Origin of the sequence: Methylobacterium sp. 1030 (assembly GCF_040544715.1) — a bacterium.
Classification (GTDB): Bacteria; Pseudomonadota; Alphaproteobacteria; order Rhizobiales; family Beijerinckiaceae; genus Methylobacterium.
This window is the reverse complement of record NZ_JBEPKM010000016.1, coordinates 56,502-112,068: the sequence shown is the minus strand read 5'-3', so window position 1 is coordinate 112,068 and position 55,567 is coordinate 56,502. Positions and strand designations below refer to the sequence as shown.

Sequence of the window (55,567 nt, the reverse complement as noted above, 5' to 3'; positions counted from 1 at the left end):
CCGGTCTTGCCCACCAGCATGGTGCGGGCCTCGCGGCGGGCGTAGTCCAGGATCTCGGGTGCGACGAGGTCGTCGTAGAGGATGACGTCGGCGTTGCGCAGCGCCCGCAGCGCCTTGAGCGTGAGCAGCTCCGCGTCGCCGGGGCCGGCCCCGACCAGCGTCACGGCGCCGCCCTTCGGAGCGGTCTCGGTCTCGCCGAGCAGCTCGGCGAGATCCCGGTCCGACGGCGCCCGGTCGGGCTCCGCGAAGGCCCGGTCGGTGAAGCGCTCCCAGAAGAACCGCCGGTCGGCGAAGCCGTGGAAGCGGGCCGTGACGCCGTCGCGCCAGTCGCGGGCGGCCGCGACCCAGCGACTGAACCCGCGGGGCAGCATCGCCTCGATCCGGGCGCGCACGGTCTGCCCGAAGACCGGGGCCGCGCCCTCGGTCGAGATGCCGACCACGAGCGGCGAGCGGTTGACGATGGCGCCGAACTTCACGTCGCAGAGGTGTGGCCGGTCCACCGCGTTGACGATGGCGCCGGCGCCGCGGGCGGCCGCCACGAAGGCGACGCACTCGGCCTCGTCCTCCATCGCGCCGATGCAGAAGGCCGCGCCCCAGAGATCGTCCGGGCTCCAGGGGCGTTCGTGCAGGACCACCTGCCCGTCGACGATCTCGCCCGGCACGGCGCGCAGCTCCTCGCCGGGCTCGGGCGCGTAGACGTCGACATGGGCGCCGGCGGCGGCCAGCACCTTCACCTTCCAGGGAGCGCCGCCGGACGAGCCGGCGAGCACCACCCGCTTGCCGCGCAGGGGGACGAAGACGGGCAGCACCGCCAGCGGCTCCAGGCCGGCAGCCTTGGTCTCGCGGGGGGCGCGGGCTGCGCGCAGGGGGGTCTCGGTCACGGGCCTGTCCTGAATCGTCCTGATCCGGCCGGTCCCGACTGCCCCCTCATCCTCGGGTACCGGAGCGGAGGCCTCGAAGGAGGCTCCAGTCGGCCGCGATCCCTGGAGCTCTTCTTCGAGGACCGCTGACGCGGGCACCTCAGGATGAGGTGATCTGACAGGAGAAGCCGATCCATCCTCGCCGGCGAGTGTATCAGAAAATCACGCGGCGCATGCGGTCTGCCCGGCCAGCATCTTGCGGATCTCCGGTATGCACGAGCCGCAATTCGTCCCGGCCTTGCAGGCGGCACCCACCGCCTCCACGGAGCCGGCGCCTCCGGCGATGGTCGCGGCGATAATGTCCGCGCCGACGCCGTGACAGGCGCAGACCACCGGACCCGCCGAGGCGGTCGCCGCGCGGCCCGAGAGCAGCGCCCGCCGCTCGGCGGCGTCGGGCGCCTCGGCGGCGAACAGGACCTTGGCGGCCTCCCAGTCCGGCCGCTCGGCGGCGGGGGCGTAGGCGAGGCAGGCGACGAGGCGGTCGCCGTCGTAGACCGCGCAGCGGTAGCGATCGCGGGCGTGGTCGGCGTATTCCGCCAGCTCGCCGCCCGGCAGCGCCTCGCTCTGGATCAGCCCGCGCACCATCAGCGCCACGGCGCGGGAGCTGTCGGCGGTGGCGAACTGCGCGCCCCAGCCGCCGGTGATCGCGGCGCGCGCCCACCACCAGCCCTCGGGCAGCGCCACCTGTCGGCGCGTCAGCAGGAAGCCGCGGGCGCGGTAGCCGACGGACTCGATCGCCGCGGGGGTCGCCTTGAGCTCGGGCTGACCCGAGACCGGGTCGGTCATGCCCCGCACCAGCGCGCCGACCCGGGCCCGCGACGCGAAGGCGCCGCCCCAGTGCATCGGCATGAACAGGCTGCCCGGCACCACCGTGTCGGTGACCGTCACCTCCAGCTCGGCCGCGCCGTGCGCGGTCGTGAGCCGGGCGATGTCGCCCTCCGCGAGGCCGTGGGCCGCCGCGTCGTCCGGATGAACCTCGACGAACGGCACGGCCCGGTGCGCGGAGAGCCGCTGGCTCTTCCCGGTGCGCGTCATCGTGTGCCAGTGGTCGCGAACCCGGCCGGTGTTAAGCATGAGCGGGAACGCCGCCGAGGCCGCGAGCGCGAGGGCCGGCGGCTGCACCGCGACGAAGCGGGCGCGCCGGTCGAAGGTGTAGAACCGGCCGTCGCCGAACAGCCTCGCCTTCCCCTGTTGGGCGCCCCGGAAGCCGGAGCGCTTCGGGATCGGCCACTGCACCGGCAGGGCCGCCTCGTAGGCGGCGTCGCCGATGTCCGCGAGCGCGCCGAGGTCGAAATCGCGGGTGCCGTTGTTCTCGTAGGCCGAGAGCCCGGCATGCTCGCGGAAGATCGCGGCGGCGGAATCGAACGCGAAGGCCCGGCCGTGGCCGAGGCGGCGCCCGACATCCGCCAGCGCCGCCCAGTCCGGCTTGGCCTCGCCGGGGCTCGCGAGGAAGCGGCGCTGGCGCGAGATCCGGCGCTCGGAATTGGTGACCGTGCCGTCCTTCTCGCCCCAGGCCTGGGCGGGGAGAAGCACGGTGGTCTTGGCCCGCCCCCGCGCGGTGTCGGAATCCGCCACCGCCTCGGACACCACGTAGAGGTCGAGGCCGGCGAGCGAGTCCCGGATCGCGTCGGCCCGCGGCATCGAGACCAGCGGGTTGGTGCCCATCACCCACAGCGCCTTGATCTTGCCCCGGCCGATCGCCTCGAACAGCGCCACCGCCTTCATGCCCTCGCCGGTGATGATCCGCGGGGCGCCCCAGTAGCGGCGCACCCGGTCCACCTCCTCGGGGGTGAAGTGCATGTGGGCGGCCAGCATGTTGGCGAGCCCCCCGACCTCGCGCCCGCCCATGGCGTTCGGCTGGCCGGTCAGCGAGAACGGCCCCATCCCGGTCTCGCCGATCCGGCCGGTGACGAGGTGGCAGTTGATGATGCTGTTGCCCTTGTCGGTCCCCTGCGCCGACTGGTTCACCCCCTGCGAGAAGGCCGTGACCACCCGGCGGGTGCCGGCGAACAGGGCGTAGAAGGCCGCGATGTCGGCCTCGGTCACGCCGGTGACGGCGGCGACAGCCGCGAGGTCCGGCGCGATCTGGCGGGCGCGGTCGAGGGCGCCGTCGAGGCCGGCCGTGTGGGAATCGATGAAGGCGCGGTCGCGGAAACCGTTGTCCGACAGGTAGACCAGCAGGCCCGAGAACAGGGCGGTGTCGGTGCCCGGCCGGATGCCGAGGAACAGGTCGCATTCCTGCGCGGTCTGGGTCCGGCGCGGGTCGATGACCACGAACTTGGTGCCGCGGCGCTCCTTGGCGTCGGCCATGCGGCGGAACAGGACCGGGTGGCACCACGCGGTGTTGGAGCCGACCAGCACGATCAGGTCGGCCTCGTCGAGATCCTCGTAGCAGCCCGGGACCGTGTCGGAGCCGAAGGCCCGGCGGTGGGCCGCGACCGCGCTCGACATGCAGAGCCGCGAGTTGGTGTCCACGTGCGGCGTGCCGATGAAGCCCTTCGCGAGCTTGTTGGCGACGTAGTAATCCTCGGTGAGGAGCTGGCCCGAGAGGTAGAAGGCGATCGCGTCCGGCCCGTGCTCGTCCGCCACCGCGCGGAGCTTGCCCGCGACCGTGTCGAGCGCGGCATCCCACGAGACCTGGGCGCCGTCGACCTGCGGGTGGAGCAGGCGGTTCTCGAGCGACAGGGTCTCGCCCAGCGCCGAGCCCTTCGAGCACAGGCGGCCGAAATTGGCCGGGTGCTCGGAATCGCCCGCGATGGTGGCGCCGCCCTGCCCGTCCGGGGTCGCGAGCACGCCGCACCCGACCCCGCAATAGGGGCAGGTGGTCCGCACCGTCGGCGCCGCCACTGGCTGGGTCATGGCTGAATCCTCGCAGGGTCGTCCTGGGCGGGAGCAAGCTTCGCGCCGCCGTTCCCCTCCCCCCTGTGGGGAGGGGTTAGGGGTGGAGGTGGTGCAGAAGGCACCGCCCGAGCCCCATCCTGCGCCACCCCCACCTCCGGCTCCTCCCCACAAGCTCGAGCGATCCCGGGCAAGCCCGGGGTCGCCAGGGGAGGAGAGCAAGTTGCGGTTCAGTACACGTCGGCCTGATACCGCCCGGCCTTCTTGAGCGCGGCGAGATAGGCCACCGCGTCCTCGGGGCTCTTGCCGCCGAACTGCGCCGCCACGTCGATGATCGCCCGCTCGACGTCCTTGGCCATGCGCTTGGCGTCGCCGCAGACGTAGAAATGCGCGCCGCCCTCGAGCCACTTCCACAGCTCGGCGCCGTTCTCGCGCATCCGGTCCTGGACGTAGGTCTTCTCCGTCCCGTCCCGCGACCAGGCCAGGGACAGGCGGGTGAGCACCTTGTCGTCCTTCAGGCTGTTCAGCTCGTCCTTGTAGAAGAAGTCCGAGGCCTGCCGCTGGTGGCCGTAGAACAGCCAGTTGCGGCCCGGCGCCCGCGTGGCGGCGCGCTCGCGCAGGAAGGCCCGGAACGGCGCGATGCCGGTGCCGGGGCCGCACATGATCACGTCCTTCGACAGGTCGGCCGGCAGGCCGAACCCGTGCGCCTTCTGGAGGTAGACCTTCACCCTGGTCTGCTCGGGCAGGCGCTCGCCCAGGTGCGTCGAGGCCACGCCCAGCCGCAGCCGCGAGCGGTGGTTGTAGCGCACCGCGTCCACGGTCAGCGACACGCGGCCGACATCCATCTTGGGCGAGGACGAGATCGAGTAGAGCCGCGGCTGCAGCTCGTCCAAGGCCTCCAGGAAGACCTCGGCGTCGGGCCGCGCGCCCGGGAACTTGTGCAGCGCGCCGAGCACGTCGAGATAGGCGGCGTCGCCGTCCGGATCCTCGCCGGAGGCGAGCGCCTGCGCCTTCTTGCGCGCTGCGCCCGAGGTGAGCAGCGACAGGAGCTGGTACAGATTGTCGGGCGCCGCGCCGAGCGCGTAGTTGATCAGCAGGTGCTCGCGCAGGGTCCTTTCCCCGATCACCCGCTCGGGCCGGGCGCCGAGTTCCGCGATCACGGCATCCACCAGTGCCGGGGCGTTGGCGGGGAACAGGCCCAGCGAGTCGCCGACCTCGTACTGGATCGGCGTGCCGTCGAGCCCGATCTCGATGTGCCACGTCTCCTTCTCGCCGCCCGGATCGTTGAGGCGTCGGCGGGACAGGAACAGCGCCTCGACCGGGTTCTCGCGGCAGTAGCCGAGCGGGCCGAGATCGGCCGCCGCCTTCGGGGCGTCGTCCTCCGCCTTCGGCGCCGCGGGGGCGCCCCCGGCGGCGCCGAACTCCTCGTCCAGCTTCTTGAGCATGCGCAGGGTCTCTTTGCCGCCGGGCTGGCAAAGGTTCAGGCGCGCCTCGTTCTTGAGGAAGATGGCGTTGGCGTAGTCGGCGCAGTTGTAGCCGCACTGGCCGCAATCCTGCTGGGCCATGGCGGCCATCAGCTTCTGCGGTTCGGGCCGGTCCTTGGCCATCGCCATCCGGTCGGCGATCGGCACGGACGGGTCGTGCCAGGGGGCGTCGTCGTTGTCGGCGAGTTTCGGCCCCGTGGCGGGGCCCTCGCCGGGCGCGAGCGCCGTCGCGCCCGCGACGGCGGGGCCGAGCAGGGCCGCGAAGTAGCCCGAGAGCCAGGCGCGCTGGTCCTCGTTGAAGGGCGCGGTCTCGGGGATCAGGACGAGGGGGGGCGAGACGTGCTGGGTCATGCGGCGGCCTTCAGGGCGGGCTGGTCCTCGGCGGCGTCGCGGAGCGCCTCCGCGCCGGTGCGGCTGGTGAAGGCCTGGAAGCTCTCCTCGGGGCCCTGGCGGAGGGCGAGGTAGGCGCGCAGCAGCGCCTCGACGCGGGCGGGCGCATCCTCGGCCTTCACGGCCTTCCAGATCTCGGTGCCGATCTTCGGGTTCTCGGCGAAACCGCCGCCGACCACGACGTCGTAGCCCTCGACGGTGTCGCCCTCCTCCGAGACGACGACCTTGGCGCCGATCAGCCCGATATCGCCGATGTAGTGCTGGGCGCAGCTGTGGTGGCAGCCGGTGAGGTGGACGTTCACCGGCACGTCGAGGTTCGGCAGGGCGGTCTCGACGTGGTCGGCGATGATCAGCGCGTGGCCCTTGGTGTCGGAGGCCGCGAACTTGCAGCCCTTCGCCCCCGTGCAGGCCACGAGACCGGAGCGGATGCCCGCCGCCTTGGTGGTGAGGCCGAGATCGAGCACCCGCTGCTCAACCTCGGCGACCTTCGCGTCCGGAACCCCGGAGAAGATGAAGTTCTGCCAGACGGTGAGGCGGATCTGGCCGTCGCCGCACTCGGCGGCGATCTTGGCGAGCGCCCGGACCTGATCGCTGGTCATCTTGCCGACCGGCAGGACCACGCCGATCCAGTTGAGGCCGGGCTGCTTCTGGGCGTGGACGCCGACATGGGCGAACCGGTCGGTGGCCTTCCGCGGCGCGACGTGCTCCGGGGCGACCCGGTCGAGCTTGCGGCCGAGCTTGTCCTCGACGGCCGCGAGGTACTTGTCGAAGCCCCAGGCGTCGAGGACGTACTTCATCCGGCTCTTGTTGCGGTTCGTCCGGTCGCCGTTCTCGATGAACACCCGGATGATCGCGTCGGCGACGGCGTTGCAGTCCTCCGGCTTCAGCACGATGCCGGTGTCGCGGGCGAGGTCCCGGTGGCCCGAGATGCCGCCGAGCACGAGGCGCATGTAGATGCCGGGCGGCACGGCGGCGCCGTCCAGCACTTCCACGGCCTGGAAGCCGATGTCGTTGGTCTCCTCGAGCGTCGGCATCACGCCGCTGCCGTCGAAGGCGACGTTGAACTTGCGCGGCAGGCCGTAGAGCGAGCGGTCGTTCAGGATCCAGTTGTGCCAGGACTTGGCGAGCGGGCGCGTGTCCAGAAGCTCCTGGACGTCGATGCCGGCGGTCGAGGAGCCGGTGACGTTGCGGATGTTGTCGGCGCCCGCCCCCCGGGCCGTGAGACCGATATCGGTGAGCCCGTCGAGGAAGGGCTGGGCGTGCTCGGGATCGATCTCCCGCACCTGCAGGTTCGCCCGGGTGGTCACGTGGACGTAGCCGCCGCCGTGCTGGTCGGCGAGGTCGGCGATGCCGGCGAACTGCCAGTGGTGCAGGATCCCGTTCGGGATCCGCAGCCGGCACATGTACGAGACCTGGTTCGGCGCCACCCAGAACATCCCGTGGTAGCGCCAGCGGAAATTGTCCTCGGGCTTCGGCTGCTTGCCGGCGGCGGCCTCCTGGATGAGGCGGTTGTGGCCGTCGAACGGGTTCTCGGCGCGCTTCCATTTCTCTTGGTCGCAGAGCTTGCCGCCGTCCTTGACGGTCCGGTCCTGCGCCTTGATGTGGATCGCGTCCGGGCCCGTCGGCTCGGCCGGCGGCGCGGCCGCCCCCGCCCCGCCCGCGGCGAGGCCGCCGGTCAGGCGGACGGCGGCGATGCCGGAGGCGAAGCCCTCGAGGTAGCGCTTCTGCTCGGCCTCGAACGCGCCCGCGGCGGTCTGGGTGGTGGTCTCGGACATCCGCGCCTCCTCAAGCAGCCAGGGGCTCGGGCGCGGGGCGCCCGAACATCAAGTCGTCCACGTTCTCGATCGGGTCGCCGGAGCGGATCAGCCCCTTGCAGGCGCCCTGCTCGGCGATGTCGCCGACGAACACCGCGCCGATCAGCCGGCCGCCGCGCACCAGCAGCTTGCGGTAGAGGCCGGCGCCGGGATCGGAGAGCACGATCGCCTCCGCGTCGTCGGGCGTGTCCACGATCCCGGCCGAGAAGACCGGCAGGCCCGAAACCTTCAGGCTCGTGGACAGGGCCGTGCCCCGGTACTCGGCCGGCTCGCCCGAGAGGTGGCGGGCGAGCGTGTCGGCGTGCTCGTAGGCGGGCTCGACCAAACCGTAGATCTGGCCGCGGTGCTCGGCGCACTCGCCCAGCGCGAAGATCCGCGGGTCCGAAGTGGTCATCCGGTCGTCGACCGTGATGCCCCGGCCGATCGCCAGCCCCGCTTCCTGCGCCAGCGCCACCGAGGGGCGCACGCCCACCGACATCACCACGAGGTCGGCCGGGAGCGCGGTGCCGTCCGCCAGCACGAGGCGCTCGACCCGGGACGCGCCCTCGATCCGGGCGGTGTCGGCCTTGAGGATGACGCGCACGCCCCGCGCCTCCATGGCGCGCTTCACCAGCCCGGCGGCGTGGTGATCGAGCTGGCGCTCCATCAGCCGGTCCATGACGTGGAGCAGCGTGGTCTCGACGCCGAGGCGCGCGAGCCCGACCGCCGCCTCGAGGCCCAGGAGGCCGCCGCCGATGACGATCGCCTTCGCGTGCTGCACGGCGGCACGGCGGATCGCCGCCACGTCGGCGAGGTCGCGGAAGGTGATGACGCCCGGAAGGTCCATGCCGGGCTTCGGCAGGCGGATCGGCAGGGAGCCGACCGCGAGGACCAGCCTGTCGAAGGGCAGGACGTGGGTCTCGCCCACGATGACGAGCCCGTTCTCCCGGTCGATCCGCGTCGCCGGCGCGCCGGTGATCAGGCGGATGCCGTGATCCGCGTACCAGTCGAGGCCCCGGAAGGCGCAGGCCGCCTCGTCGACCTCGCCGCCGAGCAGCGAGGAGAGCAGGACCCGGTTGTAGGCGGCCGTGGGCTCGGCCCCGATGCAGGTGATGTCGTAGCGGCCGGGCGCGGCCTCGGTCAGCCGCTCCAGGAAGCGCAGCGAGGCCATGCCGTTGCCGACGACGACCAGCCTCTCGCGCGGCGGGCCGTTCCCGGCGCCCGCGTCGTGTCCGCGTGTGTCCATGGGGGATGTCGCCATCGCTCGATCGCGTCTGGAACCTCGAGTGCAGGGTCGTTGGCGGACCGCCCACGAAAAAGCCGCTGCCGGTCGTCTCCCGGCAGGCTTCAGCCCCAGGGAGAACCGGATCAGCGGCCTCGCTGACGGCGCTGTCCGTCGCCGTTGACGGACGGGGGGAGGTTTGCAGGTTCCGTGCCAGACGCCGCGCGGTCCGCGAGCGCCGCGCGGACCCGCAGGATCGGTGGGGCGGCCGGGACGTTTCGGCCGTCGAGGCGGCGGCTTCGGCACTGCACAAAAACTGTGCGACCCGTCGCAAAAGCGATCACGGGCGGACCGGGCTTTCCGGCAGCGACAGGAAGGTCGGGAAATTTCCGGAGGCGCGTCGACGGGGGGCTACCGCGCGCACGCGATCGCCGCGTCGGCCCCGATGGGCTGACCGGCAACGCGCAGCTTCGGATTATGATGAACGTATTACGTCAGTTCTCGCGACTATAACGCCGCGAGTCGGACCGATTCTCGAGTTGTAGAATCGCAGGCGCGCAATGCCGGCGCCTGGAACGCGCCCGCATCGACGTCGCGGTCCGTTACAGGAGTGTCGACAGCATCGCCAGGAGCCCCAGCGTCGGCATCGCGCCGGCGGCCAGGACCCAGTACCAGGCGTGGTGCGATCCCGCCCGACGGTTGTCGTTGCAGGCGCGGGGCACGCGGCCGCCCCGCGTGACGTAGCGTCGAAGCTCGACCCGCCCGCGCGGATGCGAGATCAACGATCCAGTTTCGAGTTTGCGGCATCCGGGCATGGCTCAAGCACAACGGGCGAGCGTGCCCCGCGTTCCGCCGCTGTTCGCCGCGATTCCGCGCGCCGATGACGAACCGCGCGAAGTGTCGCCGTCGTCAGAGATCCGCCATCGCCGCCCGGTACAGATCCGCCCTGTAGACGGTCGCGATCGCCGCCGCGATGTCGAACTGCGCGGGCACCTGCTGCGACGCCCGCATCTGCTCCAGCAGCCACCGGGCCTGCGCGGCGCGCGGCTCCTCGACCGACGCGCCGAAGCGGATGCGCGTGCCGGGCTCGGCGGACAGGTCCGGATCGCCGAAGGCCCGGCCGACCAGGGCGGGATCGAGATCGAGATAGGTCCGGCGGGCGAGGCGATGGATCAGTTCGGTCCGGTTCTCCGGATCCGCGCACCAGCGTCCGGCCCGGGCGACCGCCCGCACCAGCGGCAGGATCGCGCCGTCGAGCCGCGCGGAGACGGCCAGCACCTTCTCGGGCGCGTTCGGCGCGAGGGCGCTGCCGTGGACCGCCACACGCCCGTGGCCGGCCGCGACCGCCACGTCGTTCCAGGGCGCGCCCGCGCAGAACCCGTCGACCAGGCCGCGCGCCAGCGCCTCCACGCAGTGCTGCGGCGGGACCACGACGGTGCGGAACGCCGCCGCGTCGAGGCCGCCGGCCTCGGCGAACAGCCGCACTTGGTAGCTGTGGCACGAGAAGGGATGCACCGTGCCGAGGGTCAGCGGGCTGCCGGCGCGGTGCCGGGCCTCCGCCACGCCCGCGAAGGCGCGGGCGACATCCGCCAGGGCCTCGCTGGCCGGGTCCATCGCGGCCCAGAGGGTGTTGGACAGCGTGACGGCGTTGCCGTCGGTGCTGAGCTGGAGCGGCACGATCAGGTCTGAGGGCGGCCCCGACAGGGCGAGCCGGCTCGCCAGCGCCAGCGGCGCCAGCATGTGCGCGCCGTCGAGATGGCCCAGCGCCAGCCGGTCGCGCAGCGTCGCCCACGAGGGCTCGGCGGTGAGGTCGAGGTCGAGCCCCTCGGCCCGGGCGAAGCCGAGTTCGTGGGCCGCGATCAGGGGCGCCGCGTCGCAGAGCGGAACGTAGCCGAGCTGGAGCCTCATCCGAGCAGGTCCGCGGTGGTGACGATCGCCCGGGCGATGTCGGCGATCTTGCGCTTCTCGTTCATGGCCTTGCGGCGCAGCTGCTTGTACGCCTCGTCCTCGGAGAGGCCCTTCATGGTCATCAGGATGCCCTTCGCCCGCTCGATCAGCTTGCGGTCGGCGAGTTCGCCCCGCGCCTCCGTCAGCTCGCGCTGGAGGCGCGCGAAGGCGTTGAAGCGCAGGATCGCGATGTCGAGGATCGACTTGATCCGTTCCGCCCGCAGCCCGTCCACCACGTAGGCGGAGATCCCGGCATCGACGGCGGCCTGCATCATGGTCGAGTCCGAGCGGTCGACGAACATCGCCACGGGCCGCTCGACCTGCCGGGAGACACCCGACATCTGCTCCAGGATGTCCCGGCTCGGGCTCTCCAGATGGATCACCACCACGTCGGGCTTGAGCGCGGCGACGCGCTCCATGAGGTCGGCGGTGTCGGGAATCACGACCACGCGCCCGATCCCGGCGGCGCGCAGGCCCTCTTCCAGGATGGCCGCGCGGGCGCGGCTCGGGTCGATCACGGCGACGGTGAGATTGGTTTCAGTCATCGTGGCCCGGTACGGGGCGGGTCTTCTTCTCGAGGCCGGCCCGGCGCGGGCCGCCGCGAGCTAAGCAAGGCCCGTGCCCGTGCTGGGCCCGCGGCGCCCGTTTCCGCGGAATCCCACCTTGCGGCACCAGTAACCGCTGCGCAAAGAAACGGTCCAGCTTCCGCCGCAATGCTGGCCGCACTGTACAGGCCTCGCGGCGGTCAAGGAGATCGGTGATTCGGATGCGCAGGCCAGATCAGCCCGCCCTGACGGCCGCCGCCCACGGCCGCGTGTCCATGCCCTTCCTGCCGACGCTGGCCGTCGTGGCAATCCTGGGCGTGGCCTCGCTCTACTGCCCGACCTCGAAGCCCGGACAGCCCGGCGCCCGGGTCGAAGCGGGCGTGTCCGCCGCTCCCGGACCCACGGATTTCGCGCCGATCGCCGCCGTCGCGGCGCCGGGCCGCCCGCCCGCCGTGATCGCGTTCGCCGAGCAGTACCCGCTCGACGCCGTGATCGCGCGGACGGGGTCCCTGCCCGCCCGTCCGGCCGTGGCCGCACGGGCGAACGCCCACGTCGCGGCCGCGGGCCGGCGCGCCTGCCCCGGCCGGCGCTGCCCCGAGACGCCCCGCAGCAACACCGATCCCATGGCGCCCGCCCGCGGGGCGGCCGATGAGGCCGAGGACGCCCTGCTCCCGTCGCAGGCCATGCCCTTCGCGGCCTCGGTGGTGGAGACCCTGGTTCCGGCCGCGCGGGCCGTCGGCGACGCGGCGAATCTCGTGCGCAGCAGCGCGAGGGCGGTCCAGGGCACGGTGGCCCTGGCGGTGGCCGACTGCCTGCGCTGACCGCGTCGGGCAGCGGGCACCCCGACCTCTGGATCTCGTGACCGGACGTCCTAGGTGCGTCGCAGCGGACGGCCCGGACTGCCGGCCGCGGACCGGGGCCGGGGCCGGATGGCTGCACGCATCGAGGATTACGCGCTCGTCGGGGATTGCCGGAGCGCGGCGCTGATCAGCCGTCAGGGCAGCGTCGACTGGTTGTGCTGGCCGCGCTTCGACGCGGCCGCCCTGTTCACCAGCCTCCTGGGAACCGAGGCGCACGGCTTCTGGAAGATCTTCCCCGAGGCCGAGCACGTCGAGACGCGCTGGTCCTACCGGCCGGGCAGCCTCGTGCTGGAAACCCGCCACACCACGCGGCAGGGCGAGGTCCTGGTCACGGATTTCATGCCGGTCGGCGACGGGTCCCATCTGGTGCGGCTCGTCGAGGGCGTGCACGGGCGCGTCGCCATGCGGATGGAGATGGCGGTCCGGTTCGATTACGGCTCGGCCGTGCCCTGGGTCTCCCGCTCGGAGCTGGGCGACCTGCGCGCCGTCTCGGGCCCTCACAAGGTCGTGCTGCGCACCGACGTCCATCTCAAGGGATCGGACGCGCAGACGACGGTGTCCGAGTTCACCGTCCATGCCGGTGACAAGCACCGGTTCGTCCTGAGCTACGGTCCCTCCCACGAGGAGGACCCGCCCCCGATCGAGCCGCGCAAGGTCCTCGAGGCCACCGACCAGCACTGGCGCGAATGGTCGTCGCGCTGCGCCGGCGGCACGGGCTGGGACCGGATGCTCCAGCGCTCCCTCCTGACCCTCAAGGCGCTGATCTACGAGCCCACCGGCGGCATCGTGGCGGCGCCCACGGCCTCCCTGCCGGAGGGGCTCGGCGGGATCCGGAACTGGGATTACCGGTTCTGCTGGCTGCGCGACTCGACCCTGACGCTGATCGCCCTGATGGACGGCGGCTACATCGACGAGGCGCGCGACTGGCTGGGCTGGCTGCTGCGGGCCGTGGCGGGCAATCCCGAGCAGGCGCACATCCTCTACGGCATCGCCGGCGAGCGGCTGCTGCCCGAGATCGAGCTGGACTGGCTGCCGGGCTACGAGAACTCGCGGCCCGTCCGCATCGGCAACGCCGCCGCCAGCCAGTTCCAGCTCGACGTCTACGGCGAGCTGTTCGACGCGCTCTACCAGGCCCATGCCCGCGGCCTGCCGGTGAGCAAGGACGGCCTGCGGGTCGGCCTCGCGATCCTGAACCACCTGGAGACCGCGTGGCGCGAGCCCGACGAGGGGATCTGGGAGGTGCGCGGCGGGCGTCGCCACTTCACGCACTCGAAGGTCATGGCCTGGGTGGCGTTCGACCGGGCGCTGCGCATGCACGAGATGCACGAGAACGGCGCCACGCAGGAGCAGGCCGAGCGCTGGCGCGCCGTCAAGGACGAGATCCACGCCGAAGTCTGCGAGAAGGGCTTCGATCCCGCTCTCAACAGCTTCGTCCAGTCCTACGGCGCGAAGGCCCTGGACGCGAGCCTCCTGCTCATCGCCCATACGGGCTTCCTCCCGCAGGACGATCCCCGGGTGGTCGGCACCGTGGAGGCGATCGGCAAGGGGCTGATGCGGGACGGCTTCATCCTCCGCTACGAGACCGAGGGCCAGACCACCGACGGGCTGACCGGCTCCGAGGGGGCTTTCCTGCCCTGCACCTTCTGGTACGTGGACAACCTCATCGGCCTGGGGCGGCGCGACGAGGCCGGGGCACTGATCGAGCGCCTGATCGGCATCTGCACCGATCTCGGCCTCGTCAGCGAGGAATACGACGTGCAAGCCAAGCGTCTTGTGGGTAACTTCCCTCAGGCGTTCACCCACGTCGCCCTCGTCAACACGCTCCTCAGCTATACGCGCGGCGAAGGGCCGGCGGATCGGCAGGGTGGTAAGGCCAACGGAGCTCCTCCCGCCGTCCTACGGCAGCGCGAAGCCGCGAAGCGGACCGCGCGAGGCGAACTGGAAGACGCGACATCATGAGCGGTGCTGACACTCCCGCCAAGGCGGCCCTCGCTGAGATCGATACGCTCAGCATCAACACGATCCGGACGCTCGCGATCGACGCGGTGCAGAAGGCCAATTCGGGCCATGCCGGCGCGCCCATGGCGCTGGCGCCGGTCGCCTACACGCTGTGGAACCGCTACCTGCGCTACGACCCGGCGCACCCGCACTGGCCGAACCGCGACCGGTTCGTGCTGTCCTGCGGCCACGCCTCGATGCTGCTCTACGGGCTGCTGCACCTCGCGGGCGTCGCCGAGAGCGACGGCGGCAATGCCCCGGCGGTGTCGCTGGAGGACATCAAGAAGTTCCGGCAGCTCGACAGCCGGACCCCGGGCCACCCGGAATACCACTTCACCACCGGCGTCGAGACCACCACGGGCCCGCTCGGCCAGGGCGTCGCCAACTCGGTCGGCATGGCCATGGGCAGCCGCTTCCTCGGCCAGCACCTGAACCGGCCGAACCTGCCGCTGTTCGACTACAACGTCTACGCCGTCTGCTCGGACGGCGACCTGATGGAGGGCGTCGCCTCCGAGGCCGCCTCGCTCGCCGGCCACCTGCGGCTCGCCAACCTCTGCTGGATCTACGACGACAACACCGTCACCATCGAGGGCCACACGGAGCTGGCCTTCGGCGAGGAGGTCGCGACCCGCTTCCTGGCCTACGGCTGGCAGGTGCTGCGCGTCGCCGACGCCAACGACGTGCACGCGCTGGCGGGCTCGATCGAGACCTTCCTGGCCACCAACGACCGCCCGACGCTCATCATCGTCAAGTCGGTGATCGGCTACGGCGCCCCGAAGAAGCAGGGCACCTCCAAGGCCCACTCGGACGCGCTCGGCGAGGACGAGGTGAAGGGCGCCAAGCGCGCCTACGGATGGCCGGAGGACGCGCAGTTCCTCGTGCCGGACGGCGTGCAGGAGAACTTCCGCAACGGCATCGGCAAGCGCGGCGCCGGCCTCTACGATTCGTGGCAGGGCCTGCTCGCCAAGGCGAAGGAGGCGGACGCCGCCCACGCCGAGGACCTGAACGCCTTCCTGGAAGGCCGCCTGCCGGAGGGCTGGGACAAGGACATCCCCGTCTTCGAGCCGGACGCCAAGGGCCTCGCCACCCGCGAATCCTCCGGCAAGGTGCTGAACGCCATCGCCCAGCACGTGCCGTTCCTGCTCGGCGGCTCGGCCGATCTGGCGCCGTCCAACAAGTCGAACCTGACCTTCGAGGGCGCGGGCTCGTTCGGCCCGTTCTCGCCGGGCGGCCGCAACCTGCATTTCGGCGTCCGCGAGCACGCCATGGGCTCGATCGTGAACGGGCTCGGCCTCTCCGGGCTGCGGGCCTACGGCGCGACCTTCCTGGTCTTCGCCGACTACATGCGCCCGCCGATCCGGCTCGCCTCGCTCATGGAGCTGCCGGTCTTCCACATCTTCACCCACGACTCGATCGGCGTGGGCGAGGACGGGCCGACCCACCAGCCGGTGGAGCAGCTCCTGTCGCTGCGCTGCATCCCGGGCCTCGTGACCCTGCGCCCGGCCGACGCCAACGAGGTCGCCGAGGCCTACCGGGTGATCTTCACGCTGAAGAACCAGCCGGCGGTTCTCGCCCTCTCGCGCCAGCCGCTGCCGACCCTCGACCGCGCGAAGTACGGGGCCGCCTCCGGCACCGCCAAGGGCGGCTACGTGCTGGCCGACAGCGAGGGTACGCCCGACGTGATCCTGCTCGCCTCGGGCTCCGAGGTGCAGCTCTGCGTCGGTGCCTACGAGGCCCTGAAGGCCGAGGGGGTGAAGGCCCGGGTCGTGTCGATGCCGTCCTGGGACCTGTTCGAGCGCCAGGACGAGGCCTACCGCGACTCGGTGCTGCCCCCCGCCGTCAAGGCCCGGGTGGCCGTCGAGCAGGGCAGCGTCATCGGCTGGGACCGCTACGCCGGTTCCGAGGGCGCGATCATCGGCATGCACACCTTCGGCGCCTCGGCGCCGATCAAGGATCTCCAGACCAAGTTCGGTTTTACCCCCGAGAAGGTCCTGGACGCCGCGAAGGCGCAGGTGGCCAAGCACAAGAAGTAGCCCGGGGGCCTGCTCTCCCGCCCGGTCCGGGCGGGAGGGTGCGTTCGGGCGAGAGTACGCGGTACGCGAGGCGAGGAACCGACATGAACGCGCTCAAGGCCCTGCACGACGAACAGGATCAAGCGGTCTGGCTCGACTTCGTGGCCCGCGGATTCATCGAGAAGGGCGAGCTGAAGCAGCTCGTGGAGCGCGACGGCCTGCGGGGCGTCACCTCCAACCCGTCGATCTTCGAGAAGGCGATCGGCCACTCGGACGAGTACGACGACAGCCTGAAGGCCGTGCAGGCGACCGGCGACAGCCGCGTCATCGACCTCTACGAGGGGCTCGCCATCGCCGACATCCAGGCGGCCGCCGACGTGCTCCGCCCGGTCTACGAGGCGAGCGACGGCGCCGACGGCTACGTCAGCCTGGAGGTCTCGCCCTACCTCGCCCTCGACACCGAGGCGACGCTGGCCGAGGCGCGCCGCCTGCACAAGGCGGTCTCCCGCGACAACCTGATGGTCAAGGTGCCGGCCACTCCGGAGGGGATCCCGGCGATCCGGCAGCTGACGAGCGAGGGCATCTCGATCAACGTCACCCTGCTGTTCTCGCAGGAGGCCTACGAGGCCGTGGCGCGCGCCTTCATCGACGGTCTCGACGCGCGCGCGAAGGCCGGCCACGACGTCTCGCGGATCGCCAGCGTGGCGAGCTTCTTCATCAGCCGCATCGACGTCCTGGTCGACAAGCTCCTCGACGAGAAGATCGCGCAGGCCAACGATCCGGACGAGAAGTTCGCCCTCGAGCAGCTGAAGGGCAAGGTGGCGATCGCCAACGCCAAGCTCGCCTACCAGCGCTACAAGACGATCTTCGCCGAATCCAAGTGGACCGCCCTGGCCGAGAAGGGCGCCAAGGCGCAGCGGCTGCTCTGGGCCTCCACGGGCGTGAAGAACAAGGCCTATTCCGACGTCCTCTACGTCGAGGAGCTGATCGGACCGAACACCGTCAACACGATGCCGCCGGCCACCATGGACGCGTTCCGCGACCACGGCGTGGTGCGGGCCACGATCGAGGAGGACGTGCCCGGCGCCGAGGCGGTGATGAACCGCCTCGCCCGGGCCGGGATCGACATCGAGGCGGTGGCCGAGCAGCTGGTGAAGGAGGGCGTGCAGCTCTTCATCGACGCCGCCGACAACCTGCTGGGCGCCGTCGCCGGCAAGCGCGTCGCGCTGCTGGGGCACCGTCTGGACGGGCAGAGCCTCGCCATGGACGACACCCTGGCGGCCGAGGCCAAGAAGGCCGTCGAATCCTGGCGCGCCAGCGGGTCGATCCGCCGGCTCTGGGCGGGCGACGCCGCGGTCTGGTCCGGCCACGACGAGGCGAACTGGCTCGGCTGGCTGCACATCGTCGAGGAAGAGCTCGAGAAGGCCGCCGACTACGCCGCCTTCTCCGACTGGGTGAAGGCGCAGGGCTTCACCGACGCGGTCGTGCTCGGCATGGGCGGGTCGAGCCTCGGCCCGGAGGTCCTGAGCCTGACCTACGGCCAGCGCGAGGGGTTCCCGAAGCTCCAGATCCTCGACTCGACCCACCCGGATCAGGTGCGCGCCCTGGAGGCGAGCATCGACCTGGCCAAGACGCTGTTCATCGTCGCGTCCAAGTCCGGCTCGACCCTGGAGCCGAACGTCTTCCGCGACTACTTCCTGGCCCGCGCCAAGGACGTGCTCGGCGAGAAGGCCGGCGACCACTTCGTGGCCGTGACCGATCCGGGCTCCGACATGGAGCGCGCCGCGAAGGCGGATGGGTTCAAAAAGATCTTCTACGGCGTGAAGCAGATCGGCGGGCGCTACTCGGTGCTCTCGGCCTTCGGCCTCGTGCCGGCCGCCGCCATGGGCCTCGACGTGAAGGCGCTCCTCGAGACCGCCCGCATCATGGTCCGCTCCTGCGGCCCGGCCGTGCCGCCGGCCGTGAACCCGGGCGTCCTGCTCGGCACGGCCATCGGCGCCGCGGCGCTCGCCGGGCGCGACAAGGTGACGATCGTCGCCTCCCCGGCGATCGCGAGCTTCGGCGCCTGGGCCGAGCAGCTGATCGCGGAATCGACCGGCAAGCAGGGCAAGGGCCTCGTGCCGGTGGACGGCGAGCCGGTCGGCGTCCCGGCCGTCTACGGCCACGACCGGTTCTTCGTCTACCTGCGCCTCGACGGCAACGCCGAGGCCGCGCAGGACGAGGCCCTGCGCGCCCTGGAGCGGGACGGCCACCCGATCGCCCGCATCACCCTCGACTCGATCGAGCAGCTGCCGCAGGAATTCTACCGCCTGGAGATGGCGACCGCGGTGGCCGGTGCAGTGATCGGGATCAACCCGTTCGACCAGCCCGACGTCGAGGCCAGCAAGGTCGAGACGAAGAAGCTGTTCGCCGAGGCCGAGGCGAAGGGCGCCCTCCCCGCCGAGACGCCGCTCTACGAGGACGACTGGGTCGCGCTCTACGCCGATCCGCGGAACGCCGACGCCCTCAAGCCGGCCGCCGAGGGGCTCGAGGCCGCGATGAAGGCGCAGATCGGCCGCCTGAAGGACGGCGATTACCTGGGGCTCCTGGCCTACGTCCCGCGCGACGCCGAGGCCGCCGCGATCCTGCAGGAGCCGCGGATCGCCGTGCGCGACGCCCGCAAAGTCGCGACCTGCCTGGAGTTCGGGCCGCGGTTCCTCCACTCGACCGGCCAGGCCTACAAGGGCGGCCCGGACACCGGCGTGTTCCTGCAGATCACTGCGGACGCTGCCGAGGACCTGCCGATCCCGGGCCGGAAGCTCGGGTTCAGCACCGTCGTCGCGGCGCAGGCGCGGGGCGACTTCGCCGTCCTCGCCGAGCGCGGCCGGCGGGCGCTGCGCGTCCACCTCAAGGGCGGCGACACGAAGGCCGGCCTCGTGCGGGTCGCGGCGGCGCTGAAGATGGCTGTCGTCTAGCCGTCCCGGACCGCCGGCGGGGGGCTTCCCGGCCCGCCGCCGGTCCGCCGCGGCGGATCGCCTGTGACGTCGGTGAAGCCGTAGGGGCCTGACCCTCGCCGCGCGGGGGCAATCGGTAAGGAAGGGCAGCAATGCAACTCGGCATGATCGGCCTCGGCCGGATGGGCGGCAACATCGTCCGGCGTCTCCTGCGCGACGGGCACACAGCCGTGGTGTTCGACCAGAATCCGGCGGCCGTCGCCGCCCTGGTCGAGGCCGGCGCGGTCGGCGCGTCGAGCCTGGAGGACCTGGTCTCGAAGCTCGAGGTGCCGCGCGCGGCCTGGGTGATGCTGCCGGCCGGGGCGATCACCGAGCAGACCGTCCAGGCGCTCTCGGGGCTGATGCAGGCGGACGACTGCGTCATCGACGGCGGCAACTCCTTCTACGGCGACGATGTCCGCCGCGGGGCCGCCCTGAAGGAGAAGGGCCTGCACTACGTGGATGTCGGCACTTCGGGCGGCGTCTGGGGCCTGGAGCGCGGCTACTGCATGATGATCGGCGGGGACAAGGAAGCCGTCGACCGCCTCGACCCGATCTTCAAGACCCTGGCGCCCGGCATCGGCGACATCCCGAAGACGCCGAACCGCGAGGGGCGCGACCCCCGCGCCGAGCAGGGCTACATTCACGCGGGCCCGACCGGCGCCGGCCACTTCGTCAAGATGGTCCATAACGGCATCGAGTACGGCCTGATGCAGGCCTACGCGGAGGGCTTCGACATCCTCCGCCACGCCAACGCGTCCGACCTGCCGGCCGAGCGCCGCTTCGATCTCAACATGGGCGACATCGCCGAGGTCTGGCGCCGCGGCAGCGTCGTCTCGTCCTGGCTGCTCGACCTGACCGCCCAGGCACTCGCGGGCGACGAGCAGCTCACCGACTTCTCCGGCTACGTCGAGGATTCGGGCGAGGGCCGCTGGACCATCAACGCCGCCGTCGAGGAGGGCGTCCCGGCGACGGTGCTCTCCGCCGCGCTCTACCGCCGCTTCCGCTCCCGCGAGCACGCGAGCTACGCCGACAAGCTGCTCTCGGCGATGCGCAAGGGCTTCGGCGGCCACCAGGAGCCGAAGGGCTGAGCGGGACGCCCGCAGGCCGACCTGTCCGACCCCCGAAGCCGCAGGGCCCGAACCCATGAGCCTTCCCGTCGGAACCCACGTCCTGAAGGATCCGGAGGCGGTTGCCCGCGAGGCGGCCGAGCGGATCATCGTGGCCTGCGGCGAGAGCCGGTCCGACCGGATCGCGCTCTGCCTCTCGGGCGGCTCGACGCCCAAGGTGCTGTACGGCCTGCTCGCCGGGCCGGACTACGCGGCCCGGGTGCCGTGGGAGCGGATCCACTGGTTCTTCGGCGATGACCGCGCCGTGCCGTGGGACGATCCGCGCAGCAATGTCCGGATGGTTCGGGAGGCCTTCGGGCACGGGTCCCGGATCCCGCCGACGCATCTCCACTTCATCCCCTCGGACGAGGGTCCGGAGGCGGGCGCCCGCGCCTACGAGCGGACGCTCCTCGACTTCTACGGGGCCGAGCGCCTCGATCCGGCCCGCCCGCTGTTCGACCTCGTGCTCCTCGGCCTCGGTGAGGACGGGCACACCGCCTCGCTGTTTCCCGGCAAGCCCGCCGTCGACGAGACCCGGCGGCTCGTCGTCGCCGTGCCCGAGGCCGGCCTGGAGCCGTTCGTTCCGCGGATCAGCCTGACGCTGCCGGCGCTCGCGTCCTCCCGGCACGTGCTGTTCCTCGTCACCGGGGCCGGCAAGCGGGCCCCGCTGGCCCGGCTGGCCGCCGGCGAGATGCTGCCCGCCGGGCGCGTGACGAGCGCGGGCGCCGTGGCGTGGCTGCTCGACGAGGCCGCGGCCGGCTGAACCCGCCGCGCCGGCGTCAGCCGCGCGGGAATGATCGGGCGCGCGCAACACCATTTCCTACTCGGGCGTCACCGGGCAATGGCATTGCCACGTCGCACGTGATGACGTTCGAGAACGCAACCCGTCATCGCCAGCCTCTGGGTATCCTTCGTGCAGCCTCGTGAAAGGGCACCGAAGGAGACCTGCCGATGCCGCAGACCACCACCCCGACCGACGTCGAGGCGATGCTGGCGAACCTCGCGCGCTCCGCGAGCCGCTCGCCGGAGGCCTATCTGGCCTCGGCCCGGGCGACCCTGGTGCGCCTGCTGGCCCAGCCGGATCTGCTCGACCCGTCGCGGCTGGTCGGCCGGGGGCCCGGCCTGAGCCGGAACCTCCTGTTCGGCACCGAGGCGATCAGCGTCTGGGCGATGGTCTGGGCGCCCGGCACGGTCACGCCGGTCCACGACCACCACTGCTCGTGCTGCTTCGGCCTGCTGCGCGGCAGCCTGCGGGAGACGTGGTACCGTCCGATCAGCGAGACCCACGCGGTGGCGACCATGGACGCCGTCCGCATGCCCGGCTTCGTCGCCTGCATGATGCCCACGGGGCCGAACCTGCACCGGATCGCCAATGACGGGCCGGAGGCGGCCGTCTCGATCCACGTCTACGGCTACGACCACCGGGCGCAGGACTCGTCGATCCACCGGACCTACGCGGTGGCGGCGGGCTGAGCCCCGCCGCGGCGCGGCCGCGTCACGCCACGTAGATCGTCGGGACGGCGGTCGTGTACTTCATCTCCTCCATGGCGATGGAGGAGGACAGGTTCGAGAAGTCGAGCTTGGCGATGAGGCGCTGGTAGACCGCGTCGTAGGCCTCGATATCGGGCACCACGATCCGCAGCAGGTAGTCGATCTCGCCGGTCAGGCGCCACGCCTCGACGATCTCCGGGAAGCCGGCGACCACCCGCCGGAACGCGTCCGACCAGTCTGCGGCGTGGCGCGGTGCCTTCACGGCCACGAACACCGTGGTGGGGACGTTGACCTTGCGGCGGTCCACCAGGGCGACCCGGCGGCGGATCACCCCGGACGCCTCCAGCTTCTTCACCCGCCGCCAGCACGGCGCCGCGCTGATGCCGACCTGCTCGGCGAGTTCGGCCACCGGGAGCGTCGCGTCCTGCTGGAGGAGATCGAGGATCTTCCGGTCCACGGCGTCCATGCGATCGATGCTCCCGTCGGCGCGTCCGGGCCGGACTACAGGGCGAAGTGCTTCGAGAGCTTGAGCCCCTGGGCCTGGTAGTTCGAGCCGGCCCCCGCCCCGTAGAGCGTCTCCGGCAGGTCGAGCATCCGCTCGTAGACGAGGCGGCCGACGATCTGCCCGTCCTCCAGAAGGAAGGGCACGTCGCGGGAGCGGACCTCCAGCACGGCCCGCGCGCCCGCCCCGCCGGCCCCGGCATAGCCGAAGCCCGGGTCGAAGAAGCCCGCGTAGTGGACGCGGAACTCGCCCACGAGGGGATCGAACGGCACCATCTCGGCGGCGTGGTCCGGCGGGACCTGCACCGCCTCCTTGGAGGCCAGGATGTAGAACTGGCCGGGATCGAGGATCAGGCTGCCCGATCCGTCGGCGGCGAGGGGTTCCCAGAAATCCGCCGCCCGGTGGCGGCCGGGGGCGTCGACGTCGACGAGGCCGGTGTGGCGCTTCGCCCGGTAGCCGACGAGGCCGTCGAAGCCGGCGAGGTCGACCGAGACCGCCACGCCGCCCTGGAAGGACGGGCTGCCGGCGTCGACCAGGGCCGAGCGGGCGTGCAGCAGGCCGAGCTCGGCCTCGGTCAGCCGCGGCGCCCCGCGGCGGAAGCGGATCTGCGACAGCCGCGAGCCGCTGCGCACGAGGACCGGGAAGGTGCGCGGCGAGATCTCCGCGTAGAGCGGCCCGTCGTAGCCGGGCTCGACCTGGTCGAAGGCCTCGCCCCGGTCGGTGATGACGCGGGTGAAGACGTCGATGCGCCCGGTCGAGCTCTTCGGGTTCGCGGCCGCCGCGAGATCGGCCGGCAGGGCGAGGCTCTCCTGAAGCTCCGCGATGTAGACGCAGCCCGTCTCCAGGACGGCGCCCGGGCGCAGGTCGACGGCGTGCAGCGACAGCCGGTCGACGCAGGCCTGGACCGTCCGTCCCGAGCCGGGCAGGAAGCTCGTCCGCACCCGGTAGGCCCTGGCGCCCAGGCGCAGGTCGAGGCTCGCGGGCTGGATCTGATCGGCCGCGAAGGGGCTCGCATTCCGGATGCCGCCCGCCCGCGCGAGGGCGGCGATCGCCTGGGCCGGCAGGATGCCGGATCGGCCGTCCGCGCTCGTCTCGGCGGCTCCCGTGGCTGCGCCCGCGTTCATCGCGCCCCTGACTCCCTCGCGCGCCCCGGCCGGTCCGCGTCACGCCGAGCAGCGTTGTCCGCCGGGACCCGCTAACGCGGGCTTAACCGCGTCCGGAGGCCTCGTGAGGCCGGCGCCGCGACCGGCGGCCCGCCGCGCCGCGCGAGGTAGTCCGCCGCAATTGACGGCGATTCCGCCGCCCACTACCACCGGCCGGGAAGCGCGTTCCATTCGGCTTCCGCGAGTCGTACCGTCCGAAGAAGGGCCAAATAGGGCGATGTACAAGGCCGAGACGCGGGGAATAAGTGTGACGGTCCAGTCTCGTTTCGTCGAGGAGGAGTCCTCGCCGACCGAGAGCCGGTACTTCTTCGCCTACACGGTCGAGATCGTGAACAACGGCAGCGAGCAGGTCCAGCTGCGCTCGCGCCACTGGCGGATCATCGACGGCCACGGGGCCTGCCAGGAAGTGCGCGGCACCGGTGTGGTCGGCAAGCAGCCGGTGCTGGAGCCGGGCGAGTCCTTCTGCTACACCAGCGGCTGTCCGCTCAACACGCCCGACGGGTTGATGGCCGGCAGCTACACCATGGCGACGGTGGCCGGCGAGAGCTTCGAGGCCGAGATCCCCGCCTTCTCCCTCGACAGCCCGCACGTCCGCCGCAGCCTGCACTGAGGTCCCGGCCCGGGGCCTCGCCCCGGAGGAATCCATGTCCGCGACCGGCGAGCGGCTGAGCCCGCTCGACATGCTCGCCCGCCTCGTGTCCTTCGACACGGAGAGCGACAAGTCCAACCTCGCCCTGATCGACGCCGTCTGCGCCTATCTCGACGGCTGGGACGTCCCGTACCTGCGCCTCCCGAACGCGGCGGGCGACAAGGCCGCCATCCTCGCCACGGTCGGCCCGATGGTCGACGGCGGCACCATCCTGTCCGGCCACACCGACGTGGTGCCGGTGGCGGGCCAAGCCTGGACCGGCGACCCGTTCACCCTGCGCGTCGCCGACGGCCGGGCCTACGGACGGGGCGCGGTCGACATGAAGGGCTTCGACGCGCTGGCCCTGGCGCTCGTGCCCGACATGCTCGCCGCCGGTCTGAAGCGGCCGATCCACATCCTGCTCTCCTACGACGAGGAGACGACCTGCCTCGGCTCGATGGATGGGATCGCGCGGTTCGGCGACGGCCTGCCCCGACCGGCCGCGGTGATCGTCGGCGAGCCCACCGGCATGGAGGTGGCGGACGCCCACAAGAGCATCGTCACCTGCCTCACCACGGTCCACGGCCACGAGGCCCATTCCGCCCGCCCCGCCCTCGGCGCGAACGCCGTATCGGCCGCCTGCGACCTCGTCGCCGGCCTCAACCGGATCGCCGACCTGATGATCGAGCGCGGCGACCCGTCCGGGCGGTTCGACCCGGCCTCGACCACGGTCCATGTCGGGACGATCCAGGGCGGCACCGCCCGCAACATCCTCGCCAAGGAGTGCCGCTTCCTCTGGGAGTATCGCGGCCTGCCGGATCTCGACCCGGCCGAGATCCCGCGGCTCTTCGCGGCCGAGGTCGAGCGGGTCACCCGCGAGCGCCTCAACCGCTACGGCGCGTTCGGGCGGATCGAGACGCTGGAGGAGGTCGACATCCCCGGCCTCGCCCCGGAGCCGGGCTCGGCGGCCGAGCGCCTCTGCCTGCGCCTCGCCGGACGCAACCACACCGTCGCGGTCCCCTACGCCACCGAGGCCGGGCGCTTCCAGGCGGCCGGTCTCCCGACGGTGGTCTGCGGCCCCGGCGACATCGCCCAGGCGCACCAGCCCGACGAGTTCATCACCCTGGATGCCCTGGGCCAGGGTGAGCACTTCCTGCGCGAGCTGATCGAGGCCAGTGCGTCATGAATGCGGCGACCGGTATCACCATCAAGCTGCGTCCGCTGGAGCGGGAGGACCTGCGCTTCGTCCACCAGCTCAACAACAACGACAGCATCATGCGCTACTGGTTCGAGGAGGCCTACGAGTCCTTCGCCGAACTGCAGCAGCTCTACGAGCGCAACATCCACAACCAGACCGAGCGGCGCTTCATCGTGGCCGATCCGAGCGGGGAGCCGGCCGGGCTGATCGAGCTCGTCGAGATCAACCACCTGCACCGGCGCTGCGAGTTCCAGATCGCGATCCACCCGAGCTTCCAGGGCCGCGGCTACGCGTGGCAGGCCACCCGGATCGCCATGGATTACGCGTTCAGCGTGCTCAACATCCACAAGCTCTACCTGCACGTCGACCGGGACAACGCCCGGGCCGTGCGGATCTACGAGCGCTGCGGCTTCCACCCCGAGGGCGTGCTGAAGGACGAGTTCTTCGTGAACGGGCGCTACCGCGACGCCGTGCGGATGTGCCTGTTCCAGCCGGACTACCTGAGGGCCCGCGGCGGAGGCGGCGACATCGCCGAGCCCGTCCTGAAGGTCTGAACCGGGTCTCGTCCGCCGCCGACGGGCGACGGACGAGCTTGAAACGACGCGGGGGCGGAGCCCGTCGGCCCCGCCCCCGCGCTCACGCCGCTCAGTTGCGGCCGGCACCGCCCGTCTGGCCGCCGGCCCGGCCGGCACCTTGGGCGCCGCCCATGGCGCCGTTGCCGCCCGCGCTGCCGCCGCTCATGCCGCCGCGCTCCGCGCCGCCCGTCCGGCCGCCCTCGGCGCCGGACTTCATTCCGCCCTGCTGGCCGCCGCGATCGGACGCGTTGCGGATGCCGTCCTGCTGACCGCCGCGCATGTCGCTGTTGCGCATACCGTCGTTCTTGCCTTCCTGCTGACGGGAGGCCTTGTCCATCCCCCGATCCTGGCCGCGGTCGTTCCGGTCCATCCGGCCTTCGTTGCGGCCCTCGTTCCGCGACGCGTTGCGGATGCCGTCGCGCTCGCCGCGGTTGTCGAAGCGCGCGCCGGCGCGCTGCTCGGAGCGGAAGCTCGCGCTGACCGCACCGCCGCCGCTCAGGCGCCGGTACTCGGCGGAGCCGTAGCGCACCCGCTGGCCGCGGATCGTCACGAAGCGGTCCTCCTGGACGGAGACGAGGCGGCGGTACTCGGGGGAGCCGTACACCACGCGCTGGCCGCGGATGACGACGTAGCGCTCGCGCGGGCCGGTCTCGCGGACGCTGACCAAGCGGCGGTACTCGGGCGAACCGTAGAGCACGCGCTGGCCGCGGATCACGACGTAACGCGCGCGCGGGCCGCGATTCTCGGTGACGATCAGGCGGCGATACTCCGGCGAGCCGTACACGACCCGGCGGCCGCCGATGAACACGTAGCGGCCCTCGCGGCGGAAGCCGCCCTCGACCCGCTCGGACCGGACATCCGTCCGGCTCACGTCGGTCCGGCCCCGGAAATCGGCGCGGTCGGCGCGGCGGTCACCGCGACGGTCACCGCGATCGGCACGCGCGCCGTCGCGATCCCCGCGCTCGTCGCGGTCGGCGCGATCACCGCGGCGGTCGCCCCGCTCGGTGCCGGCCCGGTCCTTGTCCTGAGCCATGCGATCCTGACCCGTGCGGCCCTCGCCGCCGGCCTCGCGGCCCTGCGCGGACCGGCCTGCCTCGGCACCGGAGCGCTCGGACGCCGCCTGGCGGCCGCCCTTCATGTCACCCTGCATGCCACCCTGGGCGCCGCCCTGCATGCCGCCGCGCTCGCCGCCGCCGGCCTTCATGCCGGACTCGGCGTTACCCTGACCGCCGCGACCGCCCATCCCGGCGCCGCGATCGGTGCCACCCTGCTGGGCGTAGGCCGAGGTGCTGATCAGCAGCGCGGCCAATCCGATCGATAATTTCCGCATGGCGTACCCTCCAATGTTGAATCTGCGACGCAACGTCAAAGGTCGCGAAACGGTTCAGCCTGGAGGGATCAAAAATTTACGCAACGAATACCGATCTTCGTGCGTTTCGCGCGGAAAAGCTTGGCCGTAGACGCGGGCATGCTGGTCCGCAGGCCCGCTGTCCTGCGCTCTACTGGCCGGGCTGTCCGGCGATCTCGGCCTCGACCTCCTGGGGATCGAGGTCGTAGCGCCGGGAGCAGAACTCGCAGGTGATGACGATGCGCCCGTCATCCGCCACCATCTCGTGCCGCTCCTGCGGCGTGAACGAGCGGATCATGCCCATCACCCGCTCCCGCGAGCAGCGGCAGGTCTCCTGAACCGGCTGGCGGTCGAACACCCGCACCCCGCTCTCGTGGAACAGCCGGTAGAGCAGCCGCTCGCTCGACACGTTCGGGTCGACCAGCTCGTGATCCTCGATGGTCGCGACCAGCGAGCGGGCCTCGACCCAGGCATCGTCCTCCGGCGCGTCCCCCGAGAGGTGCGCGTGGCCCTCCGGGATATCGCCCGGGGGCAGGTCGGCGAGGCGCGCCCGGTCGACCGACTGGGGCAGGAACTGCACGAGCAGCCCTCCGGCCCGCCAGCGCCCGGCCCCCTCCTCCACGGCCTCGGCCACGGCGAGGCGCACCTGCGTCGGGATCTGCTCCGACTGGCGGAAATACTGGTGCGCGGCCTCCTCCAGGCTCTGGCCCTCGAGGGCGACGACGCCCTGGTAGCGGCTCGCGGCGGTGCCCTGGTCGATGGTCATGGCGAGATGCCCGGTGCCGATCAGCTCGGCATCCTTGAGCGGGCCGGTCCCGAGGGCCGCGACCCGCTCCGGCTCGAACCGCGCGGTGGCGCGCAGCCGGTCCGGGGCCTCGAAATCGACCACGATCATCGCGACCGGACCGTCGGTCTTGGTCTGGAGCTGGAACCGGCCCTCGAACTTGAGGGAGGAGCCGAGCAGCACTGTCAGCGCCGCGGCCTCGCCGAGGAGGCGCGCCACCGGGTCCGGGTAGCCGTGGCGGCGCAGGATCGTGTCGACGGCCGGGCCGAGCCGGACGACGCGGCCGCGGACGTCCAGCGCCTCGACGGCGAAGGGCAGGACGGCGTCGTCCGCGCCGGCATGGCCGTTGCCGGCATTCTGGGGCTGGGATGGCGACTGGGGGTGCGACTGCGTTCCTGAGGTCATGCCCTCTCCGATCGATGCGTCCGGCGGCGCGTGCCGGCAAAGCGGGGATCCGTCCTCCCGGGGGCCGGGCGGCGTGAGGCGATGACCTTGGCGGAGCGATCGGATCCCTCACCCCGTCCAGCCCGGAGCGGGAGCGGCGGCGCAGCGCGCTCCGTTCGTCGCCGGGATGCCGCCTTCCGGCGGCCGTGATGGGGAGACGGGCAGCACGGGCCGCCCGCTCACGCCTATATGGTGCGCCGACCCCGCGAGCGCGAGGCCGGACAGTATGAGTGCGGGATCAGAGCCCGCTGGCGCCGAGGCACCAGGCCAGGATACCCTTCTGCGCGTGCAGGCGGTTCTCGGCCTCGTCGAACACCACGGAGCGCGGGCCGTCCATCACCTCGGCCGTCACCTCCTCGCCGCGGTGGGCCGGGAGGCAGTGCATGAAGATCGCGCCCGGATTGGCCGCCGCCATCAGCTTGTCGTTGACCTGATAGGGGCTGAGCAGGTTGTGGCGGTGCGCCTCGTCGTCGTCGCCCATCGAGACCCAGCAATCGGTGACGACGGCATCGACGCCGTCCACCGCCGCGAAGGCGTCGGTGGTGACGTGGACGTCGGCACCCTCCTGCTGCGCCCAGGCGAGGAGCGCCGGCGGCGGCGCGAGCTCCGGCGGGCTCGCGATGTTCAGGGTGAAGTCGAACCGGGCGGCGGCGTGGACCCAGCTCGCCAGCACGTTGTTCGCGTCGCCCGACCACGCGACCTTGCGGCCGCGGATCGGCCCGCGATGCTCCTCGAAGGTCAGCACGTCGGCCATGATCTGGCACGGGTGCGAGACCTTGGTCAGGGCGTTGATCACCGGGACGGTGGCGTACTCGGCCAGCTCCAGCATCTGACCATGGTCGAGGATGCGGATCATGATCGCGTCGACGAAGCGCGAGAGCACCTGCGCGGTGTCGCCGATGGTCTCGCCGCGGCCGAGCTGCATCTCGGAGCCGGTGAGCATCAGGGTCTCGCCGCCGAGTTCGCGCATCGCCACGTCGAAGGAGACGCGGGTGCGGGTCGAGGGCCGGTCGAACACCATAGCGAGGGTCTTGCCGGTGAGCGGGCGCTCGGCCGCCAGCTCGCCCTTGCGGCGGCGCGCCTTGATGGCGGCGCTGGCATCGAGGACCCGGCGCAGCTCCGCACCGGAGAAATCCTTGAGGTCGAGGAAATGACGAGGGCCGGCACCGTTCAGGTGCCTGGCCGGGGCCTGTGCCCGGCCGTCAATCTGGGCTTTCATCGCGTCACAATCACTAGAGTCTGCTCACCGATCACCTGATCATGAACCGCACTCTACCTCCTGGCAGGGGCATCTCCGTCACGCGCGGCGGGATCGACCGCGCCCGGAAATGCTTCGGGCCGCCCTCCGGGGTCCGGGGGGCGGTGTTCTCAATCGCGCGGATCGATCCTACTCGGCCGCGCCGCGCACGGCCTCGAAGCCGGACGCCGCCGCGTCCAGGCGGCGGACCGCCTCGTCGATCTCGACCTCGCCGATGGTCAGCGGCGGCAGCAGGCGGACGATGTTGTCGCCCGCCGGGATCACCAGCAGGTGCGCGTCCCGCGCGGCGGCGGCGAAGTCGGTGTTCGGCACGCCGAGCTTGAGGCCGAGCATCAGCCCCTCGCCGCGGATCTCCTGGATGACGTGCGGGTGGCGGTCGCGCAGGGCCGCGAGCTTCTGCTTGAGCAGCAGGCCGGAGCGGGCGACGCGCGCGAGGAAGCCCTCCTCCAGCACGACGTCCAGCACGGCGTTGCCCACCGCCATGGCGAGCGGGTTGCCGCCGAAGGTGGTGCCGTGCGTGCCGGCGGTCATGCCGCGGGCGGCTTCGCGGGTCGCGAGGCAGGCGCCCAGCGGGAAGCCGCCGCCGATGCCCTTGGCGACGCTCATGATGTCCGGGGTGATGCCGGACCACTCGTGCGCGAACAGCCGGCCGGTGCGGCCGACGCCGGTCTGGACCTCGTCCATGATCAGCAGGAGGCCGTTGGCGTCGCAGATCTCGCGCAGCCGGCGCAGGTCCGCGTGGGGGATCTCCCGCACGCCGCCCTCGCCCTGGATCGGCTCGATCATCAGCGCCGCCGTCTCCGGCCCGATCACCGCCTCGAGCGCCGCCCAGTCGCCGGCCGGGACCTGGTCGAAGCCCTCGACCTTCGGACCGAAGCCCTCAATGTACTTCTGCTGGCCGCCGGCCGCGAGCGTCGCCAGCGTCCGCCCGTGGAAGGCGCCCGCGAAGGTGACGATCCGGTAGCGCTCCGGCTGCCCGCCGGCCGCGTGGTACTTACGGGCGATCTTGATCGCCGCCTCGTTCGCCTCGGCGCCCGAGTTGCAGAAGAACACCACGTCCGCGAAGGTCGCGTCGACGAGGCGCTGCCCGAGGCGCTCGCCGCCCGGGATCTGGAACAGGTTCGAGGTGTGCCAGATCTTGCCCGCCTGCTCGGTCAGCGCGCCGACGAGGTGCGGGTGCGCGTGGCCGAGGCCGTTCACCGCGATGCCGGCGCCGAAGTCGAGATATCGCTCCCCACCCTCCGTCACGAGCCAGGCGCCCTCGCCGCGCTCGAAAGCGAGCGGCGCGCGGACGTAGGTCGGCAGAAGGGCTGACGTCACGGGTCCCATCTCCGTTTCACGCAGGATCCCGGAGCGAGCGTTGAGCCGGCTCCAAATGAAAGTGCCGCCTCAGTCCTGGGCGGCACGCGCGCGATTACTATGAAAGAGCCGGCGCCTGTCAACGTTTCAGTGCCCGGCGGGCCCGACGGGCAGCCCTGCGCGCGGCACCGATAGAGCCGATCCTGACGGCGAATCTGCGGCGGTCTAGTCCCGGATCACCGGAGAATCGCGGGGCCGCGATCCCGGCCTTCGCGGCGGCGGCCCTTGCGCCGCGGGGGGCGGCCGTGCTCCTGCTCCCGCGGATTCGCAGGAACCTGGGAGAACCCGATGAGCTCGATCAAGGAACGCCTGGCGGCGCTGGGCCTGACGCTGCCGAAGGCGGCGGCGCCGGTCGCCAACTACGTGCCGTTCGTGCGCGCCGGCAACCTCGTGGTGATCTCCGGCCAGGTCTGCTTCGGCGCGGACGGCGCCATCGCCGCCGAGCACAAGGGCAAGGTCGGCGGCAACGTCTCGGCCGAGGCCGGCAAGGCGGCCGCGCGCCTCTGCGCCCTCAACGTGCTCGCCCAGCTCGAGGCCGCGGTGGGCGACCTCGACCGCGCGGTGGTCCAGTGCGTGCGGCTCGGCGGCTTCATCAACGCGGCGCCGGGCTTCTCGGCCGTGGCCGGGGTGATGAACGGCGCCTCCGACCTGATGGTCGAGCTCCTCGCCGACCGCGGGCGCCACGCGCGCTCCACCGTCGGCGTGGCCGAGCTGCCCCTCGACGCCGCCGTCGAGGTCGAGGCGATGTTCGAGGTCCGCTGACGGTGGCCGCCCCCGACTGGCTCACCGCGCGGCCGATCGCCCATCGCGGCCTGCACGACCGCGCGGCGGGCCGGCCGGAGAACACGCTGGCGGCGGCCCGGGCGGCCGTCGCGGGCGGCTTCGCCATCGAGTGCGACGTCCAGCTCAGCGCCGACGGCGAGGCGATGGTCTTCCACGACGCCGCGCTCGGGCGCCTGACCGGGGCGAGCGCGGCTCTGGCCGACCGGTCGGCCGCCGAACTCGGGACGCTCGCCGTCGCCGGGTCCGCGGAGACGATCCCGACGCTGCCGGCCTTCCTGGCGGCGGTGGCCGGGGCGGTGCCGGTGGTGATCGAGGTGAAGTCCCGCTACGACGGCGACCTGCGGCTCGCGACCCGCGCCGCCGAAGTGGCCGCCGCCTATGACGGGCCGGTGGCGCTGAAATCCTTCGACCCGCAGGTGGTCGCGGCCCTGCGCGACCTCTGCCCCGCCGCGATCCCGCGGGGCATCGTGGCGGAGACGACGCAGGACGACCCGGTCTACGCGGCGCTGACCCCCTCGCTCCGCCGGTCCCTCTCCGACCTGCTGCACCTCGCCGACACGCGGCCCGACTTCCTGTCCTGGCGGGTGGACGACCTGCCCTGCGCGCCGACCTACCTCTGCCGGCTGCTCGGTCAGATCCCCGTCATGACCTGGACGGTCCGGAATGCGGAGCAGCGCGCCCGCGCGGCCGCGCACGCGGATCAGATGGTGTTCGAGGGCTTCGTCCCGTAAATTTTCCTACGCCCTGTCCGATTCTGTCCGACCAAGATCGCCATGACCGCTTCGAGTGACGCGCGCGCCCGCTTCGCGCGGCTCTGCGGGGGCCTCGCCCTCGCCGCGACCCTGCTCTCCCCGGCGCCCGCTTCGGCGGCCGACCCGTGCGCGGGCACGACCCAGGCTGATCTCAACGCCTGCGCGGCTGCCGATTACCGGGCTGCCGACACGGCGCTGAACGCCGTCTACGGGCAGCTGATGAAGAAGATCGGCCCGAAGACGAAGGACGCCCTGCGGGGCGCCCAGAAGGCCTGGCTGTCGTACCGGGACGCGACCTGCTTCCTCGAGACCATGGGCCTCGACGGGGGCTCGGCCTACGCGATGGAGTACAACGGCTGCCTGAAGGGGCTGACCGACGCGCGGATCAAGGTCCTGAAGGGATACCTCGACTGCAAGGCGGACGACGTGTCGTGCGTCGGCCGCCTCGGCGAGTGAGCGCGGGCCGCGACGGCGCCGTCCGGTTCGGAGCGCGCGCGCGTCGCCGCGCGCCGTCCTGGAGGCCGCGCGAAAGCGCGGGGCGGGTGACGTCGGCAGCCGTCTGACAACGCTGCCATGGTCGCCGCGCGCATCCGCCCGCTTGCCCCCGGCCGGTCAGGGGCTAGAGTCCGGCCCATGAAGCAAGCACCCGGGCCGACGCCGGAGACCGCCGCACTGACCGTGCGGGCGCTTCCCGGATTGAAGGAGATCGGCGCGGCGGAATGGGATGCCTGCGCCTTCTCGCCCGAGACCCTGGCGGCGGGCGACGAGACCCACAACCCCTTCCTGTCGCACGCTTTCCTGTCGGCGCTGGAGGATTCGGGCTGCGTCTCGCGCAGGACCGGCTGGCTGCCGCTCCACGTCTCGGTCGAGCGCGACGGCGTCCGCCTCGGCGTCGCGCCCTGCTACCTGAAATCGCACAGCCAGGGCGAGTACGTCTTCGACCACGGCTGGGCCGACGCCTACGAGCGGGCCGGCGGCGCCTACTACCCCAAGCTCCAGGTCAGCGTGCCGTTCACGCCGGTGACCGGGCCGCGCTTCCTGATCGCCCCGGGGGCCGATCCCGACGAGGCCACGGCCGGCCTCGTCGCGGGCCTGCGGGCCCTGCGGGGCGAGACCAAGGCCTCCTCGATCCACGTCACCTTCATGCGCGAGCCGGAGTGGGAGCGGGCCGGCGCGGCCGGCTTCCTGCAGCGCACCGACCAGCAGTTCCACTGGCAGAACGACGGCTACGCGACCTTCGACGACTTCCTGTCCGCCCTCGCCTCGCGCAAGCGCAAGACCATCCGCAAGGAGCGCCGCGACGCCCTGGCGCCGGGCATCACCGTGGAGCACCTGACCGGCGCGGCCATCACCGAGGCCCACTGGGACGCGTTCTACGCCTTCTACATGGACACGGGCTCGCGGAAGTGGGGGCGGCCCTACCTCAACCGCCGGTTCTTCTCGCTCCTGTCCGAGCGCATGGCCGACCGGGTGCTCCTCGTGATGGCGAAGCGCGGGGACGCCTACATCGCGGGGGCGATCAACCTCATCGGCGACACCGCACTCTACGGGCGCAACTGGGGCTGCATCGAGGACCACCCCTTCCTGCATTTCGAGATCTGCTACTATCAGGCGATCGACTTCGCGATCGCCCGGGGCCTGAAGCGGGTCGAGGCGGGTGCCCAGGGCGAGCACAAGCTCGCCCGCGGCTACCGGCCGGTCCTGATGCACTCGGCCCACGACATCGCCGACCCGGCGCTGCGCCGCGCGGTGGCCGATTACTTGCAGCGGGAGCGCGCCCACGTCGCCGAGGCGGTCGACGTCCTCGACACGCTGACGCCGTTCCGGCGCGCGGACGCGGGCGACGCCTGCGCGACGCCCCCCGACGCCTCGTCCCCCAACACCTCCCCCCCCGAGAGTTCCGAGTCATGAGCCCGATCGACCGCATCAAGACCTACGCCGACGAGCTGACGGCCCTGCGCCGCGACCTGCACGCCCATCCGGAGCTCGGCTTCGAGGAGGTGCGCACCGCCGGCATCGTGGCCGACCTCCTCGAGACGTTCGGCTGCGAGGTGCATCGCGGCGTCGGCGGCACCGGGGTGGTGGGCCTGCTCAAGGGCCGCACCGACAACGGCAAGCGCATCGGCCTGCGCGCCGACATGGACGCCCTGCCCATCGAGGAGGAGACCAACCTCCCCTACCGCTCGACCTACGCGGGCAAGATGCACGCCTGCGGCCATGACGGGCACACGACCATGCTGGTCGGCGCGGCGCGCTACCTCGCCGAGACCCGCGATTTCGACGGCACCGCGGTGTTCGTGTTCCAGCCGGCCGAGGAGGGCCGTGGCGGCGCCCGGGCCATGCTGAAGGACGGCCTGTTCGAGCGCTTCCCCTGCGACGAGATCTACGGCCTGCACAACCAGCCCGGCGGCGGCCACGGCATGATCAAGCTCCGGCCGGGGCCGATCATGGCGGCGGCGGACTTCTTCGACATCCACATCCGCGGCAAGGGCATCCACGCCGCCCAGCCGCACCGGGGCGTCGACCCGATCATCATCGCCACCGGCCTCGCCCAGGCGCTCCAGTCGATCGTGTCGCGCAACGCCGACCCGCTGAAGTCCATCGTCCTGTCGATCACCCGAATCGAGGCGGGCTCCGCCTACAACGTGATCCCCGAGACGGCCCATCTCGCCGGCACGATCCGCACGTTCGACAAGGAGATCCGGGCGCTCGCCGGAACCCGCATGCGCGAGCTGGCGGCCGGCTTCGGCGCCGCCTACGGCGCCGAGGTCACGGTCGACCTGCAGGACGTGTTCTCCGTCCTGGAGAACGCCCCCGCGCAGGCGGCCGCCGCCACGGAGGTCGCCACCGAGCTCCTGGGCGCCGACAAGGTCGAGTCGAACGTCGTGCCCAAGATGGGCAGCGAGGACTTCGCCGACATGACCATGGCGGTCCCCGGCGCCTATGTCTGGCTCGGCGCCAATCCGGGGCCCGGCCTGCACAATGCCGGCTACAACTTCGACGACTCGATCATCCCGATCGGCAGCGCCTTCCTGGCGCGGATGGTCGAGCGCCGCACCGCGGCCTGACGCCGGGCGCCGTCCCCGCCCTCCGGGACTTTCCGGATGGCGGGCGATGTCGCCGCGCGAGCCCGTCCGGCCGTCGACAGCGCGGCCGGCCGGTGCGAATCCTGACGGAACTCGCCCGCGAGCCAACGCGGGCCGCGAAGGGAGGGCGCCATGTCACCGGAGATGCGGGAATCGCGCGCGGCGCTCATCCTGCTCGCCGCCTCGGTGGGGGCGGTCCTGATTTTCGGCGCCTTCACGCTGCTCACGCAGCTCGGCTGAGGCGCGACCGCGATTGCAACCTGAGCGGGTCGATCCCGGCCCCGATCGGCGCGGCCCGGCGGCCCGACGATCGGGATTCCGCCGTCCGCGCAGGGGAATGCCGTTGATGCTTCACGGGCTATCGAGTTGAGTTAACTGCTCATTAATTCCATCAGCGGTTGTATGTCTCCGACGAAGGCGGGCACGGTGCGCGCTGAAACCGGAGTTCGCCCATGATGGCCGACGCAATCCAGGGCCCCCGCCCTCGGCCGGTCGACCTCTCGGCCGCCCTCGACGCCTCCGGGATCATCGGCGCGTGGTCGTGGTCGCCGCGCGCCGAGCGGTGCGTCCTCGATGCCGGCGCCGCCGAGGTGCTGGCCGGGGATGCCGGGCTCGCCGGGCGCCCCCTCCCGCTCTCGGTCGCCAAGGCCTGCGTCCATCCCGAGGATCGGCCGGCCGTGGTGCGGCAGTTCAAGGCTCTGCGCGAGCGCGGCGGCCTGTTCGTGGCCGAGTACCGGACGCTGTCGCCCTCGGGGCAGGTCCGCCGGATCCTCGATCGCGGCCGGATCCCGCCGGGCGCCTCGAACCGGCGCCTCGGGCACGGTGTCATCATCGACGTGACCGACGAGCCGTCGGCGACGTGCGCGATGCCCGAGCCCGCGGACGCGCTCACCCAGGCGGTCGACCGCGCTCTCGAATGCCGCGACGCCCTGGAGGGGGTGGCGGATTCCGAGCTTCAACTCCTGATCGACATGCTGCTGCTGCACCTCGGACGGCGCATCGCCAAGGCCTCCACGACCGGTGCGCGCCGCGGCGGCCACTGAGCGGGGCTGCCGCGTCCTGTCGGGGCTCTGCCGGGCCGTCCGGCCCGGCTCACTGCACCAGCACGGCCTGGTTGCAGAGGGTTCCGTCGACCTCAAGGTCGGCGTAGCCCAGACGCAGGCCGAGGCTGCGCAGGACGGTGTCGAGCACGAGGTCGACACCCGGCGTCACGGTGCCCAGGGCGGTCGTCAGGGTCGACTGGATCAGCGGCGGCACGCCGACGTCGCCGACGCTCAGCACGAGATTGCGCAGCAGGCTGCCGGTGAGCGACTGGGTCAGGTTGCCCGAGGCGACCGTGCGCACCGTGTGGTTGGCGATGTCCGCGTCCGAGAACACGAGGGTCTGCGACCCGGTGCCGAGCGTCGCCAGGGCGCGCCCGGAGACGGTGATCCCGAGCACCGTGACCAGGGGCGCGGGCTGCGACAGGTCGGGGCTCGCGCTGCCCCCGTTGATCGCGGTGCGCGGCACCTGCGCGATCGCCAGCGTCGCCAGTCCCGTCTGCGCGTCGAGGGTGACCTTGCGTCCGCCGGACCCGGCGCAGCTGAGCGACCGCAGGGTCGCCTGCGCCGGTGCCACCTCCGCGTAGACCGGCAGGGTGATGGTTCCGAGCCCGAGCGCCGTGACGGTGGTCTCGATCAGCAGCCGGGTCTGCGCCGTCTGCACGGTGGCGTTCCGGCTGCCCGGCCGGACCCAGCCGGAGCTGCGCTTGCGCTCTCCGATCGCCAGGGTCAGGCGGGTCGAGAGCAGGCCGGGCACCGTGGCTCCGAGATCGATCGCCACCTGATTCTGGCCGTTCGCCAGGGAGGCGGCCGCGCCCAGCAGGTTCAGCACGTTGAGCGAGGGGCCGGCGAAGCCCCGCGGCGGCGCCAGCGCGGCGGCGTCGCCGAGCCCGTCCACCTGGCCGATCGCGACGAGGTTTCCGGCATTCGGCAGGGCGTTGAGGATCCCCGACAGGGCCGACACCGCGCTGCCGTTGTCCGCCGCGGCGACCCGGAGCGCCATCAGCATCTGACCGACGCTGGCATTCGCCTGAACGATGTCGGTGTAGTTCGCGGCCTGCATGTTGAGGCTCGCCCCGAGGGCGTCGAGGACGCGCAGCCCGTCGACGCGGGCGCTGGCCAGGGCATCGTAGTCGCTGACGCTGAGCGACAGCTTGGCGCCGAGCAGCGCGCCGAGCAGGGCGTTGGCGATGCCGCCGTCGAGCTTCAGCGTGCCGGACCCGATCGTGAAGGCGGCGAATTGCGCGCTCGCGGCGGTGCCGGTCACCCGCAGCGGCACCGCGGCGGGCAGGCCGATCGCCCGGCCGAAGGTCACCGGGACCGAGGTCGCGAGTCCGACCCGCACCGCGTTCGCCGGGCTGCCGCCGGCGCTGAACCGGCCGCCCGGGGCGACGCCCTTGGTGCTCGCGTCGTAGCTGCCGGGCGCGACCGTGGCGGTCGCCGCGCCGTAGCCGTTGTCGCCGAGGGAGCGGCGGGCGACCGTGTCGGCCTGGCTCGGATCGACGGCCGCCAGCATGGCGGCGATGTCCACCGCCCCCTGCGCCTTGCGCCGCGCCTGGAAGACCAGGCCGAGATCGATCCCGACCGCGCCCGCCCCCATCAGCATCGCGCTGCCGAGCGCCACCAGGATCGCGACGTTGCCGCCGCGCGCGGCCCCGAAGCGGCGCAGGCGCCCGCCCCGGCCGATCACAGGCCGCCCTTCCGGACGCTGACGGTGCTGCGCAGCACGGTCGGGAGCATCGGCAGCAGGCGCGCGAAGGCGTTGATGCCGAGCGTGTTGGCGTCGAGGGTGACGGTGACCGTGTACACCGTCGCGTCGCTGGGATCCGGCCCGACCTGCACGACGATGCTGCCCGGCCGGAACATCGCGCCGGCGCTCAGGCTCCGGTTCACCATGGACTGGGCGAGATTCGCGCGCTCGGCATCCGTGACGCCGGCCACGGAGGCGCGGGCCGCCTCGGCGGCGATCTGGCGGAGGTTGTGGGCGGCGCCGAGGCAGATCCCGAACACCGCGATCCCGGCGAAGAGCAGGAACAGCACGGGCGCCACGAGGGCGAACTCCACCGCGGAACTGCCGCGCCGGCAGGTCCACCCGTTCGGCGCGCTCCGCCGGCGCAAGCGCCGCATGCCCATCGCATCGCCCTCCGCGACTCGCGCAGCACGACCACTGCACGATCCATCGTGGCGGCGATGTTCTAACTAATGGTTGTTTTAATGCTCAATTTTACAACCAAAGCGAGTGGTTCGCGTCCCGGGTGTGCCTCCCGGGCTCGACCGGCTCGTCGCGCCGAGCCGCATCGCGGTCTCAGATCGCCCGCGGAGGCCGCAGCAGGCCGATCCCCGCCGGATCGAAGGACGCGCTCTTGACGATGGCGTGGACCTCGCGCCCCGGGGCGAGGCCGAGTTCGCGGACGGCCGCGCCGGTCACGCGCGCCACAAGACGGGCGCCGTTGCAGTCGATCTCCACCGCCGTCTCGGCGCCCGCGGCCGTCAGGCCGCAGATCCGGCCGGCCAGCACGTTGCGGGCGCTGAGGCCGCGGGGAGGCTCGGTGGCGACGAGCACGTCGCGGGCGGGGATGCGCACCCGCAGCCGCGTCCCGGCCGGGCGCGACAGGCCCGGCACCAGCAGGCTCCCGGCGGCGCCCGTCAGGCGCGTGAGCCCGGTGGCGGCGTCGAGGGCCTCGACGACCATGTCGAGGAGCGCGCCGGCCTCGGCCTCGTGGATCGGCACGAGATCGGCGCGGCGCAGGATCGTCTCCGCGGGGCCGGCGGCGGCCACCCGCCCGGCCTCCAGCACGATCACCGTGTTGGCGAGCCGGGCCACCTCGGAGACGGCGTGGCTGACGTAGAGGATCGGCACGCCGGCCTCGTCGCGCAGGCGCTCGATGTAGGGAAGGATCTCGGCCTTGCGGGCCTCGTCCAGGGCCGCGAGGGGCTCGTCCATCAGCAGCAGGCGCGGCCTCGCCAGCAGCGCTCGGCCGATCGCCACCCGCTGGCGCTCGCCGCCCGAGAGACCGGCCGGCCGCCGGTCGAGGAGATGGTCGATGCCGAGCATGTCGGTCACGGCCGCGAAGGCCGCCGGGTCGGCGCGGCGCCGCGCGAAGACCCGGCCGTAGCCGAGATTGGTCCGGACGCTGAGATGCGGGAACAGCCGCGCGTCCTGGAACACCACGCCGACGTGGCGCCGGTGCGACGGCAGCACCAGGCCGGACGCGGTGTCGACCCACGGGGTGCCGCCGACGACGATCCGGCCCCGGTCCGGCCGCGCGAGGCCGGCGATCAGGTCGATCAGCGTGGTCTTCCCCGAGCCCGAGCGCCCGAACAGGGCGGTCAGCCCCGGCCCGGCCTCGAAGGCGGCAGCGAGCGCGAAGGCGCCGCGCCGGAGCTGAACGTCGACCTGGATGCTCACGCGGACAGACTCGCGTAACAGGAGCCCCGGCGCGTCCCGGCGCCGGCCCGGACTTGCCCGCGATGATCACGGTCCACCACCTCGAGAACAGCCGCTCGCAGCGCGTGCTCTGGCTGCTGGAGGAACTGGAGCTGCCCTACCGCGTGATCTGCCACGCCCGCGATCCGCGGACCCTGCGCGCGCCCCCTGAACTCCTGGCCGTCCACCCGCTGGGCAAGGCGCCGGTGATCACCGACGGCGGGACGGTGGTCGCCGAGACCGGCGCGATCGTCGCTTACCTGACGGATCTGGCCGGCGCGCGGCTGGTGCCCGGGCCCGGGACGGAGGAGCGGCGGCGCTACATCTACTGGTCGCACTACGCCGAGGGCTCGGCGATGCCGCCGCTGCTGCTGAAGCTGGTCTTCGGGCGGCTGGCGCCGGGCAGTCCCTGGCCGCTGCGGCCCCTCGTCCGGCGGATCGCCGACACGGTGCTGCGGGGCTTCGTCGATCCGGACCTGCGCCGGCACGCGGCCTTCTGGGAGACGGAACTCGCCGGCCGCCCGTATTTCTGCGGCGCCGATTTCACCGCGGCCGACATCCTGATGAGCTTCCCGCTGGAGGCCTTCGCGGCGCGCGGCACGGGCGCGGGCCCGCGCGTCGCGGACTGGCTCGCGCGCATCCACGCCCGTCCGGCCTACCAGAGGGCCCTGCAGCAGGGCGGGCCCTACGCGTATGCCTGAGCGGGCGTCCCGCCCCGGATCGGTCGCCATTCAGCCCGCCCCCAGGCGCCGACCGGCCCGCCGCGCCAGGAATTCCGACACCAGCAGGGCCGCGACCGACAGCGCGATCGAGATCAGGGTGAGTCGCAGGGCCGGCCCCTCCCCGCCCGGAACCTGCGTCAGCGTGTAGATCGCCGACGGCAGCGTCTGGGTCTCGCCCGGGATGTTCGAGACGAACGTGATGGTCGCGCCGAACTCCCCCATCGCCTTGGCGAAGGCCAGCACGGCGCCCGCGAGGCACCCGGGCAGGCTGAGCGGCAGCGTGATCGTCAGGAACACCGCGAAGGGGTTCGCGCCCAGCGTCCCGGCCGCCTGCTCCAGGCGCCGGTCCACGGCCTCGATCGACAGCCGCATCGCCCGCACCATGAGCGGGAAGCCCATCACCGCGCAGGCCAGCGCCGCCCCGGTCCAGCGGAAGGAGAAGACCACGCCGATCTCGGCGAGGGGCGCGCCGAGCGGGCCGCGCCGGCCGAAGGCCAGCAGCAGCAGGTAGCCGGTCACGACCGGGGGCAGGATCAGCGGCAGGTGGACCAGCCCGTCCAGCAGGGCGCGACCGGGAAACCGGCGCCGCGCCAGCAGCCACGCCACGGCGAGCCCGGGCACGAGGCTCGCGAGCGTCGCCACCGTCGCCACCCGCAGGCTCAGGCCGACGGCGGTCCACTCGTCCGGCGTGAGCCCGAGCAAGGGGGCGGCGCGCCGCTACTGGCTGGCGCCGGGCTGCGCGACCACCGTGAAGCCCTGGCGCTCGAAGGAGCCCCGGGCCTCCGGGCCGCGCAGGTAGCCGAGCAGCGTCCCGGCATCCGGGTTGCGCGACTCCCGGGTCACCGCCGCCGGATAGACGATCGGCGGGTGGCTGTCGGCCGGGAAGGTCGCCACAACGTGGACGCTCGGGTCCGCGGCCGCGTCGGTGGCGTAGACGATGCCGAGCGGCGCCTCGCCCCGGGCGACCAGCAGGAGGGCGGCGCGCACGTTCTCGGCCTGGGCGACCTGCCCCTTCACGGCGTCCCAGGCGCCGAGCTTCTCCAGGGCGGCCTTGCCGTACTTGCCGGCGGGAACGGCGTCGATCGTCGCCATCGCCAGCCGGCCGCCGCCGAGGATCCGCGTCAGCGTGGTGCCGAGGTTCGGCGCCAGGGCCACCTGCGGATCCGCCGCGCTGTCCTTCGGCCCCGGGGCGATCAGCACCAGGGCGTTGCGCAAGAGGTCGATCCGCGAGCCGGCCTTCAGCAGCCCGGCCCGGTCGACGTAATCCATCCACGCGAGGTCGGCCGAGATGAACAGGTCTGCCGGCGCCCCCGCCTCGATCTGCTTCGCGAGGGCGTTCGAGCCGGCGTAGGAGATCCGCGCGGTCTTGCCGGTCGCCTTCGTCCAGGCTGCCGCGGCGTCGTCGAGGGCGTTCTTGAGGCTCGCGGCCGCGAACACGACGACCGGCTCGTCCGCCCGCGCGGCTCTGTCGGTCGGCGCGAGGACCAGCGCCGCGAGCGCGCAGGCGACCAGGATCCGTCGAGTCAGGGGCATCACGCAGATCTCTCCGGTCGCGACCCGCTATATACGGCGGGGAACGACGGGGATCATAGGCGCGCGCGGGCGGTCGGCCAAGGCCCGGCCGACCCGGGTGACCGCGCGTCAGCCGAGCTTGGCCTCCGGCCGGTCCTTGGGCTCGGCCTCGGCCCGGTGGAGGCGGCTCAGCAGGACGAGGAGATGGCCCGGGAGCGGCCCGTCCGGTGCGGGACCGCCGAAGATCCGCTCGCGTGGTCGGGCAGGCACGGCCGCACCGTTGACGACCACGGGCCCGCGGGGGCCGGAAAGCCGGGACTTGGTCACGCTGTACGCACCCTGCTCAATCGTGATTCACGTAAAAAGCCGGCAAAAACGCCGCGCAAGTCGGCCAGTTCCGCAGCTGCCGTACATCATTTGGTTAACGCGCGAACAACCTGCCTCATTCCTGGGCGCCCGCTCGCGCGAATCGGTGTCGCGCCGTCACCAGGTCCGGATGTCGTGCCGCTCGGTCGGGCGCGCCTCCGGCATGCCGTTCATGCCGTTCGCGACCAGCAAGGCCCAGAGCGTGGCGGCGCCCGCGGTCACGGCCGCGAAGGCGACGCTGATGAGGAGAGGCGCGGTCATGGCAGCACGATCGTCTGTCAAAACAGGCGCGCCGCTCCGGGAAGTGCGGCGCGCCCGAGTTGAGGGTCCGGCCTTGGGTAAGCCGAGATTGTTTAAGCACACGCGATGGCTGTGGACACTGGTTTAAGTCGCGCAGAAGATAAGTATTGGCGCTTGTGACCGTCCGGCAACAACGGGCGGGGCCGCCGGTCCGCTCCGCCGCCCTGCCCCGCGGCCCCACCCTTGCCGGGCCCGGATTTTTTCGCGCCAGCCCCTGGGCTGCGGCGCGCCCCGGCGTTACAGCCGGGCACCATGCTCGAAGGCCTGCCGCCCCATCGCCCGTCCCACGTCCTGCGTCTGCTGACCGACGAACGCTCGGCCCGCGCGATGACCGACCTCCTCGGAGAGATGTTCGATCCCACGGAGACCGCGGTGGCGGCCTTCGAGGACGAGGACGGGCGCACGTGGCGGCTTGAGGCCTACTTCGCGGACGCCCCCGACGAGGATTACGTCCGCGAGTTGATCCGCCCAGTCATCGGCGACGCGGCCGACGCGGCGGAGTTCCGCACGATCGACCAGCAGGACTGGGTGCGCGCGTCGCTGGAGGGCCTGAAGCCGGTCCGGGCGGGCCGGTTCCTCGTCCACGGCTCGCACGACCGCGCCTCCGTCCGGGGCAACGATCTGGCCATCGAGATCGAGGCCGCCCTCGCCTTCGGGACCGGGCATCACGGAACGACGCTGGGCTGCCTCCGCGCCCTGGTCTCGGAACTCAAGCGCCGGCGCCCGGTCCACGTCCTCGATGTCGGCACGGGAACCGGGATCCTCGCCTTCGCGGCCGCCAAGGCCCTGCGGCAGCCCGTGGTGGCCGGCGACCTCGACGCGGAGGCCGTGCGCACGGCCCGCGAGAACGCCCGCGCCAACGGGCTCGGCCCCTACCTCAAGCTCTACGAGGGGCCCGGGGTCCGCCACCGCCTCGCCGACCGGCCGCGCCACTTCGATCTCGTCTTCGCCAACATCCTGGCCCGGCCACTCAGGCTCCTGGCGCCGACCCTGGCGCGGGTCGTCGCCACCGAGGGTGTGTTGGTCCTGTCCGGCCTGATCGAGCGCGACGTGCCGGGCGTGCTCTCCGCCTACCGTCTCCAGGGCTTCTCCCTCGTGCGGCGCGGCGTGATCGAGGGGTGGGTCGCCCTGGTCCTGACGCGCGGCGGTGCGGCGCAGCGTCCGCGGCGCTGACCCGCGCGGCATCGCCCCGAACTCCCCGCGCGCCGGCGTGTTGTCCGGCCATGAGCCAGACGTCGCTCCACGATCCGCCCGCGGACCCCATCGCCGAGGGCGCCCGCGCCCGGGCGCAGGGGCGGCCCAAGGATGCCTGCCCCTATCCGGCCGACTCGCCCGCGCGCCGGGCCTGGCTCGAGGGCTACGATGGGGCACCCGCGGACCGGGCGCCGGACCTGCCGATCACGAACGGCTGATCAGCGCGCGGTGCGCAGCCGGTCCGGCGCGCCCGCGGTCTCGGCCGGCGACCCCGGTGCGTCCGCCTGCGACACCGGCGCGCCGAGCGCCGCCATCAGCGTGCGCAGGCCGTCGATCCACTCTTCGAGTTCGGCGAGCGAATCGAAGCCGTCGCGGCGGACGACCGTGTCGGGCTCGATCGTCACGACGGCGTCGAAGCGGCCGTCGGGTCTGTCGCTGATCCGGTAGTAAACGCGGCGTGGCATGTCTGAGTAATAAGCGAGAATCCGCGGCGTGATAAGATTGCTAACGATCTTTAAGCACCGCAACCGACCTCCGACCAACCTCTTTCTCATGACAACAGGGTGTTGCGACGCGGGAGCGGCGGGCGCTAGGCTCGCCGCATGACCGAGACCCGTCCGTCCCGACAGCGTCAACGCTTCCAGAGCTTCGACGACCCGAGCCACCGGAAGGGTGCCGAGCGGATCGAGGCGCTGCGGGCCGCCTTGCGCGAGACCGGGCTCGACGGCTTCGTCGTGCCGCGGGCCGACGAGCACCAGTCGGAATACGTTCCCGCCGACGCCGAGCGGCTGGCCTGGCTCACGGGCTTTACCGGCTCGGCCGGCACGGCCGTGATCCTGATGGAGTCCGCGGCGCTGGTCGTCGACGGGCGCTACACCCTGCAGGCGCCCGAGCAGGTCGATACCGGCCTCGTCACGGTGGTGCCGCTCGCCGAATCGACGCCGGAGGCCTGGGTCGGGGCCAACCTGCGGCGGGATCAGGTGCTCGGCTACGATCCCTGGCTGCACACCCCGGACGGTCTGGCGCGCCTCGAGCGGGCCGTGACCCGCGCCGGCGGGACCGTGCGGGCGGTGCCGAACCTCGTCGACGCGGTCTGGGCCGGTCGGCCGCGGTCGCCGGCCGGTCCGGTGGTGGTCCATCCCGACGCGCTGTGCGGCGAGGGGGCCGCCGACAAGCTCGGCCGAATCCGGGCGGCGCTCGCCGAGGGCGGCTGCGATGCCCTGGTGATCTCCGACCCGCACAACCTGGCCTGGGCCTTCAACCTGCGCGGGTCCGACGTCGCCCACACGCCCCTGGCGCTGGGTTACGCCATCCTGCCGCGCGAGGGACGGGCCCGGCTGTACCTCGTCTCTCCGAACATCGATCCGGCCCTGCGGGCGGAGCTCGCGCCGATCGCCGAGATCCTGCCGCGAGCGGACCTGGACGACGGGCTGGCATCCCTGGCGGGCGTGCGCGTCCGCCTCGACGCCGCGACCGGCGCCGTCGCCCTGAAGGAGAAGATCGAGGCCGCCGGCGGCACGGCCGATGTCGGCAAGGACCCGATAACCGGCATGAAGGCGGTCAAGAACGCCGCCGAGATCGCGGGCGCCCGCGCCGCCCATGTCCGGGACGGGGCGAGCGTCGCGCGCTTCCTCGCCTGGCTCGACGGTGCGGCCGTGGCCGGCGGCCTCACCGAGATCGCCGCCGTCGAGGCCCTAGAAGATTTCCGGGCCGCCGGCGGCGACCTGCGCGAGGTCTCGTTCCCCACGATCTCGGGTTCCGGACCGAACGGCGCGATCGTCCACTACCGGGTGAGCCGCGCCACGGACCGGGCGGTCCAGTCGGGCGAGCTGTTCCTGATCGATTCGGGAGCGCAGTACCCGGACGGCACTACCGACATCACCCGGACGGTCGCGGTCGGCGCGCCGAGCCCGGAGATGCGCGACCGGTTCACGCGGGTGCTGAAGGGGCACGTCGCCATCGCCCGGGCGGTGTTCCCGGTCGGCACGACCGGCGCCCAGATCGACGCCTTCGCGCGGGCACCGCTCTGGCAGGCGGGCCTCGACTTCGACCACGGCACCGGTCACGGCGTCGGCGCCTTCCTGTCGGTGCACGAGGGGCCGCAGCGGATCGCCAAGACCGGCACGGTGGCGCTCGAGCCCGGCATGATCCTGTCGAACGAGCCGGGCTACTACGCCCGCGGCGCCTACGGCATCCGGATCGAGAACCTCGTCCTGGTCGAGGCCCGCGCGATCGCGGGCGGGGAGCGCCCGATGCTCGGCTTCGAGACGCTGACGCTCGCTCCCTACGACCGCCGGCTGATCCGGCCGGACCTGCTCGAACCCGGGGAGCGGGCCTGGATCGACGCCTATCATGCGAGGGTCCGCGAGACCCTGGCGCCCGGGCTCGACACCGCGACGCGCGACTGGCTCGAGCGGGCGACGGCGCCGCTCGAGGAGTGAGCCGGCCGCAGGGGATCCCGAACGCGGTCCGTGGTAAGACCCGACGCCATGGTAAGACCGGACGCCATGGAAACGCCCGCGCCGAGCCCGACACGCCGCGCGTGAAACCGCGACCGCCCCGCGCGCGAAGGGACAGCATGATCCGCCGCCTCGCCCTCCTGATCCTGGCCGTCGCCGCGAGCCTCTCGGCCGCCGCGGCACAGGGGTTCCGCACGCCCGCGGACCTCGTGCGCGCGAGCCTCGTGGCCGAGCCCGCCGCCGTCGCCGGCGCGCAGCCCTTCACGCTGGCGGTGCGGATGCAGGTCAAGCCCGGCTGGCACGTCTACTGGCGCAACCCGGGCGATTCCGGCTTGCCCCCGGAGGTGACCTGGACTCTGCCGGCCGGCTTCAACGCGAGCGCGATCCGCTGGCCGGCGCCGGAGCGCATCCCGATCGCGACTCTCATGAACTACGGCTACGAGGGTGAGGTCACGCTCCTCGTCCCGGTGACGCCGCCGCCGAGCCTCGACCCGGCCGACCCGGTGCGGATCCAGGCCAAGCTGACTTACCTCGTCTGCGAGACCGAGTGCGTGCCCGGCTCGGCCGATCTCGCCCTGACCCTGCCGGTCGGCAAGGCCGAGCCGGACCCGGCCAACGCCGCGCTGTTCGCGCGCGCCCGCGCCGCGCTCCCCGTGCCGGCGCTCTGGCCCCTGAGCCTGTCGAGCCAGGGCGACACCCTGCGCCTCGATTTCGTCGCGGCCGGCCTCAAGCCCGAGGCGGTCCGGAACGCCGCGTACTTCCCCTACGCCGAGACGGCGATCGACAACGCCGCCGCGCAGGTGATGAGCGTCGACGGGACCGGCCTGCACCTGACCCTCGCCCGGAGCAGCCCGACCGACCCGGTGCCCGCCGCGCTGCCCGGCGTCCTGACGGTCGAGGCGGTCGACGCCGCCGGGACCCGCCGGCTCGCCTTCGCGTACGGCGACGAGCCGGTCCTCCCGGCCGCCGCGGCGCCGGCCGCGACCGCGCCGCCCGCGACCGCGCCGGCCGCCGCCGACTTCGACGCGCTGACGCTGGCGACCGCCGCGGCCTTCGCCTTCCTCGGCGGCCTGATCCTCAATCTGATGCCCTGCGTCTTCCCGGTCCTGTCGATCAAGGTGCTCGGCCTCGTGCGGCACGCGGGCGAGGGGCCGGCTCGGCTGCGGCTCCACGGCCTCGCCTACACGGCCGGCGTCCTGGCGAGCTTCCTGGCGCTCGCCGCCGCGCTGATCGGCCTGAAGAGCGGCGGGGCCGCGATCGGCTGGGGGTTCCAGCTCCAGTCGCCCGCCATCGTGGCGGGGCTCGCCTACCTGCTGTTCGCGATGGGCCTGAGCCTCTCGGGCGCGGTCCATGTCGGAGGCCGGCTCGCCGGCCTCGGCGACGGCCTCACCCGGCGCGGCGGCCTGAGCGGCTCGTTCTTCACCGGCGTGCTCGCGACCCTGGTGGCGACGCCCTGCACGGCGCCGTTCATGGGCTCGGCGGTGGGCTTCGCGCTGACCCAGAGCGCCGGCGTGGCGCTCGCCGTCTTCGCGAGCCTCGGCCTCGGCCTCGCCCTGCCCTTCCTGCTCCTGACCCTCTGGCCGCCGGCCCTGCGGGCGCTGCCGCGGCCGGGCGCCTGGATGGAGACCCTCAAGCAGGTGCTGGCCTTCCCGGTCTACGCCACCGTGGCGTGGCTGATCTGGGTGCTGGCGCAGCAGGTCGACCCGCGCGGGCTGCTGGCGGCGCTGATCGGCCTCGTCCTCGTGGGCTTCGCCGCCTGGGCCTGGGAGCACGGCCGCGCCGCCCCGCCGCGGGCCGGCCGGGTCGCGCAGGCCGCCGCCGCGCTGGCGCTGATCGCCGTCGGGGCCCTCGCCGTCACCCTGCCCCGGGACCGCGCCGCGCCGGCCGCGCAGGCCGCCGCCGACGGGATCGAGCCGTTCACGCAGGCGCGCCTCGACGCCCTGGTCGACGCGCACCGCCCCGTCTTCGTGGACATGACCGCCGCGTGGTGCATCACCTGCGCGGTCAACGAGGCGACCTCGCTCAACACCAAGGCCGTGCGGGCCGCGATGGCCGAGCGCGGCGTGACCTACATGAAGGGCGACTGGACCAACCAGAACCCCGAGATTACCCGCCTCCTGGAGAAGCACGGGCGCAGCGGCGTCCCGCTCTACCTGCTCTATACCGGGACGGGAGAGCCCCAGGTGCTGCCGCAGATCCTCACCGAGGGGACGGTCCTGGCGGCGCTGGAGGCGGTGCCGGCCGCCTCGGGCCGGAGCGCGGCGCTGGCGCGCTGAATCCCTGGAGACCGGGACGCGCGGATCTTCGCGGGCCCGTCCCACCGTCTTTGCGAGCGGAGCGAAGCAACCCAGCAGCGCCGCGCGCATCGGCGTCCCGCCGCCCTGGGTCGCTTCGCTGCGCTCGCGATGACGGTGCGCCGGAGCGAAGTCCTATCCGGACGGCCAGTGAGGCCGCCTCAGGCCTCCAGCGAGAAGGTCTCGTCGAAGGCGTAGCCCGAGCCCCGGACCGTACGGATCGGGTCGGTCTGGCGCGGGCCGTTCAGCGCCTTGCGCAGCCGCCCGACATGGACGTCGACGGTACGCTCGTCGATGTAGACGTCGTGGCCCCACACCCCGTCGAGGAGCTGCTCGCGGGAGAAGACCCGGCCCGGCGCCAGCATCAGGAATTCCAGGAGCCGGAACTCCGTGGGGCCCAGATGCAGCTCCTCGCCGCCGCGGCGGACGCGGTGGCCGGTGCGGTCGAGTTCCAGGTCGCCGGCCGCTAGCCGGTCCGAGACGTGGGCGGGCTTGGCCCGGCGCAGGAGCGCGCGGATCCGGGCGAGCAGCTCCGGGACCGAGAACGGCTTGACGATGTAGTCGTCGGCGCCCGTGCCGAGACCGCGGACGCGGTCGCCCTCCTCGCCCCGGGCGGTGAGCATAATCACCGGCAGGCGCTCGGTCTCCCGGCGCGCCCGGATCCGGCGGCACAGCTCGATCCCCGAGAGGCCGGGCAGCATCCAGTCGAGCAGGACGAGGTCCGGGATCCGCTCCGCCAGGAGCAGCTCGGCGTCGTCGCCGCGCGCCGCCGAATCCACCAGGAAGCCCTCGGCCTCCAGGTTGTAGCGGAGCAGCGTGCTCAGGGCCTCCTCGTCCTCGACGATCAGGACTTGCATGCTCACGTTCGAAGACTCGTTCTGCGGGCGGTCCCCGGATGGTGCAGGAGGCGCCGCCCCGCCTCAACCCGCACGGAGAGTGACCCCGGCCGCGCCCACAGGAAGGCGCCGGGGTCGGCGCCTCACGGCGCCTGCACGCCGTCCACGGTCGCGTAGTTCGACGCGTCGTTCTTCGGCCGGTCACCCGCCAGCGTCTCGCCCGTGGCGAGGTAGTGGATCGTCTCGGCGATGTTGGTGGTGTGGTCGCCGATGCGCTCGACGTTCTTCGCGCAGAACAGGAGATGCGTGCAGAACGAGATGTTGCGCGGATCCTCCATCATGTAGGTCAGGAGCTCGCGGAACAGGGAATTGTACAGGGCGTCGATCTCGCCGTCGCGCTCCCAGACGTCGTGGGCCGCCTGGACGTCGCGGCTCCCGTAGGCGTCGAGCACGTCCTTGAGCTGACCCTCGGCGAGGTCGCTCATGTGGCGCACGCCGAGCACGATCTTCTGGGCCGGCGCCTGGTCGGAGATCGCCACCACGCGCTTGGCGACGTTCTTGGCGAGGTCGCCGATCCGCTCCAGATCGCCGGAGACGCGGATCGCCGAGATGGTCTCGCGCAGGTCGATCGCCAGGGGCTGGCGCCGGGCGATCAGCAGCACGGCGCGCTCCTCGATGTCCCGCTGCAGCGCGTCGAGGCGCTTGTCGGCGAGGATCACCGCCTGGGCGAGCGTGTCGTCCCGGCGCACGAGGGCGTCGGTCGCCTCCGCGGTCATCTTCTCGGCGACGCCGCCCATCTCCGAGATCGAGCGACGCAGGTTCTCCAGGTCGGTGTCGTAGGAGGTGACGATATGGCCGGGCATGGCGGATCCTTCGATGGGGTCCCGGGGACGGCCCTCCGGGAGGCTTGCGGGACCCGCCGGCGCGCCGGAGACGCGAGCGGCGGTCCCGGGACCGGAGCGGCCCGGCAGACTAGCCGAAGCGGCCGGTGATGTAGTCCTGCGTGCGGCGTTCCGTCGGGTTCATGAACATCCGGTTGGTCGGACCGAACTCGACGAGCTGCCCCAGATACATGAAGGCGGTGAACTGCGAGATGCGCGCCGCCTGCTGCATGTTGTGCGTGACGATCACGATGGTGAACTCGTCGCGCAGCTGCTCGATCAGCTCCTCGATGCGGCCGGTCGAGATCGGGTCGAGGGCCGAGGTCGGCTCGTCGAACAGGATCACCTCCGGCTTCTGCGCCACCGTCCGGGCGATGCACAGGCGCTGCTGCTGGCCGCCCGACAGGCCGGTCCCGGGCTGCCGGAGCTTGTCCTTCACCTCGTCCCAGAGGGCGGCCTTGCGCAGGGATTCCTCGATCCGGCCGTCGAGCTCGGATTTCGGCAGCTTCTCGTAGAGGCGCAGGCCGAAGGCCACGTTGTCGTAGATCGACATCGGGAACGGCGTCGGCTTCTGGAACACCATGCCGATGCGCGAGCGCAGCTCGTTCAGGTCGACGGAGGGGCTGAGGATGTTCTCGCCGTCGAGCAGGATCTCGCCCTCCGCGCGCTGCTCCGGGTAGAGGCTGTAGATCCGGTTGAAGCAGCGCAGCAGGGTGGACTTGCCGCAGCCCGAGGGGCCGATCAGCGCCGTCACCTGCCGGTCGTGGAAGTTGAGGTTGACGTCCTTCAGCCCGTGGAAGCTGCCGTAGTAGAAGTTCAGGTCCTTGACGGCGATCCGCACGGGGCCGCCCTCTTCGGCGCGGTTGCGGTTCAGCTCGACCGTGGGGATCGCGGAGGCGGCGTTCATCGTCGTGTCCTCGAAAGGGGGCTCAGCGCGAGGCCTGCGGCTTGATCACGAGGCGCGCGATGATCGACAGCGCCAGGATGGTGGTGGTGATCAGGAGCGCGCCCGCCCAGGCCAGGCCCTGCCAGTTCGGGTAGGGCGAGAGGGCGAACTGGTAGATCATCACCGGCAGGTTCGCGACGCCGCCCATCAGGTTGGCCGAGAACCAGGAATTGTTGTTGAGCGCGGTGAACAGCAGCGGCGCGGTCTCGCCGGCGATGCGGGCGAGGGCCAGGATGATGCCGGTGACGATGCCGGCCGAGGCCGCCCGCCAGGTCACGCTCATGATCACCGTCGAGGGCGGCGCGCCGAGCGCCGCGCCGGCCTCCCGCAGGGTGCCGGGCACGAGGCGCAGCATGTCCTCGGTGGTGCGCACGATCACCGGCACGGCGATGATCGCCAGCGCCACGCCGCCGGCCCAGCCCGAGTAGGTGCCCATCGGCCGCACCATCAGCGTGTAGACGAACAGGCCGATCAGGATCGACGGCGCCGAGAGCAGGACGTCGTTGAGGAAGCGGATCAGGGCGGCCAGCTTCGAGCCGCGCCCGTACTCGGCCAGGAAGGTCCCGGCCATGACGCCGACCGGCGTGGCGATCAGGATGCCGATCCCGGTCAGAACGAGGCTGCCCAGGATAGCGTTGGCGATGCCGCCGCCCTCGGAGCCCGGGCCCGGGGTCGGGTTGGTGAACAGGGTCGGCGTGAAGCCGCGCACGCCCTGGACGATCAGCATCACCAGGATCGAGCCGAGAACCAGGGCGCCGACCACCGTCGCGGCGGCGCAGGCGACGCGCAGGGTCCGGTCGGCGACGCGGCGCCCCTGGCGGACCCGGCCGGGGCGGCGCTGGGCGGTGGCGGCGATCGTGCTGGAGGAAACCATCGCGCGTGCTCCTCAGGCGGCCTGGACGCGGCGCGTCAGCAGCCGGGCGATGATGAGCACCACGAAGGTGATCACGAACAGGATGCAGCCCAGAGCCATCAGCGCGTTCAGCTGGAGGCCGTCCGCCTCGTTGAATTCGTTGGCGATGCGCGACGCGATGGTCGAGCTGGGGTCGAAGATCGAGGCCGAGAGCCGGTTGGCGTTGCCGACCACGAAGGTCACCGCCATCGTCTCGCCGAGCGCCCGGCCGAGGCCGAGCATGATCGCGCCGATGATCGAGACGGCCGCCTGCGGCACCAGCACGTGGCGCACGACCTCCCAGGTGGTGCAGCCGATCCCGTAGGCGCTCTCGCGCAGCACGGTCGGGATCTGGTCGAGCATGTCGCGGGCGATCGAGGCGATGAACGGCACGATCATGATCGCCAGGATGATCCCGGCGGTGAACACGCCGACGCCCGACGGCACCCGGGCGTAGAACAGCGTGCCGACGATCGGCATGCCCTCCACGAGGTTCGAGACCGGGATCTGGACGTAGCGCGCGAGGAGCGGCGCGAACACGAACAGGCCCCACATGCCGTAGATGATGCTCGGCACGGCCGCGAGCAGCTCGATCGTCATGGCGACCGGCTTGCGGGCCCAGCCCGGGCAGAGCTGGGTGAGGTAGACCGCGATGCCCAGCGAGACGGGCACGCCGATCAGCAGGGCCAGGAAGGCGGAGGCGACGGTCCCAATCACCGCGACCAGGGCGCCGTACTGCTCGGTCCCGACGTTCCAGGCGCTGGAGGTCAGGAAGCCGAAGCCGAACTCGCGGAAGGCGGGCCAGCCGCCGTACAGGATCGAGCCGAGGATGCCGGCGAGCACGAGCAGCACCAGCAGGGCCGCGCCGTACGAGCAGGTCCGGAACAGCGTGTCGAGGCTCCGGCTCGGCGCCTTCCGCGCGGTCGCGGAACGGGTTCGGCCGAGGGCGATCGATTCGGTCAAAGCGGGCATCCGCGGTTCTCTGCGAAGGGGGGCGTGGTAGCGCGGTGCGTTCCCGGAAGCGAGGGAGGAGGTTCTCACCCCCTCCCCGTCACGCTCACATGTTGAGGACAGGCTTGCCGTCCTTGCCCTTCACGTCCTTCCACTCCTGGTGGATCAGTTCGACGACGTTGTCCGGCAGCGGGACGTAGTCGAGGTCGGTGGCGAGCGTGTCGCCGTTCTTGTAGGCCCAGTCGAAGAACTTGAGCACGGCGGCGGACTTGGCCGGGTCGGCGGCGTCCTTGTGGACCAGGATGAAGGTCGCCGCCGTGATCGGCCACGCCGCCTCGCCCGGCTGGTTGGTCAGCGAGATGCCGAAGCCCGGGGTCGCCTTCCAGTCGGCGCTCGCCGCCGCGGCCTGGAACGCCTTGTCGTCGGGCTGCGGGTACTGGCCGGCCTTGTTCTGCAGCAGGGCGTAGGAGAGCTTGTTCTGCTTGGCGTAGGCCGACTCGACGTAGCCGATGGCGTTTGGAACCTGCTTGACGGTGGCGGTCACGCCCTCGTTGCCCTTGCCGCCCTGACCGACCGGCCAGGAGATCGTCGTGGCCGCGCCGTACTCCTTCTTCCAGGGCTCGGAGACCTGGGACAGGTAGGTGGTGAAGATGTTGGTCGTGCCCGACGCGTCGGAGCGGTAGACCGGGGTGATGTTGGCGTCGGGCAGCTTCAGCCCGTCATTGAGCTTGGCGATGCGCGGATCGCTCCACTTCGCGATCTTGCCGGCGTAGATGTCGGCCAGCACGTCGCCGGTGAGCTTCAGCTTGCCGGGCTCGATCCCGGGGATGTTCACCACCGGCACGACGCCGCCCATCACGGTCGGGAACTGGACGAGGCCGTCCTTGGCCAGCTGCTCGGGCTTCAGGGGCGCGTCGGTGGCGCCGAAATCGACCGTCTTGGCCTGGATCTGCTTGATGCCGCCGCCGGAGCCGATCGACTGGTAGTTGAGGCCCGAGCCGGTCTCCTTGCGATAGGCCTCGGCCCACTTCGAGTAGACCGGGAACGGGAAGGTGGCGCCGGCGCCGGTGATATCGGCGGCGAGCGCCGCGGACGCCAGCTGAACCGTCGCGAGGCCGACGGCGAGCGCGTAAGCGAAGGGTCTCAAAGGAATCTCCGTTGCCGTCGGGCTAGAGCCTGCGCTGCCCCGCCGGCGGGCCCGTGCCCGCGGCAGAGCCCTGCGGCCGATCTTCCGAAGAGACCCAGCGCCGGCCGCCCGATGGCCGGGCGGTTACGACAAGTAGATGACACCGGGATGACACGGGGGATGACGGGGGGACGACACCGCACGTCGGCCGGGCGCGGCACGGTTCCGGCCTCTCGCGCGTTCCTCTCAGCCAGGAGCGGCAGCCGGCAGCAGAAGGACGCGCGGATCGTGGGCGGCGACGAGGTGGATGCGGCGACGGAATCCGATCCGGCCTGGCTGGCCCTGCACGCCGAGCGGGAGGCCGTGGAGCGGGCGCTCGCGCTGGCGCAGGCCCGGCAGAAATTCAGCCCCGACCCGGATGCGGCCTCCGCGGCGCGCGTCGAGGAGGCGGAGCTGCTGGTGAGCCTCGACCGCGTGCTGACGCTGATTCGTGCGGCCGAGTACCGTCGCCGGCCGGGGGCGCGCCGCTGGTGAGGCCGCCGCCCCGGGTCAGACCGCCCGGCGCAGCTCCCGCTCCTTCTGGCGCAGGCGCAGGAGCAGCTCGACATGCGTGTCGGTGATCGGCTGCGTGTCGACGCTGCCCTCGTAGACCGTGCGGAGCGTGAGGCCGAGCTGGCGGGTGTCGACCACCCGCTTCAGGGGCTGTCCCGCGGGCAGAGACCCATCGGAGTCGACGACTGACGGCTTCATGGCTCCTCCCGCCCTTCGACCGCCCAACCCTGCCGCGGTACCGGGATGGCAGCATTCTCGCGATGAATAGTTAACGAATTGTTACCTTCAACCAACGGTTAAGGTTGACGCCGGTTCACGCATCGGCGCCCTGGAGGAGTCGCGCGGCTGCCGCCCGGGCCTCGTCGGTGACGGTGGCGCCCGCCAGCATCCGGGCGATCTCCTCGCGGCGCTCGGCGACCGGCAGGCTCGCCACCCGCGTGGCGACGCGGCCGGCCCCTTTCACGGGGGCCTTGGCGATCAGGAAATGCGTCTCCGCCCGCGCGGCGACCTGGGGCGCGTGGGTGACCGCGACTACCTGGACGGTCGCCGCCAGCCGGGCGAGCCGCATCCCGATGGCGTCCGCCACCGCGCCGCCCACGCCGGTATCG

52 protein-coding genes (2 of these 52 only partly in view) are annotated in these 55,567 nt (G+C 72.3%); 22 read left to right on the top strand and 30 right to left on the bottom strand.

Features of this window, described 5'->3' with window-relative positions:
* The 8 genes from cysG to ABIC30_RS22625 all read right to left on the bottom strand — a co-directional run.
* On the bottom strand, positions 1 to 881 hold the 5' portion of the coding sequence (gene cysG, locus ABIC30_RS22660; RefSeq protein WP_020094186.1) for a siroheme synthase CysG. It extends 592 nt beyond the left edge of the window; 881 of the gene's 1,473 nt are visible here — the first part of the coding sequence; its start codon is at positions 879 to 881; its stop codon lies off the left edge, out of view.
* 201 nt (positions 882 to 1,082) lie between these two features.
* Positions 1,083 to 3,779 carry a nitrate reductase gene (locus ABIC30_RS22655; protein ID WP_354456110.1) on the bottom strand — a complete coding sequence of 899 codons (2,697 nt, stop codon included), beginning with the start codon at positions 3,777 to 3,779 and terminating at the stop codon, positions 1,083 to 1,085.
* A gap of 209 nt (positions 3,780 to 3,988) precedes the next feature.
* Entirely contained in the window at positions 3,989 to 5,593 is a 1,605-nt protein-coding gene (locus tag ABIC30_RS22650; protein WP_056533955.1) for a sulfite reductase subunit alpha, read from the bottom strand.
* Positions 5,590 to 7,407, bottom strand: a complete 1,818-nt coding sequence (locus ABIC30_RS22645) for a NirA family protein (RefSeq protein WP_354456109.1) — start codon at positions 7,405 to 7,407, stop codon at positions 5,590 to 5,592. Before ABIC30_RS22645 ends, ABIC30_RS22650 begins: the two co-directional genes overlap by 4 nt.
* A 10-nt stretch (positions 7,408 to 7,417) precedes the next feature.
* On the bottom strand, positions 7,418 to 8,671 hold the full coding sequence (locus ABIC30_RS22640; RefSeq protein ID WP_020094182.1) for an NAD(P)/FAD-dependent oxidoreductase: 1,254 nt from the start codon (positions 8,669 to 8,671) through the stop codon (positions 7,418 to 7,420).
* A 578-nt stretch (positions 8,672 to 9,249) separates the two neighbouring features.
* Positions 9,250 to 9,429, bottom strand: a complete 180-nt coding sequence (locus ABIC30_RS22635) for a hypothetical protein (RefSeq protein ID WP_020094181.1) — start codon at positions 9,427 to 9,429, stop codon at positions 9,250 to 9,252.
* A 127-nt stretch (positions 9,430 to 9,556) separates the two neighbouring features.
* Positions 9,557 to 10,555, bottom strand: coding sequence for a CmpA/NrtA family ABC transporter substrate-binding protein (locus ABIC30_RS22630; protein ID WP_020094180.1), 999 nt, complete (start codon positions 10,553 to 10,555; stop codon positions 9,557 to 9,559).
* Entirely contained in the window at positions 10,552 to 11,139 is a 588-nt protein-coding gene (locus ABIC30_RS22625; protein WP_026605088.1) for an ANTAR domain-containing response regulator, read from the bottom strand. The genes ABIC30_RS22630 and ABIC30_RS22625 overlap by 4 nt, the downstream gene beginning before the upstream one ends.
* A gap of 221 nt (positions 11,140 to 11,360) precedes the next feature.
* Here ABIC30_RS22625 and ABIC30_RS22620 point away from each other — a divergent pair, with 221 nt between their 5' ends.
* From ABIC30_RS22620 to ABIC30_RS22590, 7 genes are all read left to right on the top strand, one after another.
* The gene (locus ABIC30_RS22620; RefSeq protein WP_020094177.1) at positions 11,361 to 11,960 is read left to right on the top strand and encodes a hypothetical protein; all 600 of its coding nucleotides are present in this window, start codon (positions 11,361 to 11,363) and stop codon (positions 11,958 to 11,960) included.
* Positions 11,961 to 12,068: 108 nt separating this feature from the next.
* Positions 12,069 to 13,958, top strand: a complete 1,890-nt coding sequence (locus ABIC30_RS22615; RefSeq protein WP_020094176.1) for a glycoside hydrolase family 15 protein — start codon at positions 12,069 to 12,071, stop codon at positions 13,956 to 13,958.
* Entirely contained in the window at positions 13,955 to 16,030 is a 2,076-nt protein-coding gene (tkt, locus tag ABIC30_RS22610) for a transketolase (RefSeq protein ID WP_020094175.1), read from the top strand. Before ABIC30_RS22615 ends, tkt begins: the two co-directional genes overlap by 4 nt.
* A gap of 83 nt (positions 16,031 to 16,113) precedes the next feature.
* Positions 16,114 to 18,963: a bifunctional transaldolase/phosoglucose isomerase gene (locus ABIC30_RS22605; protein ID WP_354456108.1), complete on the top strand. Its 2,850-nt coding sequence runs from the start codon at positions 16,114 to 16,116 to the stop codon at positions 18,961 to 18,963.
* 131 nt (positions 18,964 to 19,094) lie between these two features.
* Complete coding sequence (gene gnd / locus ABIC30_RS22600) at positions 19,095 to 20,072, top strand: phosphogluconate dehydrogenase (NAD(+)-dependent, decarboxylating) (RefSeq protein WP_091681135.1); 978 nt, start codon at positions 19,095 to 19,097, stop codon at positions 20,070 to 20,072.
* A gap of 55 nt (positions 20,073 to 20,127) precedes the next feature.
* Positions 20,128 to 20,853, top strand: a complete 726-nt coding sequence (gene pgl / locus ABIC30_RS22595; protein ID WP_354456107.1) for a 6-phosphogluconolactonase — start codon at positions 20,128 to 20,130, stop codon at positions 20,851 to 20,853.
* A 188-nt stretch (positions 20,854 to 21,041) separates the two neighbouring features.
* On the top strand, positions 21,042 to 21,563 hold the full coding sequence (locus tag ABIC30_RS22590; protein WP_020094171.1) for a cysteine dioxygenase: 522 nt from the start codon (positions 21,042 to 21,044) through the stop codon (positions 21,561 to 21,563).
* A 22-nt stretch (positions 21,564 to 21,585) separates the two neighbouring features.
* Here the strand turns inward: ABIC30_RS22590 and ABIC30_RS22585 are convergent, their stop codons facing one another.
* Positions 21,586 to 22,047 carry an Lrp/AsnC family transcriptional regulator gene (locus ABIC30_RS22585; RefSeq protein WP_012319278.1) on the bottom strand — a complete coding sequence of 154 codons (462 nt, stop codon included), beginning with the start codon at positions 22,045 to 22,047 and terminating at the stop codon, positions 21,586 to 21,588.
* Positions 22,048 to 22,082: 35 nt separating this feature from the next.
* The gene (locus ABIC30_RS22580; protein ID WP_020094170.1) at positions 22,083 to 23,207 is read right to left on the bottom strand and encodes a 2'-deoxycytidine 5'-triphosphate deaminase; all 1,125 of its coding nucleotides are present in this window, start codon (positions 23,205 to 23,207) and stop codon (positions 22,083 to 22,085) included.
* Positions 23,208 to 23,463: 256 nt separating this feature from the next.
* Here ABIC30_RS22580 and apaG point away from each other — a divergent pair, with 256 nt between their 5' ends.
* The 3 genes from apaG to speG are packed head-to-tail and all read left to right on the top strand — an operon-like array spanning position 23,464 to position 25,626.
* Positions 23,464 to 23,856 (top strand): Co2+/Mg2+ efflux facilitator ApaG/CorD, encoded by a 393-nt coding sequence (apaG, locus tag ABIC30_RS22575; protein WP_012319280.1) that lies wholly within the window; start codon positions 23,464 to 23,466, stop codon positions 23,854 to 23,856.
* Positions 23,857 to 23,890: 34 nt separating this feature from the next.
* A complete protein-coding gene (gene argE / locus ABIC30_RS22570) occupies positions 23,891 to 25,060 on the top strand; it encodes an acetylornithine deacetylase (RefSeq protein WP_020094168.1) in 1,170 nt (389 codons plus the stop codon).
* Positions 25,057 to 25,626 carry a spermidine N1-acetyltransferase gene (speG, locus tag ABIC30_RS22565; protein WP_020094167.1) on the top strand — a complete coding sequence of 190 codons (570 nt, stop codon included), beginning with the start codon at positions 25,057 to 25,059 and terminating at the stop codon, positions 25,624 to 25,626. The genes argE and speG overlap by 4 nt, the downstream gene beginning before the upstream one ends.
* A 91-nt stretch (positions 25,627 to 25,717) precedes the next feature.
* On the opposite strand, the gene ABIC30_RS22560 is transcribed toward speG, so the two are convergent.
* The 4 genes from ABIC30_RS22560 to ABIC30_RS22545 form a co-directional block, all read right to left on the bottom strand.
* A complete protein-coding gene (locus ABIC30_RS22560) occupies positions 25,718 to 26,977 on the bottom strand; it encodes a hypothetical protein (protein WP_354456106.1) in 1,260 nt (419 codons plus the stop codon).
* 169 nt (positions 26,978 to 27,146) lie between these two features.
* A complete protein-coding gene (locus ABIC30_RS22555; RefSeq protein WP_100252409.1) occupies positions 27,147 to 28,184 on the bottom strand; it encodes an Hsp33 family molecular chaperone in 1,038 nt (345 codons plus the stop codon).
* Between the two features lie 277 nt (positions 28,185 to 28,461).
* Entirely contained in the window at positions 28,462 to 29,442 is a 981-nt protein-coding gene (gene argF / locus ABIC30_RS22550; protein ID WP_091927079.1) for an ornithine carbamoyltransferase, read from the bottom strand.
* Positions 29,443 to 29,610: 168 nt separating this feature from the next.
* A complete protein-coding gene (locus tag ABIC30_RS22545) occupies positions 29,611 to 30,801 on the bottom strand; it encodes an aspartate aminotransferase family protein (RefSeq protein ID WP_354456105.1) in 1,191 nt (396 codons plus the stop codon).
* A 327-nt stretch (positions 30,802 to 31,128) separates the two neighbouring features.
* Here ABIC30_RS22545 and ABIC30_RS22540 point away from each other — a divergent pair, with 327 nt between their 5' ends.
* The 6 genes from ABIC30_RS22540 to ABIC30_RS22515 all read left to right on the top strand — a co-directional run bounded on the left by ABIC30_RS22540 (position 31,129) and on the right by ABIC30_RS22515 (position 36,504).
* Positions 31,129 to 31,602: a RidA family protein gene (locus tag ABIC30_RS22540; RefSeq protein WP_020094162.1), complete on the top strand. Its 474-nt coding sequence runs from the start codon at positions 31,129 to 31,131 to the stop codon at positions 31,600 to 31,602.
* A 2-nt stretch (positions 31,603 to 31,604) separates the two neighbouring features.
* Positions 31,605 to 32,354 carry a glycerophosphodiester phosphodiesterase family protein gene (locus tag ABIC30_RS22535; protein ID WP_354456104.1) on the top strand — a complete coding sequence of 250 codons (750 nt, stop codon included), beginning with the start codon at positions 31,605 to 31,607 and terminating at the stop codon, positions 32,352 to 32,354.
* Positions 32,355 to 32,396: 42 nt separating this feature from the next.
* A complete protein-coding gene (locus ABIC30_RS22530) occupies positions 32,397 to 32,831 on the top strand; it encodes a lysozyme inhibitor LprI family protein (protein ID WP_020094160.1) in 435 nt (144 codons plus the stop codon).
* Between the two features lie 177 nt (positions 32,832 to 33,008).
* Complete coding sequence (locus ABIC30_RS22525) at positions 33,009 to 34,286, top strand: GNAT family N-acetyltransferase (RefSeq protein WP_020094159.1); 1,278 nt, start codon at positions 33,009 to 33,011, stop codon at positions 34,284 to 34,286.
* Positions 34,283 to 35,443, top strand: a complete 1,161-nt coding sequence (locus ABIC30_RS22520) for a M20 aminoacylase family protein (RefSeq protein ID WP_056534002.1) — start codon at positions 34,283 to 34,285, stop codon at positions 35,441 to 35,443. The genes ABIC30_RS22525 and ABIC30_RS22520 overlap by 4 nt, the downstream gene beginning before the upstream one ends.
* A gap of 470 nt (positions 35,444 to 35,913) precedes the next feature.
* Positions 35,914 to 36,504 carry a PAS domain-containing protein gene (locus tag ABIC30_RS22515; RefSeq protein ID WP_331327329.1) on the top strand — a complete coding sequence of 197 codons (591 nt, stop codon included), beginning with the start codon at positions 35,914 to 35,916 and terminating at the stop codon, positions 36,502 to 36,504.
* 49 nt (positions 36,505 to 36,553) lie between these two features.
* On the opposite strand, the gene ABIC30_RS22510 is transcribed toward ABIC30_RS22515, so the two are convergent.
* The 3 genes from ABIC30_RS22510 to modC form a co-directional block, all read right to left on the bottom strand.
* The gene (locus tag ABIC30_RS22510) at positions 36,554 to 38,191 is read right to left on the bottom strand and encodes a TadG family pilus assembly protein (protein ID WP_091927085.1); all 1,638 of its coding nucleotides are present in this window, start codon (positions 38,189 to 38,191) and stop codon (positions 36,554 to 36,556) included.
* Entirely contained in the window at positions 38,188 to 38,628 is a 441-nt protein-coding gene (locus ABIC30_RS22505; RefSeq protein WP_234082799.1) for a TadE family protein, read from the bottom strand. Before ABIC30_RS22505 ends, ABIC30_RS22510 begins: the two co-directional genes overlap by 4 nt.
* Before the next feature lie 178 nt (positions 38,629 to 38,806).
* Positions 38,807 to 39,910 carry a molybdenum ABC transporter ATP-binding protein gene (gene modC / locus ABIC30_RS22500; protein ID WP_020094154.1) on the bottom strand — a complete coding sequence of 368 codons (1,104 nt, stop codon included), beginning with the start codon at positions 39,908 to 39,910 and terminating at the stop codon, positions 38,807 to 38,809.
* A 62-nt stretch (positions 39,911 to 39,972) separates the two neighbouring features.
* On the opposite strand from modC, the gene ABIC30_RS22495 reads away from it, so the two are divergent.
* Positions 39,973 to 40,629, top strand: coding sequence for a glutathione S-transferase (locus ABIC30_RS22495; protein WP_331327330.1), 657 nt, complete (start codon positions 39,973 to 39,975; stop codon positions 40,627 to 40,629).
* A gap of 30 nt (positions 40,630 to 40,659) precedes the next feature.
* On the opposite strand, the gene modB is transcribed toward ABIC30_RS22495, so the two are convergent.
* The 4 genes from modB to ABIC30_RS22475 all read right to left on the bottom strand — a co-directional run bounded on the left by modB (position 40,660) and on the right by ABIC30_RS22475 (position 42,789).
* Positions 40,660 to 41,352, bottom strand: coding sequence for a molybdate ABC transporter permease subunit (gene modB / locus ABIC30_RS22490; RefSeq protein WP_020094152.1), 693 nt, complete (start codon positions 41,350 to 41,352; stop codon positions 40,660 to 40,662).
* Between the two features lie 15 nt (positions 41,353 to 41,367).
* Positions 41,368 to 42,183 (bottom strand): molybdate ABC transporter substrate-binding protein, encoded by an 816-nt coding sequence (gene modA, locus ABIC30_RS22485; RefSeq protein ID WP_020094151.1) that lies wholly within the window; start codon positions 42,181 to 42,183, stop codon positions 41,368 to 41,370.
* Positions 42,184 to 42,291: 108 nt separating this feature from the next.
* Positions 42,292 to 42,432, bottom strand: coding sequence for a hypothetical protein (locus tag ABIC30_RS22480; RefSeq protein ID WP_234082796.1), 141 nt, complete (start codon positions 42,430 to 42,432; stop codon positions 42,292 to 42,294).
* 213 nt (positions 42,433 to 42,645) lie between these two features.
* Entirely contained in the window at positions 42,646 to 42,789 is a 144-nt protein-coding gene (locus tag ABIC30_RS22475; RefSeq protein ID WP_020094149.1) for a hypothetical protein, read from the bottom strand.
* Between the two features lie 291 nt (positions 42,790 to 43,080).
* On the opposite strand from ABIC30_RS22475, the gene ABIC30_RS22470 reads away from it, so the two are divergent.
* Together ABIC30_RS22470 and rmf are read left to right on the top strand one after the other, a co-directional pair.
* On the top strand, positions 43,081 to 44,001 hold the full coding sequence (locus ABIC30_RS22470) for a 50S ribosomal protein L11 methyltransferase (RefSeq protein WP_020094148.1): 921 nt from the start codon (positions 43,081 to 43,083) through the stop codon (positions 43,999 to 44,001).
* A gap of 50 nt (positions 44,002 to 44,051) precedes the next feature.
* Positions 44,052 to 44,240, top strand: a complete 189-nt coding sequence (gene rmf, locus ABIC30_RS22465; protein WP_020094147.1) for a ribosome modulation factor — start codon at positions 44,052 to 44,054, stop codon at positions 44,238 to 44,240.
* On the opposite strand, the gene ABIC30_RS22460 is transcribed toward rmf, so the two are convergent.
* On the bottom strand, positions 44,241 to 44,486 hold the full coding sequence (locus tag ABIC30_RS22460; protein ID WP_020094146.1) for a hypothetical protein: 246 nt from the start codon (positions 44,484 to 44,486) through the stop codon (positions 44,241 to 44,243).
* A 138-nt stretch (positions 44,487 to 44,624) separates the two neighbouring features.
* Here ABIC30_RS22460 and ABIC30_RS22455 point away from each other — a divergent pair, with 138 nt between their 5' ends.
* Positions 44,625 to 46,463, top strand: a complete 1,839-nt coding sequence (locus ABIC30_RS22455; RefSeq protein ID WP_020094145.1) for an aminopeptidase P family protein — start codon at positions 44,625 to 44,627, stop codon at positions 46,461 to 46,463.
* A gap of 137 nt (positions 46,464 to 46,600) precedes the next feature.
* Positions 46,601 to 48,757: a protein-disulfide reductase DsbD family protein gene (locus ABIC30_RS22450; protein ID WP_020094144.1), complete on the top strand. Its 2,157-nt coding sequence runs from the start codon at positions 46,601 to 46,603 to the stop codon at positions 48,755 to 48,757.
* Between the two features lie 179 nt (positions 48,758 to 48,936).
* Here ABIC30_RS22450 and phoB read toward each other — a convergent pair whose 3' ends face one another.
* The 6 genes from phoB to pstS form a co-directional block, all read right to left on the bottom strand.
* A complete protein-coding gene (phoB, locus tag ABIC30_RS22445) occupies positions 48,937 to 49,632 on the bottom strand; it encodes a phosphate regulon transcriptional regulator PhoB (protein WP_042671704.1) in 696 nt (231 codons plus the stop codon).
* Positions 49,633 to 49,754: 122 nt separating this feature from the next.
* Positions 49,755 to 50,474: a phosphate signaling complex protein PhoU gene (phoU, locus tag ABIC30_RS22440; protein ID WP_020094142.1), complete on the bottom strand. Its 720-nt coding sequence runs from the start codon at positions 50,472 to 50,474 to the stop codon at positions 49,755 to 49,757.
* A gap of 109 nt (positions 50,475 to 50,583) precedes the next feature.
* Entirely contained in the window at positions 50,584 to 51,399 is an 816-nt protein-coding gene (pstB, locus tag ABIC30_RS22435) for a phosphate ABC transporter ATP-binding protein PstB (protein ID WP_020094141.1), read from the bottom strand.
* Between the two features lie 22 nt (positions 51,400 to 51,421).
* Positions 51,422 to 52,312 (bottom strand): phosphate ABC transporter permease PstA, encoded by an 891-nt coding sequence (gene pstA / locus ABIC30_RS22430; protein WP_354456103.1) that lies wholly within the window; start codon positions 52,310 to 52,312, stop codon positions 51,422 to 51,424.
* Positions 52,313 to 52,324: 12 nt separating this feature from the next.
* Positions 52,325 to 53,302, bottom strand: a complete 978-nt coding sequence (pstC, locus tag ABIC30_RS22425) for a phosphate ABC transporter permease subunit PstC (RefSeq protein ID WP_026605081.1) — start codon at positions 53,300 to 53,302, stop codon at positions 52,325 to 52,327.
* A gap of 85 nt (positions 53,303 to 53,387) precedes the next feature.
* Positions 53,388 to 54,428 (bottom strand): phosphate ABC transporter substrate-binding protein PstS, encoded by a 1,041-nt coding sequence (pstS, locus tag ABIC30_RS22420; protein ID WP_020094138.1) that lies wholly within the window; start codon positions 54,426 to 54,428, stop codon positions 53,388 to 53,390.
* A 267-nt stretch (positions 54,429 to 54,695) separates the two neighbouring features.
* On the opposite strand from pstS, the gene ABIC30_RS22415 reads away from it, so the two are divergent.
* Positions 54,696 to 54,941, top strand: coding sequence for a hypothetical protein (locus ABIC30_RS22415; RefSeq protein ID WP_020094137.1), 246 nt, complete (start codon positions 54,696 to 54,698; stop codon positions 54,939 to 54,941).
* A 15-nt stretch (positions 54,942 to 54,956) separates the two neighbouring features.
* On the opposite strand, the gene ABIC30_RS22410 is transcribed toward ABIC30_RS22415, so the two are convergent.
* Complete coding sequence (locus tag ABIC30_RS22410) at positions 54,957 to 55,157, bottom strand: hypothetical protein (RefSeq protein WP_354456102.1); 201 nt, start codon at positions 55,155 to 55,157, stop codon at positions 54,957 to 54,959.
* A 115-nt stretch (positions 55,158 to 55,272) separates the two neighbouring features.
* On the bottom strand, positions 55,273 to 55,567 hold the 3' portion of the coding sequence (gene recN / locus ABIC30_RS22405) for a DNA repair protein RecN (protein WP_020094135.1). Its footprint extends 1,379 nt past the window's final position; only the last 295 of its 1,674 coding nucleotides appear in the window; its start codon lies beyond the right edge, outside the window; it ends in the stop codon at positions 55,273 to 55,275.

What these genes read in the sequence shown, in the direction of transcription:
- ABIC30_RS22655 (WP_354456110.1), bottom strand. Translation starts at nt 3,779, where the DNA reads ATGACCCAGCCAGTGGCGGCGCCGACGGTGCGGACCACCTGCCCCTAT.
- ABIC30_RS22650 (WP_056533955.1), bottom strand. Translation starts at nt 5,593, where the DNA reads ATGACCCAGCACGTCTCGCCCCCCCTCGTCCTGATCCCCGAGACCGCG.
- ABIC30_RS22645 (WP_354456109.1), bottom strand. Translation starts at nt 7,407, where the DNA reads ATGTCCGAGACCACCACCCAGACCGCCGCGGGCGCGTTCGAGGCCGAG.
- ABIC30_RS22640 (WP_020094182.1), bottom strand. Translation starts at nt 8,671, where the DNA reads ATGGACACACGCGGACACGACGCGGGCGCCGGGAACGGCCCGCCGCGC.
- ABIC30_RS22630 (WP_020094180.1), bottom strand. Translation starts at nt 10,555, where the DNA reads ATGAGGCTCCAGCTCGGCTACGTTCCGCTCTGCGACGCGGCGCCCCTG.
- ABIC30_RS22625 (WP_026605088.1), bottom strand. Translation starts at nt 11,139, where the DNA reads ATGACTGAAACCAATCTCACCGTCGCCGTGATCGACCCGAGCCGCGCC.
- ABIC30_RS22620 (WP_020094177.1), top strand. Translation starts at nt 11,361, where the DNA reads ATGCGCAGGCCAGATCAGCCCGCCCTGACGGCCGCCGCCCACGGCCGC.
- ABIC30_RS22615 (WP_020094176.1), top strand. Translation starts at nt 12,069, where the DNA reads ATGGCTGCACGCATCGAGGATTACGCGCTCGTCGGGGATTGCCGGAGC.
- tkt (WP_020094175.1), top strand. Translation starts at nt 13,955, where the DNA reads ATGAGCGGTGCTGACACTCCCGCCAAGGCGGCCCTCGCTGAGATCGAT.
- ABIC30_RS22605 (WP_354456108.1), top strand. Translation starts at nt 16,114, where the DNA reads ATGAACGCGCTCAAGGCCCTGCACGACGAACAGGATCAAGCGGTCTGG.
- gnd (WP_091681135.1), top strand. Translation starts at nt 19,095, where the DNA reads ATGCAACTCGGCATGATCGGCCTCGGCCGGATGGGCGGCAACATCGTC.
- pgl (WP_354456107.1), top strand. Translation starts at nt 20,128, where the DNA reads ATGAGCCTTCCCGTCGGAACCCACGTCCTGAAGGATCCGGAGGCGGTT.
- ABIC30_RS22590 (WP_020094171.1), top strand. Translation starts at nt 21,042, where the DNA reads ATGCCGCAGACCACCACCCCGACCGACGTCGAGGCGATGCTGGCGAAC.
- ABIC30_RS22585 (WP_012319278.1), bottom strand. Translation starts at nt 22,047, where the DNA reads ATGGACGCCGTGGACCGGAAGATCCTCGATCTCCTCCAGCAGGACGCG.
- ABIC30_RS22580 (WP_020094170.1), bottom strand. Translation starts at nt 23,207, where the DNA reads ATGAACGCGGGCGCAGCCACGGGAGCCGCCGAGACGAGCGCGGACGGC.
- apaG (WP_012319280.1), top strand. Translation starts at nt 23,464, where the DNA reads ATGTACAAGGCCGAGACGCGGGGAATAAGTGTGACGGTCCAGTCTCGT.
- argE (WP_020094168.1), top strand. Translation starts at nt 23,891, where the DNA reads ATGTCCGCGACCGGCGAGCGGCTGAGCCCGCTCGACATGCTCGCCCGC.
- speG (WP_020094167.1), top strand. Translation starts at nt 25,057, where the DNA reads ATGAATGCGGCGACCGGTATCACCATCAAGCTGCGTCCGCTGGAGCGG.
- ABIC30_RS22560 (WP_354456106.1), bottom strand. Translation starts at nt 26,977, where the DNA reads ATGCGGAAATTATCGATCGGATTGGCCGCGCTGCTGATCAGCACCTCG.
- ABIC30_RS22555 (WP_100252409.1), bottom strand. Translation starts at nt 28,184, where the DNA reads ATGACCTCAGGAACGCAGTCGCACCCCCAGTCGCCATCCCAGCCCCAG.
- argF (WP_091927079.1), bottom strand. Translation starts at nt 29,442, where the DNA reads ATGAAAGCCCAGATTGACGGCCGGGCACAGGCCCCGGCCAGGCACCTG.
- ABIC30_RS22540 (WP_020094162.1), top strand. Translation starts at nt 31,129, where the DNA reads ATGAGCTCGATCAAGGAACGCCTGGCGGCGCTGGGCCTGACGCTGCCG.
- ABIC30_RS22530 (WP_020094160.1), top strand. Translation starts at nt 32,397, where the DNA reads ATGACCGCTTCGAGTGACGCGCGCGCCCGCTTCGCGCGGCTCTGCGGG.
- ABIC30_RS22525 (WP_020094159.1), top strand. Translation starts at nt 33,009, where the DNA reads ATGAAGCAAGCACCCGGGCCGACGCCGGAGACCGCCGCACTGACCGTG.
- ABIC30_RS22520 (WP_056534002.1), top strand. Translation starts at nt 34,283, where the DNA reads ATGAGCCCGATCGACCGCATCAAGACCTACGCCGACGAGCTGACGGCC.
- ABIC30_RS22515 (WP_331327329.1), top strand. Translation starts at nt 35,914, where the DNA reads ATGATGGCCGACGCAATCCAGGGCCCCCGCCCTCGGCCGGTCGACCTC.
- ABIC30_RS22505 (WP_234082799.1), bottom strand. Translation starts at nt 38,628, where the DNA reads ATGCGGCGCTTGCGCCGGCGGAGCGCGCCGAACGGGTGGACCTGCCGG.
- ABIC30_RS22495 (WP_331327330.1), top strand. Translation starts at nt 39,973, where the DNA reads ATGATCACGGTCCACCACCTCGAGAACAGCCGCTCGCAGCGCGTGCTC.
- modA (WP_020094151.1), bottom strand. Translation starts at nt 42,183, where the DNA reads ATGCCCCTGACTCGACGGATCCTGGTCGCCTGCGCGCTCGCGGCGCTG.
- ABIC30_RS22475 (WP_020094149.1), bottom strand. Translation starts at nt 42,789, where the DNA reads ATGACCGCGCCTCTCCTCATCAGCGTCGCCTTCGCGGCCGTGACCGCG.
- ABIC30_RS22470 (WP_020094148.1), top strand. Translation starts at nt 43,081, where the DNA reads ATGCTCGAAGGCCTGCCGCCCCATCGCCCGTCCCACGTCCTGCGTCTG.
- rmf (WP_020094147.1), top strand. Translation starts at nt 44,052, where the DNA reads ATGAGCCAGACGTCGCTCCACGATCCGCCCGCGGACCCCATCGCCGAG.
- ABIC30_RS22460 (WP_020094146.1), bottom strand. Translation starts at nt 44,486, where the DNA reads ATGCCACGCCGCGTTTACTACCGGATCAGCGACAGACCCGACGGCCGC.
- ABIC30_RS22455 (WP_020094145.1), top strand. Translation starts at nt 44,625, where the DNA reads ATGACCGAGACCCGTCCGTCCCGACAGCGTCAACGCTTCCAGAGCTTC.
- ABIC30_RS22450 (WP_020094144.1), top strand. Translation starts at nt 46,601, where the DNA reads ATGATCCGCCGCCTCGCCCTCCTGATCCTGGCCGTCGCCGCGAGCCTC.
- phoB (WP_042671704.1), bottom strand. Translation starts at nt 49,632, where the DNA reads ATGCAAGTCCTGATCGTCGAGGACGAGGAGGCCCTGAGCACGCTGCTC.
- phoU (WP_020094142.1), bottom strand. Translation starts at nt 50,474, where the DNA reads ATGCCCGGCCATATCGTCACCTCCTACGACACCGACCTGGAGAACCTG.
- pstB (WP_020094141.1), bottom strand. Translation starts at nt 51,399, where the DNA reads ATGAACGCCGCCTCCGCGATCCCCACGGTCGAGCTGAACCGCAACCGC.
- pstA (WP_354456103.1), bottom strand. Translation starts at nt 52,312, where the DNA reads ATGGTTTCCTCCAGCACGATCGCCGCCACCGCCCAGCGCCGCCCCGGC.
- pstC (WP_026605081.1), bottom strand. Translation starts at nt 53,302, where the DNA reads ATGCCCGCTTTGACCGAATCGATCGCCCTCGGCCGAACCCGTTCCGCG.
- ABIC30_RS22410 (WP_354456102.1), bottom strand. Translation starts at nt 55,157, where the DNA reads ATGAAGCCGTCAGTCGTCGACTCCGATGGGTCTCTGCCCGCGGGACAG.